This is a genomic window from Saccharopolyspora soli (assembly GCF_022678645.1).
In the GTDB taxonomy this organism is placed as follows: domain Bacteria; phylum Actinomycetota; class Actinomycetes; order Mycobacteriales; family Pseudonocardiaceae; genus Saccharopolyspora; species Saccharopolyspora soli.
In genome coordinates, this window is sequence record NZ_JALBWV010000052.1 from 1 (window position 1) to 56184 (window position 56184).

Consider the following 56184-nt stretch of genomic DNA (forward strand, 5'->3'; position numbering starts at 1 on the left):
ACAGCCGCAACCCCGCCAGGGTCTGGCGCAGCAGTGTCTTCTTCATCGGTACCTCTCTTGTGTGGACCGCAGTCGGGGGGGGGGGGGGGGGGGGGGGGGGGGGGGGGGGGGGGCGGGCCGCCCCCCCCCCCCCCCCCCCCCCCCCCCCCCGAGGCGAGCCCCGAGCCGCGCGCGTTCTGCGGCTGGTGCCGGTTCCGGATGTGATCCTTTCATCCCATCTTTCCGGAATAACCGCCCTGAACTGGGAAAACGCAGCCCGGCATTGATTTGCACCCGCAATCAAGCGGCAAACGGATGTTAGAGTCGTGTCAATAGGGGTGCCGGGAAGTCTGGTCGGCGTAGTAGTCCGTGCTGTTCGCGATCGGAGCCGCCGTGTCGAAAGCCGCCCGCAACCACCCCCGGCCCACGAAGCCCACCCGTTCGGCTCGAACGTTCGATTTCGGCGCCTACCTGCGGACCGAGACCGTCGGCGGCCTGGTGCTGCTGGCCGCCACCGCCGTCGCGCTGATCCTGGCGAACTCCCCGATCTCGGCGTTCTACGACGCAGTGCGCGACTTCCAGCTCGGACCGCGGTTCCTGCACCTCGACCTGACCATCGGCAACTGGGCCAAGGACGGCCTGCTGGCCATCTTCTTCTTCGTCGCCGGACTGGAGCTCAAGCGCGAACTCGTGATCGGCGAGCTGTCCAACCGCAAGAACGCGCTGTTACCGGTGATCGCCGCGTTCGGCGGCATGATCGTGCCCGCCGTGCTCGCCTTCGCGATCGGGCACGGCAGTCCCGGCGCGCACGCGGCGTGGGCGATCCCGGTCGCCACCGACATCGCCTTCGCGCTCGGCGTGCTTTCGCTGACCGGCTCCTGGATGCCCACCGCAGCGCGGGTCTTCCTGCTCAGCCTCGCGGTGGTCGACGACCTGGGCGCGATCATCGTGATCGCGGTGCTGTTCACCGACGGGCTCAGCGTGCTCGCCCTGCTCGCCGCGATCGTGCTCTGCGCGGTGTACTGGTACCTGCAGCACAAGCGGATCACCAGCCCGTTCCTGTACGTGCCGCTCGCCGTCGCCACCTGGGTGGCGGTGCACGCCAGCGGCATCCACGCCACGATCGCCGGGGTGGCGCTCGGGCTGCTCACCCGCGTCAAGCGCGACCCGCACGAGCCCGCCTCACCCGCGATGCGGCTGGAGCACCGGCTGCAGCCCTGGTCGGCCGGGCTCGTCGTGCCGGTGTTCGCGTTCTTCGCCGCCGGGGTGCCGGTGAACGGCGCCGCGCTCAGCGCGATCGGCGCGGACCGAATCGCGATCGCGGTCATCGTCGGCCTGGTCGTGGGCAAGCTGATCGGCATCTTCGGCAGTTCGTTCATCGCGGTGAAGTTGGGCATCGGGGCAAAGCCCGAATCGGTCCGGTGGCGCGACATGGCGGCGCTGGCGATGCTCGGCGGCGTCGGCTTCACGGTCAGCCTGCTGATCTCCGACCTGTCGTTGGACGGCGCGGCGGCCGAGCGCGCCAAGGCGGCTGTGCTGATCGCCTCGGCCATCGCGTCCCTGCTGGCCGCGACGGTGCTGCTGCGCCGTGGTCGGAAGCTCAAGAACGGCGACGACGCCGCGACCGCCGACCCATGAACTCATCCAGCGGCCGGACCGCCGGACGCCTCCGGTGCCGGTCCTCGTCTCGTAGCGGCCCTGCGGGCGATTTCGCGCGAAATCGCCGCTGCCCGTGGGGAGAGAGTGCCGATTTCGCGTGAAATCGGCACCTGCGGCACTCGAACCGCCGGCGGGAGCAAGATCAGAACGAATTCTCCGGTGCCTGGCGAGTCACTCGCGGGTAACGCACCGCGAGTCGCCGGGTCGCGCTTTGATCGCGCGTGGCACGATGGGCCACGTGAACAGCGCCCAGAAGAGCACCAACGGCAGCCGTGACGGTGCGGGGTGGACTGCGGTCACGTCCATCCCGCTGTCCGAGGAGGGCACTGCTCCCGACGGGCAGTCCATCGGCGCGTTGGTCCGCGATGCTACGACGCACCTGTCCACATTGGTCAGGTCCGAGGTCGAACTGGCCAAGACCGAGCTCGCTGGCGAGCTGAAGAAGGCGGTCAAGGGCAGCATCTACTTCGTCCTCGCGCTGACCGTGCTCGGCTTCAGCCTGTTCTTCCTGTTCTTCACGCTGGCCGAAGGGCTGGCCCAGCTCGGCCTGTGGCGGTGGGCGGCCTTCGGCATCGTGTTCCTGGTGATGCTGCTGGTGGCGGGTCTGCTGGCGCTGCTCGGCTTCCTGCGGGTGCGCAAGATCCGGGCCCCGAAGCGCACCATCGAAACCCTCAAGGACACCAAGCAGATCGCCAAGCGCCACCACACCACCGAAGAGGAAACCCCGGCTTCGGCCTGACGGTCGGCGTCAGTTGGTGCAGGAGCCGGTGGAGACCGGGGTGCTGAGCCTGGGCGCTGCTGCCACCTCGCTGGCCACTTCGTCGGCGGTGAGCGCGAAGCCGGTTTCCGGGTCGTCGACCGCCGCGCCGAAGACCACGCCGACCACCCGGCCGCTCGGGTCGATCAGCGGCCCACCTGAGTTCCCGCTCTGCACCTTGCCGCGCACCGTGTAGACGTCCCGGACCACGGTGCTCGCGTCGTAGATGTCCGGCCCGCGCAGCTTGATCCGCTCCCGGACGCGGCCCGCCGCGGCGGTGTAAGGCCCGTCCAGCGGATAGCCCAGCGCGATCACGTCGCTGCCGGGATTCGCGGGGCCCGACGCGAAGGACATCGCGTCCGCGTCGAGATCCGGCACCGCCAGCACCGCGATGTCCACGTCCGGCTGGTACAGCACGACCTCCGCGTCGAACTCGCCCCGGCCGATCTCGATCGCGACCCGGTCGGTGCCCGCCACCACGTGCGCGTTGGTCATCACTCGATGCGGCGAAATCACGAACCCGGTGCCCTCCAGCGCTCGGGCGCAGGACGTGGCGCGACCCCGGATCTTGACCACGCTGGTCCGCGCGTCGCGGACCGCTGGGCTGTTGGCCAGCGCCATGTCCGGCGGCGCGATCTCGGCGACCGGGGTCTCCGAGAACGGCTCCAACGCCTCCGGAAAGCCCGAGACGCCGAGCATTGCCCGCAGGTCGTTCGGGAGCGCCTGGGCCGAGGCGGGCATCACCGAGTTCACCGTGCTCAGCACCTTCGACCGGCTTATCGCGGCGGCCAGGCCGGGCAGCGCGGACGCGGAGGTGAACGGCAGCGCGATCAACCACGCCACCACGAACACCGCCAAGAACTGCAGGACCGCACCCAGCGCGTTGTCCACCCCGGCCAGCTTCGGTGAGGTGATCCGGTCGCGCAGCTCCCGCCCCGCCCACATGCCGAAGGTTTCGCCGAAGGCGACCAGCAGCACCACGATCCCGACGCCGAAGGCGAGCCGGGCGACCGGGCTGTCCAGGCGGTCCAGCAGCAGCGGCGCCAGCTTCAGGCCCACGACCGCGCCGATGAACACGCCCAGGAACGAGAACAGGGCGGTGACCAGGCCGCTTCGCGCCCCGGAAACCGCGGCGAGCAGTGCCAGCAGCACCACCAGCAGGTCGACCCAGTTCACCCGCTCACCTCTTCCCGCCGACGATCAGCCCGCACCACGGTCTCACGCCTCCGCAGCGGGTCGGCTCCCCTGGCAGGCTCCCAGACCGCTCAAGCACGTCCGAAGCCGATGTCGTCGGCTTCTTCGGCGGCCTGCCAAGCTTCGTCGAGTTCTCGCACGTCGGCGCGGTTCCAACGGCGCGACCAGCCAGCCAGGTCGAGCAGGCCGGACAGCAGACCACCGGTGAAACCCCACACCAGCATGCCGGGCACCAGGAACGCCGGGCTCGCGTGCCGACCGGCCAGCTCCACCCGCAGCCGGTTCGCCGGGTCGGTCAGCCAGGAGATCGGCACTCGGGCCACCGCCGCCGTCTCGCCCGGATCGACCGGCGCGACCGGGGACGGCTCGACCCAGTGCGCGAGCACCGGGGTCACCCGGAAACCGCTGTGCGCCACGTGCAGTTCCGGCAGGGTCGCCACCGGCCGAACCCCCTCCGGCCGCAACCCCACTTCCTCGACGGCTTCCCGCAGCGCGGCATCGACCGGTCCGCGATCTCCATCGTCGAGCGAGCCACCGGGGAAGGCGACCTGGCCAGGATGCGAGTTCAGCCCATCGGCGCGGCGCAGCAGCAGCACGTCCGGGCCGTCCGAACCCTCGCCGAAGAGCACCAGCACGGCGGCCGGGCGGGCATCCTCCGGTGGTCGCGCACGGGGCCAGCCGAAGTGGCCCGGATCCAGGTCGGCGGACCGCTTGACCAGCGTCTGCAGCCAGTCGGGCAGCTCCGCCGGATCGACCAGCGGTCCGGTTCGCGGATTCACCGGTCGCCTCCCGAGGTGCGCTCAACGGCGGCCCGAACCTCGTCCGGAGATTCGAACGCGACCGGCGGATCGATGCGGCGCACCTCGCCGGAGGCGGTCACCAGGTAACTGACCGGAAGGACGTTGGGCACCTTGAGCGCGGCCCGGACGCGGCTGTCCCCGTCATGCACGTTGGGGAAGTGAACGCCGAGGCCGCGGAGGAGGTCAAGACCGTCCGCCGGATCGCTTTGGACCTGCACGCCGAACACCCGGATCGCACCCGGCTGCGTCGTGTACGCCTGCAGCGCGGGCAGTTCGGTGCGGCACGGCCCGCACCAGGTCGCCCAGATGTTGATCAAGGTCGGCGCACCGGCGACGGCAGCGCCGACATCAACGGACCGGCCGTCGGCCAAGCAGCTGCCGGTCACCCCGGCCAACTCCGCCGGGCCGCCAGCAGCTGACGGGCACGGTTGCAGCGCTGCCGCGGCCCGCAGCGCCGGGTCGACGACGCGGCTCGGCGCTGGCGGCGGACCCGACGCGGTGGTGTCCGGCTGCTGGTCGGATCCGCGCGGCCACAACGCGAACACGCCCACCACAGCGAGCACCACCACCACGATGGTCCAGCGGATCTCGTTCCGGTAGGCGCGCAGGCTCACGCCACCGGCTCCTTGGCCGCAGCCTGCTCGATCGTCTTCTCCGGGACCTCGTCGACCACTCCGGCCAACTCCAGCAGTCGCGGCGTCTCGGGGCCGCGCACCAGCTTCGCCGCCTCGACCGGCTCGGTCGGCCCCAGCCCGTAGGACGGGCAGTCCTTGGCCAGCAGGCAGGCACCGCAGGCGGGCTTGCGGGCGTGGCAGACGCGCCGACCGTGGAAGATCACCCGGTGCGACAGCATCGTCCACTCCTTGCGGGGAATGAGCTCGCCGATCGCGTGTTCGACCTTGACCGGGTCCTCCTCGGCGGTCCAGCCCCAGCGCCGGACCAACCGTCCGAAGTGGGTGTCCACCGTGATCCCCGGTACGTCGAAGGCGTTGCCGAGGATCACGTTGGCCGTCTTGCGCCCGATGCCGGGCAGTTTGACCAGCGTGTCCAGTCGCCCCGGCAGCTCGCCGCCGTGCTTTTCCACCAGGGCCGCGCCCAGTCCCATCAGCGACGCCGCCTTGTTCCGGAAGAACCCGGTCGAGCGGATCATCTCCTCCAGCTCGGTGCGATCCGCAGCCGCGTAGTCGGCGGCCGTCGGATACCGCTTGAACAGGGCCGGAGTGACCTCGTTGACCCGCTTGTCGGTGCACTGGGCGGACAGGATCGTGGCGACCGCGAGTTGCAGAGGTGTGTCAAAGTCCAACTCGCAGTGCGCATCCGGATAAGCTTCGGCCAACGCCCGCAGCATCCGGCGAGCTCGCCGAACAAGACCCAGCCGGGACTCGCCACCCACACCTGTTCCGGCAGTGTTCTTCCGCTTGTTTCCAGCCACCTGCGACACCCCACCAGACTACGGACCCGATCGACACGGAAGGTGGCCGCTCCGTCACGCTCCCCGGGGAACCCACCCCCGGTTGCGCCGCCCCCGAAGGTATGAGCGAGGATTCAATCCATGATGGCTGCCTGGTTCGTCATCGTCGTACCGCTCGTGATCATGTTCTTCACGCTCTTCATGGAGCGTGTGGAGGCCCGCCTGCGGCACGTGGCGGTGCAGGAGAACGAGGTGGAGGAGTTGCTGGAGAACGCTCGGCCCGACGAGGTGCGAGCGCTGTTCCGGCAAGGCATTGGACGTGCGCTGGAGTTGTTCCAGCTACGCAGGGTGGGACGCGCCGGTAGGCTACGTACTCGCCGTTCCCGCGACCAGTCTTAGAATTACTGGTAGTGATCGGCGGCACACCGCTAGATTCGCGCTCGCGGGTCCGGCACCACATGCAGCCGCCGCGTCTCAACATGGAGGGACGAGGTGGACGAGACACTGGCCCGGGCCGGCATCTTCCAGGGCGTTGAGCCGGCTGCGGCGGAGGCATTGGCCCAATCGCTGGAACCGGTGGAGTTCCCGCGCGGACACGTGATCTTCGCCGAGGGCGAGCCGGGCGACCGGCTTTACATCATTCAGTCCGGCAAGGTGAAGCTCGGGCGCAAATCCCCGGACGGCAGGGAAAACCTGTTGGCGATCATGGGGCCGTCGGACATGTTCGGCGAGCTGTCCATCTTCGACCCCGGACCGCGCACGTCCACGGCGACCACGGTCACCGAGGTGCGGGCCCTGAGCATGGACCGCTCGGCGCTGCGGCAGTGGATCGGCACTCGCCCGGAGATCGCCGAGCAGTTGCTGCGGGTGGTCGCGCGCAGGCTCCGCCGCACCAACGGCATGCTGGCCGACCTGATCTTCACCGACGTGCCGGGCCGGGTCGCCAAGGCGTTGCTGCAGCTCGCACAGCGCTTCGGCAGCCAGGAGGCAGGGCTGCTGCGGGTCACCCACGACCTGACGCAGGAGGAGATCGCGCAGTACGTCGGCGCTTCCCGGGAGACCGTGAACAAGGCGCTGGCGGACTTCGCGCACCGCGGCTGGCTGCGGTTGGAGGGCAAGAGCGTGCTCATCCTCGACCCGGAGCGGCTGGCCCGCCGCGCCCGCTGACACCTGCAACGACGCGGCGAACTGACGCGCGTCGGCCGACGGGTCCGGGGCACCATCCCGGGCTCCTCAGTCGACGCGCGTTTTTTCATGCCCGAAGCCAACCGATCAACCGCCTCCGGCGTGCACAGCTCGATCGATCGGACGAGAGGTGGACGGCATGCACTGGTTCGGCTACGTCGGGGCGGCCATGTTGGCCCTGCTCGGCATCGTCATCATCGCGGACCGGTGGAGCGCTCGGCGGCCCGCACTGCGCAAGCGCGACCAACGTGCGCGTCGGCGGGCCCGCTGGACGAGCGGCGGTGGCTCCAGCGGCTGGAGTTCGGACACCGGTGGCTGGGACGGCGGCTCAGGCGGCTGGGACGGGGGCTCTGGTGGCGATTCCGGCGGCTCTGGCGGCGGCAGCGACTGAGCTTCCTTCACGTTTTGTGCCCGCACTGGAACCCGCGGTGGCCACCAGGCGTCCAAACTGGTGATCGAGGGCCTGAGACCGGAGGACCGAAATGACGGACGCATTCATCATCATCGCCCTCGTGGCGGTGGGCGCGATCGTGATCGCAGCATCCATGGGAAAGCGCGGAACCAGACGTTCCGGGTACGACTCCAGCGCGGTCTGGTACAGCGACTCCGGCAGCAGCTACAGCGGTGATTCTGGCTACAGCGACTCGGGTGGCGGGTTCAGCTGCGGCGACGGCGGTGGGGGCGGCTTCAGCGGCGGCGGGGATGGCGGTGGAGGTAGCTCCTGCTGAGCGGGGCTGCCAACGAGAGTCGTGGGGGGGGGGGGGGGGGGGGGGGGGGGGGGGGGCGGCCCCCCCCCCGCGGGGGGGGGGGGGGGGGGGGGGGCCCCCCCCCCCCCCCCCCCCCCCCCCCCCCCCAGGGGGGGGGGGGGGGGGGGTGGTGCCCGGGGGGGGGGGGGCCCCACACCGCGGGGGGTGGGGCGGACCCGGGGGGCGCCCGGTTTCCCCCCCCCACGACCTGACGGCATGTGAAGGGGCTGGGCGCCACCCCCGACGCGGCGCTCCAGCCCCTTCACATGTGCGTGGTTCGTCCCCCGACGACCAACCACGCTCCCCCGATCCTCCGATGCGTCGGCCCCGAATCCTAAGCACCAGAGGAAGGCCTTCTCCTCAACCATGCTGAACAGTTGGTGCTGCTAGCAAGCCCTCTCACCTTCCAGGACGCAGCTACCCACACGCCGGTTGCAGACTTCACCCGTATTGGGTAACTCCGAGTGTGCCTCGAATCTTCCGGACGCGGACCGGGTAGAAGGTCCTCTTTTTGGTTTCGTGAGCTGGATTACCAAAAAGTGGTTGGTACTGCCGTACCACAATCGGGATACTGGTGCACGTGTCCCAATCCACCTCGCTGACCGATTACCGCACCGCCCTGACCGCTCCCGGCGCCCGCGGACCGGTCATCACCTCGCTGCTGGGCCGCCTGCCGATCGCGATGGTCGGTCTCGCGCTGATGCTGTACGTGCAGCGCGAGACCGGATCGTTCGCGGCGGCCGGGCTGGTCTCGGCGGGTGCGCTGATCGGCGTCGCGTGCGGTTCGGTCGCGCAGGGCCGGGTGATGGACCGGATCGGGCCGACCGTCCCGCTGTACGTGATGTCCGGGGTGTTCGCGGTGCTGGTGGCCGTCGAGGTGACGGCCATCGAACTGCACGCCCCGGTGGTGCTGCTGACGGCGCTGGCGTTCCTGCTCGGGATCAGCGAGCCGATGGTGGGGCCCGCTTCGCGGGCGCTGTGGGGTCGGCTGCTGCCGCCCGGCCCGGCACGCAGCGCGGCTTACTCGTACGAGGCGATCAGCATGGAGGTCTTCTTCATCCTCGGTCCGGGCCTGGCGGGGCTGCTGGTCGCGATGCCGTGGCCGGGGACCGGCGTGGTGGTCGGCGCCGCGTGCACGATCGTCGGCAGCGTCGGCTTCGCCTCGACCCGCGCCGCCCGCGACCACCGCCCGCAGCCCGAGGAGCGGGCCGAGGGCAGCTTGCTGGGCGCGATCGCCAGTCCGGGGATGCGGACCGTGGCACTCGCCGCACTGGGCTTCGGCATCCTGATCGGCTTCATCGAGGTCGGCGTGCCCGCCGCCGCGGTGCAGGCCGGGCACCCGACCGCCGGTGGGCTGCTGCTGAGCGTGCTGTCGGTCAGTTCGGTGGCCGTCGGAGTGGTTTACGGGGTGCGTCCCTGGCCGCGGCCGATGCACCTGCGGCTGCCTGCGCTGCTGTTCGGTTTCGCCGCCCTGATCACGCTGTTGGCCGCGCCGAGCACGCTGTGGGGGCTGTGCCTGGCGCTGCTGGTGGCGGGCAGTCTGATCACACCGCAGTCGACCGCGCATTCGGTGGCCATCGAGATCGCCGCGCCGCGGGGCACCGCCACCGAGGCGTTCGGCTGGGTGGTCACCTCCGTGACGCTGGGCGCGGCCGTCGGCCAGTCGGTCAGCGGCCAGTTGGTCGAGCTCAGCGGTCCGCCTGCGGCGTTCCTGACCGCGAGCGCGGTCGGTGCGGTGTTCGCGGCGGTGCTCTGGCTGCGTCGTCGCACCCTCATCCCCGCGTCGTCGCGCGCGGACGTCTCCCTCGCGGGCGTCTGACCGCTGCTCGCCCCGCAGTGTCGGGGGTCCTGGATAGCTTGCCGGGCATGGATCTCGACGTCACCGCACCGACCCGCACGTTGGCGCACGCTGCTGCCGATCTTGTTCGCCTGCTGCCGGGGCGGACGCTTGATCCGGTGCTCAGCGGCATCATCGTCGACGCCACCGCGGACGGTGTCGTGCTCGCGGGCACCGACCGGGAACGCGGCATCCGGCTCAGCCGCGCGGCGCGCACGCACACCGATGGGCGGGTGCTCGTTCCGGCTCGGCCCTTCGCCGAGACGCTGCGCAACCTCGACAGCCCGGAGATCCGGCTCGCTGTCGAGGGCCGCAAGCTCGCGCTGCGCACGCCGAACGCGCGCTTCGCGCTCCCGCTGCTCGACCTGCTCGCGCACCCCGGCGTCCGCGACGCTCCGCCGCGCGTGGGCGCGCTGGACAGCGCGTTGCTGCCGCTGGCCGCTGTCGCGGCAGCTACCGCGTCCCGCGACGATGCCCTGCCGGTGTTCACCGGGGTGCACGTCAGGCAGCGCGGCGATCGGCTCGTCCTCGTCGGCACCGACCGGTTCCGGATGGCCGTGGCGAGCCTGCCGTGGCGTCCCGAGGTCGAAGAGCTCGACGTGCTCGTTCCTGGAAACCTGCTGACCGAGCTCGCCAAGCAGGCCGACGGCGCTGAGGTCGTGCTGCACGCCGATGCCGACCGGGTGGGCATGAGCTGGCCGTCGGCCGAGGTCAGCAGCACGGTGCTGGACGCGCCATTCCCGAACGAGGAGAAGCACCTCGCGGACGCCTTCGACGGCGCAGTGGACATCGCCGCGGCCGACCTGGGCAGCGCGGTACGTCGCGTTGCGCCCTTCGCCGGGGCGCAGGGGACGGTGCTGCTGGAGGTCGGCGACGCCGAGGTGCGAGTGCGCGCGATGGACCAGCAGTTCGGCGAGGCCGAGGAGGCGGTGAAGGCCACCGTGAGCGGCGACCGATTCACCACCGCCTACCAGCCTCGATACCTCTCCGATGCGCTGCAAGCGTTCGGCTCGCGGACCGTTCGCATCGGGCTGCGCTCCGGCACGCGCCGCTCGACGGTGCTCACCGGTGTCGAACCCGATCCGACCGGGGCCGAGCTGCACTACGTGCTGATGCCCAAACGCTCCTGAACCGATCAGGGCAGTTCGCCCTGCTCCCGGAGGTAGGCGAGCTGGGCCTGGACGGTGAGTTCCGCGGCGGGCCACACCGAGCGGTCCACGTCGGCGTACACGACCTCCACGACCTGCCGGGGCGTGACGCTCGGCCCCTTCTCGCGGACAGCCGCGCGGACCTGGTCGAGCCGCTGCTCGCGGTGCTCCAGGTAGGCCGTCGCGATGGCTTGGACGTCGGGTAGTTCCGGGCCGTGGCCGGGCAGCACGCGCAGGCCGGTCGGCAACTCGGCGAGCAGCCGCAGCGACTTGAGGTAGGAGCCCAGGTCGCCGTCGGGATGCGCGACGACCGTCGTGCCCCGACCGAGCACGCTGTCGCCGGTGAACACCGCCGGTTCGTCGTGTTCCACGGCGAAGCACACCGAGTCGGCGGTGTGGCCCGCAGTGGCGATCACGCGGAGTTCCACGCCACCGGCCTTGATGATCTCGCCGTCCCGGAACGCTTCCGCGCCCCGGCACAACGCGGGATCCAATGCGCGCACCCGTGCGCCGGTCAGCTCCGCGAATTGCGCGACGCCCGCGGTGTGGTCGCTGTGGTGGTGGGTGAGCAGCACCAACGACACCGGACCGTGGTCTGCGATCTGGCGCAGGTGTTCGGCATCGGCGGGACCCGGATCGATCACCACGCAGTCGCCGGAATCCGGTTCGCGCACCACCCACGTGTTGGTGCCTTCCAGCGTCATCGGTGATGGGTTGTGCGCGAGCAGCACCGACGCGTACTTGGTGACCGGGCGGAGCGCACCGTAGGCGGGGTGCTCCATCACTTCGCCTCCTCGTATCCGGGGTCGCCGGGCAGCAGCGCGTGCCACCGGTTGTTCCGCCGCACCAGTCTCGGCGTGATCTTGTCGAGGGCCCGCTCGGCCGCCAGCGCCGCTGCCAGGCTGGCGCACTCGGCGAGTTCGCCCAGCGTGACCTGGGTCGGCGGTAGCAGGTGGCAGCGGCCCTGCTCGAAGTCGTCCAGGGCCTGTTCCGGGGTGGCCCAGTACGCTTCGACCGCCTCCGAGGTCACCGCGTCGGCCCGCTGCCCGATCGGCAGCGCGGCGAGGAAGAACCGGGTGTCGTAGCGGCGCGGCTCGGGTTCCGGGGTCACCCAGTTCGCCCACGGGCGCAGCAGGTCGGCGCGCAGCACCAAGTCTTCGTCGGCGAGGAACTCGGCCAGCGAGAGGTCGCGGGAGACCAGTCCGGCACGTGCTTCGGCGTACCGGCTCGTGTCGCCAACCACGGTCGAGGAGTCCGGACCGGCCAGCAGCACGCCGGATTCCTCGAACGTCTCGCGCACCGCCGCGCAGACCAGGGCGCGGGCCAGCTCCGGCGAGCAGTCGAACTGGTCGGCCCACCAGTTCGCCTCCGGCCCGGTCCAGGACACCGAGATGTCCGAGTCGCGCCGATCGACGCCGCCACCGGGGAAGACGGTCATCCCGCCCGCGAACGGCATGCCCTTCACCCGGCGTTGCAGGAACACCTCCAGGCCCGTCGCACCGTCGCGCACCAGCATCACGGTGGCCGCGTCCTTCGGCTCGACCGGTTGTGGGGGAGGCGTTTCGGGCACGAATCCCGTTGGCAGGGACCGGTCCTCGGGCAGCGACACCATGCGGGCCACCCTATGCCGGAAAGCCGCCGGAAAGTGATCCCAGGTTCAAGATCCCACGGAGAGCGCAGGGCCACCCCGACCCGAACGGCGCGGTCGCACCCCCGACCGCAGGAACCGCGGTGGGGCAACGGCACGATGGCGGCATGGACGAAGCACTTCGGGTCGGCGTGGTCGGAGCCGGTACCTGGGCTCACCGGGTGCACGGCCCAGGGCTGTACGCACATCCAGCAACGCGGTTGGCGACGGTGTGGGCGCGACGGCCGGATGCGGCCAAGACCTTCGCCGAGCCGTATGACGCCGCTGTCGCCGACGGCTTCGACGACCTGCTCGAATCCGTTGACGCGGTGGCGTTCGCGGTGCCCCCGGCGGTGCAGGCCGAGCTCGCAGCGCAGGCGGCCCGAGCGGGCAAGCACCTCGTCCTGGAAAAGCCGCTGGCCGCGGATCCGGCTGGTGCGCGCGAGGTCGTGCAGGCCGTGGACGGTGCCGGGGTGGCGGCCCTGCTGATGCTCACGCGCCGATTCGCGCCGGAGGTCCGGGACTGGCTGGCGGGCTTGCGGGAGCTCGGCGGCTGGCAGGGCGGCACCGGGCGGTGGCTGGCAGGCGGCCTGCTGGCAGGCGATTACGCCGAGTCGGAGTGGCGACAGCGGGAAGGCGCGCTGATCGACGCGGGCCCGCATGCGATCGACCTGCTCGACGCGGCCCTCGGCAAGATCGAGGAGGTGCACCACGCGCACCGCAGCGGCGACGACCTCTGGCAGATCGTGTTCGGCCACGCTGGCGGCGCGACGAGCACCCTGACGCTGTCGCTGCGCGTGCCGGTGCAGCCGTCGGTGGTCGACTTCGCGGCCTGTGGCGAGCACGGGCATGCCCCGCTTGTCGGTCGCCGGACGGCGGCGCGCGAGTGCTACGCGCGCATGCTCGACGACCTCATCGCGATGATCCGAGACGGACGCACCGAGCATCCCTGCGACGTGCGTCGTGGCCTGCATCTGCAACAGGTCCTCGCCGACGTCCAGCAGGCAACGCGGGGCTAGCTTCCGCGATGCGTAAGGGTGGCGCTGCTGACGTCAGGAGCGCTGTTGTTGCGGGGTGTACGCCTGGTTGTTGGTCGGGGCCGCGCCGATCGGTGGAAATCCGCCGGTGCCGCCGGGCATGGTCGACGTCCAGCCGTCCTCGCCGTTCGCCCCGCTCTGCCGCCGTGGCCCGGAACGGTCCTGCTCGCGCTGCGCGAGTTCTTCGTGCAGCTTGCGCAGCAGGTTGCGCTCGCGGTCGGTCAGCTTCGCATCCACCGCTGGCGGCACTCGCATGCTGCTCGCCTCCGTCGCGGCGGCTTGCGCCACCGGCTGCGCCGGTTGCGGGATCGACCGCTCCGGCTCCGCCGGAGCCTCCGCCGCCGGGCGCTCCCGACGCGGCTCCTCGGCAGGCCGCTTCGGCTCCGCCCGCGTCGCGGTCCGCGCCTCCTCCCGCGCCGCCGGACGCTGCGCGTCCTCGGCCGGTGCGCTGCGCCGCCGCTCGGGCAGCGGTGGCGCGCTCGGCTGGTCGGACACGTCGAGGTGCACCCGGTGTGCGGAAGCGAGCGCGTCCCGGTGGTATTCGGGCAGCTCCGCGCCGCTGTCGAAGACCTCGACCGAGCAGTTGACGCCCGCGCGCCGCAGGGCCTCGATCAGCTGGTAGGCCACCGCCGGGGTGGAGCCGTCCGAACCGACCTCGGCGAGCAGGATGCGCTGCGGCACAGCTCCGTAGCTGGCCCCGGCCGGGGTGGTCCGCGAGGCGCACCACAGGCCGCGCACTCCCTGGAGCCGTCCGGTGATCGAGTCCAGCGCCGCTAGCAGATCGTCGTCGGCCTCGGTCGGCTCGCCGAACCGGTGCTCCTCGGGCGGCACCGCGTCCACGACCTCCAGCCGGTCCGCCAGGTTGTGCATCGACCGGGTCTCGTCGAGCACGCGGCGGAGGTGGTACTGCTCGGTCGAGGACACCGGGATCCGGCCCGCCAGCAGGCAGCCGGTGAGGAACTCGGCCGCCGCGTCCGGTTGGCCGATGCCGAGCAGTTCGCGGGCGGCGTCGATCCCGTCGTCGTCCACCCGTCCGGTCATGGCCAGCAAGAGGTTGTGCAGCCGGTCCACTGGTCCGGCGCCCTCAGCCACGTCCACCACGCACGCCTCCTTCAGGATGTCCGCCGCCGATCAGCGGCGGCCGACAAGTTCTTCAGCTCCAGTGCACACCAGCACCGACTCGGCGAGCGCGGCGCGGTGGTACGCGGTCGGTTCCAGGTCGGACGGGAGCACTTCGACGCAGGGATCGGGTTCGCCGAGCGCCCGCAGGACGCGCTGGATCTCCCCGGTGAGGCTGACGACGTCGGCCGAGGCGGTCACCAGCACGACCCGCTTCGGTGTGCTGGCCTCGCTGCGGCGCCAACTGCTGCGCACCTCGCGGACCCCCGACCGACCGCGCAGCGTGGCACCGAGCACCAGCGCCCCGGAGTCGCTACCGGTGTTCGCCGGTCCTTCGGTGCTGAACACGTACTGCGGCGCGGTGCCAGGATCCTCGGGCAGGACGGCGTTGACCATCGCGGGGTCGGCACCCCGCGGCAGCAGTGCGTTGGAGAGCAGCCGGTGTTCGGTGTCGTCGAGCCCGATGCGCTCTCGGACGAGCGTGCCCGGCAGCAGCCTGGCGACCACGTCAGCGGCCTCCCCGGCCAGCCAGTCGCGGTAGCGCCACAGGTGCCGGTCGGGCAACCGACCAGCGAGTCGAAGCAGTAATTCGTGACACACCAGGTCGGTTTCACGCGCCGCCACGTCGGCCCCTCCCAGCCTCGGTACTACGTCGATGCGGGTGTTGCCCGCCGCCCCCCGGCTTTAAGCTGCACCCGTCCAGGTGAACTCTGGCCGCGTAGACCTGATCAATCAAGCCCTTGAACGTTCTTTTCGCAACACTCTGGAATCGATCTTCCCCTATTTGGGTTAGCCGGATCTGACGAACTCAAGCAAGGGATGATCGCAGCGTACTGGGCGCGGGAAATCCTTCGCGGCCCAGCCACCAGAAACGCGATCGCGGTATCCGGCAACGACCGACCCTGCCCCGAACTAGACGCGGCGCCGCCCGGAACCGGACGACGCCGCACAAGGGTCAAAGCGGACTCAACGCCCTGGCCGAACCAATGCGCACGGAGTTCAAAACAGCGCAGCAGGCGGGCCGAGGACGCAAAACAAGATCAAAAACTCTGGTTTGGCACCCGCTGCTATTCGACCTCGACGATCAGTTCGACCTCGACCGGGACGCCCAGCGGCAGTTCCGCCACGCCCACCGCGGAACGGGCGTGCTGACCGGCTTCCCCGAAGATCTCGCCGAGCAGTTCCGACGCGCCGTTGACCACTGCGGGCTGCCCGGTGAAGCCCTCCGCCGAGGCCACGAACCCGACGACCTTGACGATCCGGACCACCGAGTCCAGCCCGACCAGCGCGTCCACCGCGGCGAGCGCGTTGAGCGCGCAGATCCGGGCGTGCTCCTTGGCTTCCGCCGGGCTGATCTCCGCGCCGACCTTGCCGGTCGCCGCCACCGCACCGGCCACCATCGGCACCTGACCGGCGGTGTAGACCAGCGAACCGGTGCGCACCGCGGGCACGTACGCCGCGACCGGGGCCACCACGTCGGGCAGCGGAACGCCGAGTTCGGCGAGTCGATCCGTCCACCGGCCCATGTCAGGCCCCCTTCGGCCGCTTCAAGTAGGCCACCATCTGCTCACCGGTCGGACCGGGCAGCACGGTGACCAGCTCCCAACCGTCCTCGCCCCACTGGTCGAGGATCTGCTTGGTGGCGTGGATCAAGAGCGGAACGGTCGCATACTCCCACTTCTCCATGCCGCGCAGCTTATTAGAGGGGGGCGTGGGGGTTGCTTTGCGTGGCGGTGCGAGTAGCCGGTGCAAGTTGCGAGGGTGGGCTAAGCGCCTGCGGCGGCTCTGCCGGGCTTCAGCTGCTCGTCGCGGCGGCGGATCACCCGCCGAAAGCGGCTACGCCGCTTGCCTGACGACACTCCGTTGAGCTCCGCGCGCCTCGCACTGGGCTCATGGGTTGCGTGGCGGTGCCTGGGCTCGTGGCGGGTGCTTGGGGCTGGCTAGGTCGCGGTCAGCAGACATTCGCGGAAGGCGCCACTTACGCTGATCGTGTGACCGACTGGGACGGGGAACTGAATCAGGCCCGACTGCACGTGGTCAGCGGCAAAGGTGGCACCGGCAAGACCACCGTCGCCGCCGCGCTGGCCCTCGCCCTGGCCACCGGTGGTCACAAGGTGCTGTTGATCGAGGTCGAGGGACGGCAGGGCATCGCTCAGCTCTTCGACACCGCCCCGCTGCCCTACGCCGAGGAGTGGATCGCGGCGGCACCCGGCGGCGGCGAGGTCCGCGCGCTGGCCATCGACGCCGAGCCAGCGCTGCTGGAGTACCTGTCGATGTTCTACAACCTCGGTTTCGCCGGTCGCACGCTGCGCAAGATGGGCGCTATCGAGTTCGCCACCACGCTCGCGCCAGGTCTGCGCGACGTGCTGTTCACCGGGAAGATCAAAGAATGCGTCGGCCGCACCGACGAGCGCGGCCGCCACGTCTACGACGCGGTGGTGGTCGACGCGCCGCCCACCGGCCGGGTGGTGAAATTCCTGGACGTCACCCGCGCGATGGCCGACCTGGCCAAGGTCGGGCCGATCCGGGAGCACAGCGACGGGGTGGTCCGCCTGGTGCATTCCAGCGACACCGTCGTGCACCTGGTGACGTTGCTGGAGGAGCTGCCGGTGCGGGAGACCCTGGAAACCGTCGCCGAACTCGACGCCGCCGACCTGCGGCCGGGCGGGGTGATGTTCAACCGGGTCCGCCCCAACCGCCTGCCGCCCCGCTCGGTCGCCGCCGCCTCGGACGGCCGGGTCGACGCGGCGCGGGTGCGCACCGGCCTGGCCGCTGCCGGAGTGCACGTCGACGAGGAAACCCTGGACGGACTGGTGCACGAGACGATCGAGCACGCCATCCGAGCCCGCGCCGAGGACGAAGCGCGCCGACAGCTGGCCGCCACGGATCTGCCGAGCGTCTCGCTGCCCGACCTCACCGCCGGTATCGACGTCGCCGAGCTCTACGAACTCGCCGAGATACTCACCGAACACGGCATCCGGAGCCCCCGATGAGCGAACCGCTGCGACCCGCGCAGGTCGACATCGACGCGTTGTTGGACGACCCGAACACGCGCATCGTGGTCTGCTGCGGCTCCGGCGGCGTCGGCAAGACGACCACCGCGGCGGCCCTCGCGGTGCGCGCGGCGGAACGCGGTCGCAAGACCGTGGTGCTCACCATCGACCCGGCCAAGCGGCTCGCCCAGGCCCTGGGTCTGCGGGAACTCGGCAACCAGCCGAAGCAGGTGGTGCTCGACGGTTTCGAACCGGCCGGTGATCTCAACGCGATGATGCTGGACATGCGCCGCACCTTCGACGACATGGTGCTCGCGCACGCCGGTCGGGACCGCGCCGAGCAGATCCTGAACAACCCCTTCTACCAGACGATCTCCACGTCGTTCTCCGGCACGCAGGAGTACATGGCGATGGAGAAGCTCGGCCAGCTGTCCGCCTCCGGCTCGTGGGACCTGATCGTGGTGGACACCCCGCCGAGCCGGTCGGCACTGGACTTCCTGGACGCGCCGCAGCGGTTGTCCACCGTGCTGGACGGGCGGTTGATCAAGATGCTGTCCAGTCCGGCGCGGGTCGGCGGCAAGGGGCTGCGCAAGCTCGTCGGGGCCGGATTCGGGATGTTCGCCAAGGCGGTGTCCACCATCATCGGCGGCCAACTGCTCGCCGACGCCGCCGCGTTCGTGCAGGCATTCGACTCGACCTTCGGCGGGTTCCGCGAGCGGGCCGAACACACCTACCGGCTGCTGCGCTCCCCCGGCACGGCGTTCCTGGTGATCGCCGCGCCGGAGCCGGACGCGCTGCGGGAGGCCACCTACTTCGTGGAGCGGCTGGCCGGGGAGCAGATGCCGCTGGTCGGCCTGGTGGCCAACCGCACCCACCCGGTCTTCGCCGGGCTCGCCGGGCCCCGCGCGGCCTCGGCCGCCGAGGAGATCGAGATGGCCGGGTCCGCGCCGCTGGCGGCGGCGGTGCTGCGGGTGCACGCCGACCGCGTCGCGGTGGCGGAGCGCGAGAAGCGGCTGCTGGCCCGGTTCACCCGCGCGCACCCAGAGGTTTCGCTGGTCGGCGTTCCGGCGCTGCCCGCGGATGTGCACGACCTGGACGGGCTGCGGGAGATCGGCCGACGGTTGGCCGGTGAATAACAGGTGTCGGGCCGGGCAATTCGCGGGGACGAATTGCCCGGCCCGACTCCGAATGGACTAACTCACCTGGTACTCGGTGAAATCGTCGGCATAATCCTGCCGGGCGGCTTCCAGCAATTCCCGCCAGTTGCGGACGTCGGGCCGACGGCGCAACAACGCCCGCCGCTCCCGCTCCGTCATTCCGCCCCACACACCGAATTCGATCTTGTTGTCGAGCGCCTCGCTGAGGCACTCGGTGCGGACCGGGCAGCCGAAGCAAACCATTCGCACCTTGCGCTGCTCGGCACCCCGAACGAACAATTGGTCCGGATTCTGGTCACGACATGCGGCATTAACCCGCCAGTCCCCCTGCTCGAACATAGAGTTCCCCCAGCTCCTCACTGGATCGTCGGCGACTGTATTTCGTCCGGAGCCCCCCGGCACCGGATGTTGTGCTCTGCAACTTCGACCACAACAGTGCTGTCGCTGGACGTAGACGGACTGTAGAGCCCACCGGTTCCACAACCAACCAACGGTTGTCGCTCCGTTATCTTTCGGGCTCATCACATCGGGCGGATCTTGGCCGTGACACTCTGTTACGAACCGGCCTGGACTTACCCTGGCGAAGTGCGTGTCCGAGACGGCTTGCTGAAGCTTTTCGGCCTGTGTGTGCTGGCTGGCGTACTGGTGGCCGGGTTGTTGTTCCCGGTGGCGGGATCACTCGGAGTGGTCTCCAACCGCGCCAGCGATGCGGTGAACAGCATCTCGACCGACCTGATGACCAAAGAACCGCCACTTGTGACGACGGTCACAGACAAGGACGGGCGGCCGATCGCGTACCTGTTCGACCAGAACAGAACTCCGGCCGCGCCGGACCAGATCGCCGACACCATGAAAGCGGCGATCGTGGCGATCGAGGACCGCCGGTTCTTCGACCACCACGGCGTGGACTGGGCGGGCACCGTCCGGGCCGCCGTGACAAACCAGGTGTCCGGCGAGATCGCGCAGGGCGGTTCCACGCTCACCCAGCAGTACGTGAAGAACTACCTGGTGCACGTGGTCTCCGCCGACGACCCGGTCAAGCAGGCCAAGGCCATCGAGCAGACCCCGGCGCGCAAGCTGCGCGAGATCCGGATCGCGTTGCAGGTGGAGAAGCAGATCAGCAAGGAGGAGATCCTCACCCGCTACCTCAACGTGGTGCCCTACGGCAACCAGGCGTACGGGATCGCGGCGGCGGCCCGCACTTACTTCGACACCACGCCGGACCAGCTGACCATCGCGCAGGCCGCGCTGCTGGCGGGCATGGTCAACAGCCCGAGCTCGCTGAACCCGGCGAGCAACCCCGGCGAGGCGCTCAACCGCCGCAACCTGGTGATCAAGGCGATGGAGGAACAGCGCCGGATCACCCCGGAGGCCGCCGAGGAGGCCCGCAACGCGCCGCTCGGCTTGGCGCAGCCGCTGCGCGGCATCCCCAACGGCTGCGTCGGTGCCGGACCGTCGGACGGGTTCTTCTGCAAGTACGTGATCGACTACCTGGAACGCGCCGGATTCACCGAAGAGCAGCTCAAAAGCGGCGGCTACACCATCCGCACCACGATGGACAAGCGCGCCACCGACGCGGCCAAGACCGCGGCCGAACGCGGCGTGCCGAAGATGACCAGGGGCATCGCCAACGTGATGAGCGTGGTGCAGCCCGGCCAGGACAAGCACCGGGTCCGCGCCCTGGTCGCCAACCGCGACTTCGGCATCGACGCCGCGAAGGGGCAGACCGCTTACGCGCTGCCCAGCGGGGTGGTCAAGTTCGGTGCCGGATCGGTCTACAAGGTGTTCACCTCGGCCGCGGCGCTGGAGCGCGGGATGGGCATCTACAACACCATCCAAGCCCCCGGTTCCTACACGTCCGCGGTGTACAAGAACGGCACGGCGCCTTACACCGTCGGCAACGCCGAAGGCGTGGCACCCGGCCCGCGCACCCTGCAGATGGCGCTGGCCACCTCGCCGAACACCGCGTTCGTCGCGTTGCAGGAACGCGTCGGACTGGCCCAGACGGTGGACATGGCGGCGCGGCTGGGCATGCGCCAGACGCTGCTCAACAACACCGCGTCCGGTGACCCGCTGGCGCCGAACGGATCGAACGGGCTGTCCCAGGCCGACCAGGTCAAGCAGCGCAACATCGGCGCCTTCACCCTCGGCTACTCGCCGACTAGTCCGCTGGAGCTCAGCAACGTCGCCGCCACGATCATGAGCGGCGGCGTTTGGTGCCCGCCGACGCCGATCGAGCAGATCCTGGACCGCAACGGCAACCCGGTGTCGATCACCGAGGACCCGTGCGAACAGGCCGTGGACTCGGGCCTGGCGAACGCGATGGCGGTCGGGATGAGCCGGGACGACCTGCCGGGCGGCACCGCCGCCGCGGCGGCCAGCGCGGCTGGCTGGAACCGCCCGCTGGCCGCGAAGACCGGCACCACCGAAGCGCACCAGTCGGCTGGCTTCATCGGCGCCACCCCGCAGTTCGCGGGTGCCGTGCTGACCTTCAGCGACGGCACCTCGCCACAGGGCATCTGCGATACCGATCCACCCCGGCTGTGCGGGGTCAACGGCGGCAACATCTACGGCGGCAAGGTGCCCGCGCGGACCTTCTTCGACGCGATGAACGTCATCCACGAAGGTCTGCCGGTAGCGCCGCTGCCAGCGAGCACGAAGCGCTACGAGACCGGCGGCGACGAGTTCCAGGTGCCAAACGTCGTCGGCCTGGACGCCAAGCGGGCCACCGAGACGCTGCAGAAGGCGGGCTACAAGGTCCAGGAACGCTCGGTGAACAGCGAGCGCAGGCAGGGCACGGTGACCAGCCAGACGCCGCGCGGCTTCGCGCTGCCGGGTGAGGTCGTGACGATCTCGGTGAGCACCGGCTACGTACCGCCGCCGTCGGCGGCGCAGCCACCGCCCGGTCCACCGCAGCAACCACCCGGCCGACCACCGGAGCGACCGGAACCACCACCAGGCTTGCCAACCGGGATATTCCCACCCTGACCGACCAGTGCGGGCGCCTTCGACCACCGAAGGCGCCCGCACTGCTTTCCGGCTTTCCCTCCACACCGGGACGGGGGCCGTGACCGGCTCTTTAGACTCGGTGCGTGACGAGCATGCAGGCGAGCATCCGGCGCGCGCGGTCCCGATATCGGCTGCTGGACGTGCGGGGCACCGAGTGGATCACGCCTCGGATGGTGCGCGTCACGCTCGGCGGACCCGAGCTCTCGGACTTCGTCAGCAACGGCAGCGACCAGCGGATCAAGCTGTGCCTGCCGCAGCCCGGCCAGCCGATGCCGTTGGGCCGGACCCGTGCCGAGGTGTTCGCGCTGCCCCGCGAGCAGCAGCCGCGCCAGCGCACCTACACCATCCGCTGGTTCGACCCGCGGCGGCTGGAACTGGCGATCGACTTCGTGGTGCACGACCACGACGGACCCGGCAGCAACTGGGCGGCGAAAGCCGCACCCGGCGAGCAGATCGTCACGGTCGGCCCCAGCCCTGCGTACCAGCCGCAGCCGGACGCCGATCCGCTCGTGCTGATCGGCGACGAGACAGCGCTGCCCGCCATCGCGGCGATCCTGGCCGAGCTGCCCGCCGAGGCCAGCGTGCAGGTGTTCGCCGAGGTCGCCGACGCCGCGGAGGAACAGCCGATCACCTCGGCCGCCGAAGTGGCCTGGCACTGGCTGCACCGCGACGGCGTTCCGGCTGGCGAAAGCGTGCTGCTGGTGGACGCGCTGCGGTCAGCCGACCTCGGCGCGAACCCGCACGTGTGGATCGGCGCGGAGGCCGATGTGGTCCACCAGCTGCGCGAACACTGCCAGCGGGCGCTGGGCCTGGACCGGCGTCGGCTGTACGCGCTCGCCTACTGGCGCCGCAACGCCGCCGGTGACTGACGCTTCAGGTTGGGCGTGACACGCCGGGACGACGCGCCGAGAACTCCCGAATTCAGGGAAAATCGGGATCCGCGTGGCTCGGGCGTCAGCTGGCGAGTTCGGCTTTGACGAGGGCGGCGACCTTGCCGCCTTCGGCCCGGCCCGCCACCTTTGCGTTGGCGGCCTTCATGACCTGCCCCATCTGCTTCATCCCCGGCCGCTCGCCCAGCTCGCCCTCGACCTCTGCGACGGCGTCCTTGACGAGCTGCGCCAGCTCGTCGTCGCCGAGCGGCTTGGGCAGGTAGCGCCGCAGGATCTCCGCCTCGCCGAGCTCGGCCTCGGCCTGCTCGGTGCGCCCGGCGCCGCGGAACGCCTCGGCCGCTTCGTCGCGTTTCTTGGCCTCCTTGTTCAGTACGCGCTGCACCTCCTCCTCGGTGAGCTCGCGCGCCTGCTTACCGGCGACCTCCTCCTTGGTGACGGCGGCCAGCGCCATCCGCAGTACCCCGGTGACGACGGTGTCGCGTTGCTTCATCGCGGCGGACAGGTCCGCCCGCAGCTTGTCCTTCAGCTCGGCCATGTGCTGATTATCGCGCTGCGGGCGGACGCGCCGAGTCGCTGGGCCGCGACTCGTCGTAGGGTTGGTGGGGTGAACAAATTCGGGCGGATTCTGCTCAGCGCGGGCGCTCTCGGCGCCGCGACGGTCACCTACTCGGCCGCCATCGAACGGCGCCGCTGGACGCTGCGGCAGGCGACCTTGCCGGTGCTCGCCGAGCACGCCGCCCCGCTGCGGGTCCTGCACATCTCCGACCTGCACATGACCCCGAACCAGCGGTCCAAGCAGCGGTGGGTGGCCCGGCTCGCCGAACTGGAGCCGGACCTGGTGATCAACACCGGCGACAACCTCGCGCACCCGCAGGCCGTGCCCGCGGCGCTGCGCGCGATGGGTCCGCTGCTGGACCGGCCCGGCGCGTTCGTCTTCGGCAGCAACGACTACTACGGGCCGACCGCGAAGAACCCGGCCCGCTACCTGGTGCCGTCGAAGAAGGCCAAGCGGATCCACGGACAACCGTTGCCGTGGCGGGATCTGCGGGCGGCGATGACCGAACGCGGCTGGCTGGACGCCACGCACCGGCGGCACGAGATCGAGGTCGCCGGGATGCGGATCCACCTGGCCGGGCTCGATGATCCGCACCTGCACCTGGACCGCTACGACCTGATCGCCGGACCCGCACCGGCCGACGTCGAGCTGCGCCTGGGCGTGACGCACTCCCCCGAGCCCCGCGTGCTGGACGCGTTCGCCGAGGACGGCTACGACCTGGTGCTGGCCGGGCACACCCACGGCGGGCAGCTGCGACTGCCCGGATACGGCGCGCTGGTGACCAACTGCGAGTTGGACCGATCGCGGGCCCGTGGCGCGTCCACCTGGGGCGAGCACCTGCACCTGCACGTCTCGGCCGGGCTGGGGACTTCCCCGTTCGCGCCGGTGCGGTTCGCCTGCCCGCCCGAGGCCACCCTGCTGACCCTCTTGCCGCGCTCCGAAAAGCCCATGGCTACCAGCGAGAACTGCTCGACGAGGACCCCGTACGGAGCAGGGGAGGGCGTCCGCTAGACTGTGATCCGGCGGTTGGACGAGCACCCGAGATGTTCACCGCTGGAAGATCGGGGTGTGGCGCAGCTTGGGAGCGCGCTTCGTTCGGGTCGAAGAGGTCGTGGGTTCAAATCCCGCCACCCCGACAGGCGAAAGGGCCTGGTCAGAGCTTCGCAAGAAGTTCCGACCAGGCCCTTTCTTCATGCGCGAACCCCGTCTTGGGAGAATTTGGGAAGAAGATCTTGGAATCATCTCCCTTGGTCGCACCCTGGCCGCGCCCGCGAGAGCTCGTTCAGGACGGCTACCGAAGAGCCGGACGGTCGGTCGCGGAGTCAGTCAGCGGACTCGTTGTACGGCGAGGGCTGGTTGAAGATGATTGCCTCGGCGACGATCTGGTCATCGCGGATGGTCAGGTAGTTGCTCATGATCAGTACCTCGGGCAGATTGGTCTTGTCGTAGGTGCCGTCGTAGCGGCCACGGATGATGACGTCGCCGTAGTGCTCGATCACCTCGACCGGCTCGATGCTGACGGAGTCGCCGACGAACTCCTTGGCGAAGAACGCCCGGACAGCCTCCTTTCCGCGGATCTCTCGTGAGTTGTCGTTGACGTAGGCGTCGTCGGGGAACACAGCGACGATGGCGTCAAGGTCGAGAGCATTAATGGCCTTGAGGTGGTCGCGCACGACCTGGGGCGCCTCGGCAAGCGTGATGGTCTTCATGTGGTTTCTCCTCTCGCAACGGTGGCGTATCTGACTCATTGAGTCATCACCTGCGATGCTGTTGCCTCCCCCGGCGGGAGGCTCAACCCCGACCGGGCCGTGGACTCTCCAGTCAGGGGAGACTTCAGACTGAAGAAGTGACCATGCTTTCGATCGGTGATTTCGCTCGCGCCACGCACCTCAGCGTCAAGACCCTGCGGTACTACCACGACGCAGGGCTACTGATACCGGCCGAAGTCGACCCGAACTCGGGCTACCGCCGCTACGACATCGCGCAGATCACCACCGCCCAGGTCATTCGCCGCTTCCGTGATCTGGGGATGCCTGTTGACGATGTCCGCGCCATGCTCCAGGCAACCGATCTCAAGACCCGCAATGCCCTCATCGGACAACACCTACGGCGTATGGAAGACGAGCTCGGCAAGACACAGGCTGCGGTCGCGACCCTGCGAGACCTCCTCGATCATCCTGCTTCGGATCTGCCGATCGAGCACCGCCACCTGCCTCCGATGCGAGTGGCAGCGATCAGCGACGAGGTCGCCTCGATTGATGTTGGGAGGTGGCTCCAGGGCGCATTGGGCGAGCTCTACGCCACTGCCTCGGCCCAGGGTTTGGGCGTCTCAGGCGTTGCCGGTGGTATCTACGGCGATGGTCTCTTCGAGGACGACGCTGGCTCCGCGACCGTGTTCCTCCCCATCACAGCCGACCTTCGGCCCATGGGCAGAGTGACCAACATGGAACTGCCAGCGGCCGACCTCGCCGTCATCGCGCACGACGGCCCGGACGACGGGATCGACCGAGCATACGGATCGCTGGCGTCCTATGTCGCACGTCATGCACTGTCGGTCCCAGGTCCGATTCGAGAGTTCTATCCCGTCAATCGGCATCACACGGCGGATGCTCGACACTGGCGTACCGAGATCGGTTGGCCCATCTTTCCGACGGGCGGCGAACCTGCCGAACAGCGCCCGTAGAGCACTGGACACCGCGCTGGTCGCGATCCTCCAACGCAGCCCGGAAAGGGGCGTTGTCGCCGTAACCAGCGTCGGCGACCACCACCGGCGGCGCGAGCCTCCATTCGCCCAGTTCGTTGAGCATTTCCACCGCCATCACCCACTTCGGACGGTCCCGTTCCGCATCAGGGATCGCGCAGCACAAGATCCTCACGTACCAAGATCCACACCTAGCAAAGCACTACTAGCAAGCCACCTGGAGTGCCCCCAGGGGATCAGTCCGCCTGATCGAACCCGGTTCGGGTCGAAGAGGTCGTGGGTTCAAATCCCGCCACCCCGACAGGCGAAAGGGCCTGGTCAGAGCTTCGCAAGAAGTTCCGACCAGGCCCTTTCTCTATGCCTAGCTTTGCTGAGCGCTTCTTCGGCCCTAACCGCGACGGGAGGGAATGCGCCGCCGGGTTAGTGCCGTTGCGACGAGGTGACCGGAGCCGCCGGCGAGACCGGGGCCGGGGTGCGTGGACGCGCCGATGTGCCACAACCCGCGTACGCACGTGGCGTGCCGCCCGGCGCCGGGTAGCGGCCGCCACAGGTAGTTCTGATCCAGTTCCGCCGAGCCCCCGTAAGGGTCGCCGCGCACGGCGTTCGGGTTGTAGGCGGCCAGGTCGTGCGGCGTCACCACGTCGACCGCGCGCACCTTCGAGTGCACGTCCGGCGCGTGCCGGGCGACCCGATCCAGCACGCGATGGCTGAAGGACTCCGCCAGCTCGGGTGTCCAGCCCTGCCCGGTGTCCAGCTCGCCCGCGGCGTCGCCGAGCGGCTGGAACGGGACCTCCTGCAGCTGCAGCCACAACGCTGCCGCGCCCTCAGGCACCCTGCTCGGATCGAGCACGTACTGTTGTCCGACGACCACGGTCGGGCGCCGCGGCAGGAAACCCGCTTCTGCTTCCGCGCAGGCGATTCCGGTACTGGCGGACCCGTCGGAGAGGTGCAGGAGCGGGGTTTCGCGCAGGCGGCTGTCGTGCCATTCCAGCGGTTCGGACAGGGCGACGTGCACCTGCATCTCGCCCCTGCCATAGCGGAACCGAATACTCTGCTGGTGCAGCTCCGGGGGCACGGCGTCGCGCGGCAGGAGGTCGCCGTAGAGCGCCGTGGGTGTCACCGAGGCCAGCACCGCGCGCCGAGCCAGGAGGGTGCGCCCATCCGCGACGACGCCGGTGGCGCGGCCCCGGTCGACCAGGATCCGCTCCACCTCGGTGTCGGTTTCGAGCCGGACACCGAGCGAATCCAGCAGCGAACGGAACGCCGTGGCGAAAAGGCCCGACCCACCCGCGACCGCGGGCAGGCCCGCGGAGTGCAGGGTCCCGGCGAGCAGCGGCACCATCAGGCCACCGGAGGCGTGGTCCGGGGACAGCCCGGCGTGCAGCAGCCACGGCGTCCACAGATGATCGACTTCGGAACCGTGGAACTCGCTGCGACAGTAGGCCCTACCGCTGGTGACAGCCGCCCGCAGCCAACGTTCGGCACCCCGGCGGCCAGCCGTGCGTAGCAGTCCGACCGCGTGCCGAAGCAGCGCCCACGACCGGACCTCGCTGCTCATCAGGCCACCGATCGGTGCCATGTCCGCCGCAAGCCGGTTGAGCATGGCGAGGTAGGCGGACCGGTCGGCGGCGTGGGCGAAAGTAGCCGCGGTCTGCTCCGGATCGCGGTGGGCGAGCGTGACGTGGCCGTCATCGGCGACGCTCGCTGTGATCCACCCGTCGGTGTTGCGGTACCTCAAGCCGTGTTCGTGCAGCGCCGCGCCGAGGCTCGCGTAGGCCGCTCCTGTGACGAACAGCGGATGCCAGGACGAATACGTGTCGTGGCGGTAACCGGGCAGCGTCCGTTCCTCGGTAGCGATGAACCCGCCGATCTCCGGATTGCGCTCGACCACCACCACCGACCAGCCCGCGCGGGCGAGCTCGGCCGCGGCCACGAGACCGTTGATCCCCGATCCGACGACGATGGCGTCGGCTTCTGCCGCCATGACCCCTCCCGTGGCAGTTCGATACGGCAGCGGCCCCATGCAGCCGGAACACCGTCACCCATCCGGAGCAACGCTAGGCGGGTGCTCGCACACCCGCTTTCCGAGCAGACCGGTGGCTGTGCGGATCCCGCACCTCAGCGCCGCAACGTCACCGAGGGCGACTCGCCGAATCGTTCCCGCGCGTTGAGCGATGCGGAGGTGGCGGAGCTGCGGTCCCGCTCACCGCTGACGCCGGGCGTCAGTGCCCCGCTGCCCACCTACTACTCGGTGCGCGACATCAAGCTCGCCGACCTCCTGCGCGGCGAGGGCGTCGACGTGCCCGCGGTGAGCGAGGCCGAGGCAGCGCAACTCGTCGCCGACCTGGGCACGCGCGACTACTGGTTGACCCCGCTCGAAACCGTCACCAACCCCTATCGCGGCCCAGGCTCGACCAGACCCCACGACGGCCGGGCCTACATGAGCAGGAACGTCGGCGACGTGTACGACACTTCTCCCTACGACCCGCAGAAGCCGCCGGAGGAGCACCCGTACGAGCCACGCGAAAGGCCGCTGGGGATCAGCACATCCGCGTTCGTGTCGAACATGGCGAAGCTGATCGCCTACGTGCACGGGCATTGATCCGGCTTCGTTGTTCAGGGCCTTGGCCGGGGTTTCCGGCCAAGGCCTTTCGCAATTCCGGTGCTTGTTGAGACGGCCGTTTTCCGCCAGCTCCGACCCACGTCAGCGGTGATTATCGGGGCATGACTTTCCACGTGTCGCCCATCGAACCCGCCGTGCTCGACGTACTCCGCAAGCTCGACGACGCCGGGCGCGAACCGTCCATCCGCATCGAAGACGACGAGTACGGCGAGCCGCTGCGCTGCTGCCTGCGCCGCGGTCGGCCGGGCGAGCGGATCGCGCTGGTCAGCTACGCGCCGCTGCGGCGGTGGGCGCGCGACACCGGAATCGATCCCGGCGCTTACGAGGAAGTCGGGCCGGTGTTCATCCACGCTGAAACCTGCGACGGCCCGGATTCCCCGGCGTGGCCGGAAGAACTGCGCGGTACCCGGCGCGTGCTGCGCAGCTACGCGTCCGACGGCCGGATCCTCGGTGGCTGCCTGCTCGACGGCACCACCCACCTGTCCGAGCGCACGGCCGGTGACCTGCTGCTGGACCCGGACGTCGCGCTGGTGCACGTCCGGGCGGTGGAGTTCGGGTGCTTCCTGTTCGAGGCCCGGCGGGCGTGACCGAGCTGCGCCGCATCGCGGACCGGGAGGGGCGTCCAGTTCCGCGGGTGGTGGCGTTATCGGGCAGTATCGAGGCGTGAGCACCTACCCCGAGGCGAAGATCCCCGAGAGCCTGTTCGACGATCCGGAGCGGGAGGCCCGCTGGCGGGCCCGGTTCAGCGCGCCGCGCGTTTCGCTGCCCGATTGGGCGCGGGACGCCCCGCAGCGCAGCCTGTACGTGTCGAATTCCAGCGGCACCTGGGAGATCTACGCGTGGGACCGGGAGACCGGTGCGCACCGCCAGGTCACCGATCGTCCACAGGGGACTTTCCACGGCACGCTGTCCGCGAACGGCGAGCAGATCTGGTGGTTCGACGACACCGACGGCGACGAGTTCGGCAGCTGGGTGGTGGAGCCGTTCGGCTCCGGCGCGGCCGAGCCGGGCCTGCCCGGTACCCACCCCGGTTACCCGGCGGGGCTGGAGCTCGGTGGATCGGTGATCGGGCTGGGGATGTCCACCGACGACGGGGTGACGGTGTGGGTGGCCCGCGACGGCGGCCGCCCGGAGGTGCTCTACCAGCACGAGCAGGACGGCGGGCTGGCCGCCATGTCCTGGGACGAGTCGATGGTGGTGATCTCGCACTCCGAGCACGGCGACAGTCGGCATCCGGCGCTGCGGGTGCTGCGCGTCGACGGCTCCGAGGTCGCCGAGAAGTGGGACGGTCCGGGCAAGGGTCTGGACGCGCTGTCCTTCGCGCCGGTCACCGGCGATCCTCGGCTGCTGGTGCTGCACGAGCGCCGCGGCAAGGAGGAGCTGCTGGTCTGGGACGTCACCGCGGACACCGAGGCGGAGATCAAGCTCGACCTGCCCGGCGAGGTTTCCGCCGACTGGTATCCGGACGGCAAAGCGCTGCTGATCGCGCACACCCACCACGCGCGGACCACCATGCACCGCTACGACCTCGCCGATGACACGCTCACCGAGTTGGCCACGCCGCCGGGCACGGTGGCCGGTGCGTCGGTGCGCCCGGACCGGTCGGTGGAGTACGTGTGGTCGTCGGCGGCGACTCCGTCGCTGGTGCGCACGGTTTCGCCGGAAGGCGAGGACCGGGTGCTGCTGACGCCGCCCGGCGAGCGCGCGCCGGGTTCGGAGGCGGTCACCGACGTGTTCGTGGAGGTCCCGTACGGGCCGAACGACGCGGTGCACGCGCTGGTGGCACGCCCGGCGGACGCCGGGGACGGGCCGCTGCCGACGGTGTTCAGCCTGCACGGCGGGCCGCACGCGGCGGACGAGGATCGGTTCTCCGCGTATCGAGCGGCGTGGCTGGACGCCGGGTTCGCCGTGGTGGAGATCAACTACCGGGGTTCGACCGGGTACGGCTCGGCCTGGCGGGATGCCATCGAGGGCCGACCAGGCCTGACCGAGCTGGCGGACGTCGAGCGGGTGCACGACTGGGCGATCGCCGCCGGGCTGACCACCCCGGCGCTGAGCGTGGTCGCGGGCGCCTCGTGGGGCGGGTACCTGACGCTGCTCGCGATCGGCACGCAGCCGCAACGTTGGGCGGGCGGGGTGGCCGGGGTGCCGGTGGCCGACTACGTCTCGGCGTACGCCGACGAGATGGAACCGCTGCGGGCCTACGACCGGGCGCTGTTCGGCGGCTCGCCGGAGGAGGTCCCGGAGGTCTACCAGGCCGCCTCGCCGATCACCTACGTGGACCAGGTGCGGGCACCGGTGCTGGTGCTGGCCGGGGACAACGACCCGCGCTGTCCGATCCAGCAGATCCTGAACTACCTGGATCGGCTGGGTCAGCGGGAGATCCCGTTCGAGTTCTACCGCTACGACGCGGGCCACGGTTCGCTGGTGGTGGCCGAAACGCTGCGCCAGGTGGCGGCCGAGATCCACTTCGCCCGCCGCGCCGTCGGCCTCGGCTGAGACCCCGACCCGCCTTCCGCTCACAGGCTCTCGGCGCGGATCACGTCGAGGTTGTGGAAGGTGGGTTCCTCGTCGCAGATCGCCCGCATCTTGCGGGAAATGGCGGCGGTCTCCGGCAGCCGCGAGTTGCGCATCGCCTGCTCGTAGGACGGGAACTCGACGAATTCGTAGTAGCTGCCCGGCTGCTCGTGGTCCTGGGTGAGCACCGCTCGCGTCGCGGTGCGCTTGCCGCCGGTGGCTTCCTCCCACTCGTCCAGCAGCCGGTTGAGCTCGTCCCGATTCCTGGTCCGGAACTCGATGAGTTGCACGAAGTTCATGCCGTTCGGACTCGCCGGAGCGGTTTCGTCCTCCAGCAGCTCGCGGATGTGGGCTCGCAGCTCCGGGGTGTCCGCGTGGTGGTGCACCGACACCGCGTGCTCGGTGGCGGCCCGCAGCACTTCCGCTTCCTCGCCGACGATGGTCAGCGAGCAGTCGATCTCGCTCGGGTACTTGCGGCAGTCCGCTACCTTCCTGGCCATGGCGGCTCTCCTGTCTTCTGGATGGGATTTCGCAGCCAGGCCAGCTCGCGCTCGTACTGGGCGTCCGGGTGGGTGGCGACGCCCTGCACCAACGGCGCGCGCACGTGCGCGGACGGCCAGAACCAGTCGGCGCGGCGCACCACCAGTCCGGCCCGCCGCAACTGCACCAAGACCTCGACGTTGAGGCGGCAGCGCCGACTGCCGCGCAGCATCTCCTGCGCCTGGTCCTGCGCCTGCCCGACCACGCCCGGTGCTCGGGTGTGTTCGAGGAACAGCAGTTGGCCGACCGGCCGCAGCACCCGACTGACCTCGCGCAGGGCGAACGGGGGATTCTCCGTGCTGCACAAGGAGAATCGGCAGACCACCACGTCGAAGGCCCGGTCCGGGAAGGGCAGCGGCGCGAGGTCCGCGGCGACGAATTCCACCGCCAGGTCGGGCCGTTCGCCGCGCAGGTCCGACGTCGCGCCGAGCAGGGCGAGGTAGCAGACGTGGCGGTACGCGAGCAGGTCTTCGAGGCTGAACGCACCGATGTCCAGCACCCGTCCGGCGGCCCGTCGCCCGACCAGCATCCGGAACCGCTCAAGCATCTCGACCGGCGGCGGCACACCGGCGCGCTTGTAGTGGCACGTCACGGTGGTGGCTGAGCGGACGGCGTGGACATCGTCCGACGTCATGGCGGCAGGATGCCCACCGCCGGATCGCCACCGCCAGAGACTTCCGGCCCCTGCCGCGCGCTCCTAGTTGTCGGCGGGTGGTTCGGGTAGTACTTCGCCGCGCAGGAGCCAGACGTCACCGCGGCGGACCCAGTGCAGCGGCTCGGGTTGCGGTGGCCAGGCCAGCAGGTAGCGCCCGGAGAGATCGTTCATCACCCGCACGTACTCGACCACCGCGTGCAGTACGCGCGACCAGCTGGTCGTCGGCATGGCAGTCACCCCAGTTCGAGGTCGTACCGCAGCTCGTCGAGCCGATGGCCCCACTGCTGGGCCGGTTTCCGCTCGGTGCAGCGGAAACCGGCGTCCAGGTACAGCCGGGCCGCGGTCTCCAGCGGGTCGACCGTCCACAGCTTCACGTGCTTGAACCCCTGATCCCGCGCGTGATCGAGCAGCCTGTGCAACAACTTCCGACCAACCCCACCGCCGCGGACCGATGGATCGACTAGGAACCAGCGCAGCTGCGCGACGCCGTCGCCTTCGTCGGTCAGCGCCACGGTGCCGATGACTTCCCCATCGCGTTCCGCGAGCCACAACCAGCCCGGTTCGGACCCCGGCTCGTCGCGGGCAGCGCCGAGCGCTTCAGCGAACGCGGCAAGGCCGTGCGCGACGTGCGCTTCGAAGCCTTCGTCGAAGCCGTACTCACGGGCGTAGAGCTCGCCGTGCATGGCCAACACGACACCCAGATCACCAGGACGCGGGCCGACGCGAATGGTGATCTCGGAAGTTCTGGTCGAGGGCATCCACAACTCCAGTAGTGAAACAGTTGTTTCACTCGTAGGCTAGCAGCCTGACCAGGACAGGAACAGAGGGCGACGATGACTCATCGGGATGACAGCCGCCGCGACGAACTGCTCGGGAAACTCCTGGACTACTCCGCGACGCACGGCCTGTCCGAGACGTCGCTGCGGCCGTTGGCCGCCGCGGTCGGCTCCAGTCCGCGGATGCTGCTGTACTTCTTCGGTTCCAAGGAAGGGCTGGTCCGGGAGGTCCACCGGCACGCCCGCGACGTGCAACTCCAACTGCTCGCCGACGCCCTCAAGGACTGCTCGAACCGGACCGAGGCGCTGCGCTCGCTGTGGCAGTGGCTCAGCAGCCCGGCGCACCACAACGTCGTCCGGTTCTTCTTCGAGAGCTACGCGCGGTCGTTGCACGCACATGGCGGCGCTTGGGAGGGCTTCGGCGAAGCCAGCATCCGCGAGTGGTTGCCGCAGCTCCGGCAGGCGTTCGGCGGATCGGACACCGAGGCGACGCTGGCGCTGGCCGCGCTTCGCGGCCTGCTGCTCGACCTGCTCGCCACCGGCGACACCGAACGGGTCGAGCAGGCGTTCGAGGACCTGTTGCGGAAACTGTGACGTGGTCGACGCAGCGGAATAACTCGTTCCGCCGCAGCGTCGTTGTTGCCCGTGAGCCATCTCTTCGAACCGATCAAGCTGCGTGACATCGTCATCCGGAACCGTGCGTGGGTCGCGCCGATGTGCCAGTACTCGGCCGTCGACGGCGTGCCCGGCGACTGGCACCTGGTGCACCTGGGCCAGTTCGCCACCGGCGGCGCCGGGCTGGTCATCACCGAGGCGACCGCCGTCGCCCCGGAAGGCCGGATCAGTCCGGGGGACACCGGCCTGTGGAACGACGAACAGGTCGCGGCGTGGCGGCGCATCACCGACTTCCTGCACGAGCAGGGCGCGGCCACCGGCGTGCAGCTCGCGCACGCGGGGCGCAAAGCGTCGACCACTCCGCCGTGGGCGGGCAGCCAGACCGTGCCGAAGTCGGAAGGTGGCTGGGACGCGGTCAGCTCGACCGGCAACGCCTTCGGCGACCTGGCGGCGCCGCGCGCCCTGACCGAAGCCGAGATCGCCGAGTTGCCCGCGCAGTTCGCCGCGGCTGCGCGCCGGGCCGACGCCGCGGGCTTCGACGTCGTCGAACTGCACTTCGCGCACGGTTACCTGGCGCACCAGTTCTACTCGCCGCTGGTCAACGATCGGACCGACCGCTACGGCGGCGACTTCGACAACCGGGTGCGGGTGCTGTTGGAGATCACCGAGGCGGTGCGCGCGGCGTGGCCCGCGGACCGGCCGCTGATCGTCCGCCTGTCGGCTACCGACTGGGTCGACGGCGGGTGGACGGGTGACGACTCGGTGCGGTTGGCCCGACTGCTCGCCGAGCGCGGGGTGGATCTAATCGACGCCTCGACCGGTGGCGCGGTGCCCTCGGCGGACATCCCGATCGGAGCCGGTTACCAGGTGCGATTCGCCCGGCAGATCCGCGCCGAGGCGGACGTGCCCACCGGGGCGGTCGGCCTGATCACCTCGCCGGAGCAGGCCGAGGAGATCATCTCGTCCGGTTCGGCGGATGCCGTGCTCCTCGCCCGCGAGCTGCTGCGCGACCCGCACTGGCCGCTGCACGCCGCCGACCGCCTGCACGCCGACAACATCTGGCCCAAGCAGTACGTCCGCGCCCGCCGCGCCTGACCGCGGGGAGCCCGCTGCCGCGGGGGGGGGGGGGGGGGGGGGGGGGGGGGGGGGGGGGGGGACCCCCCCCCCCCCCCCCCCCCCGCGGGGGGGGGGGGGCGGCGCGGCGGGGGGGGGGGGGGGGGGCGCCCCCCCCCCCCCCCCCCCCCCCCCCCCCCCCCCCCCCCCCCGGGGGGGGGGGGGCCCCCGCGGGGGGGGGGGGGGGGCCCCCGCGCCCCCCCCCCCCCCCCCCCCCCCCCCCCCACCCCGAGGCAAGCCTCAATCTGCACACCCTTTTACTCGTCGGTGATCGCGGCGAGCATGTTGGTCCGGGCCGCCCGGCGAGCGGGCCACATCGCGGCTACTACCGCGGCCAGCACGATGCCGACCAAGGACACCGCGATGATCGTGGTGGGCAGCGTGAAGTCCGACAGCCGTTGGCCGAACATGGCGTGCTGCATGACCGCACCCACCGGAACACCGATCACCACGCCGAGCAACGCGCCGAAGATCGAGAGCACCACGCTCTCCACCGTGATCATTCGGCGCACCAGCAGGCGGGTGGCGCCCACCGCGCGGAACACGCCGATCTCGCGGGTGCGCTCCAGGACCGCCAGCACCAGGGTGTTTACGACCCCGAACAAGGCGATGAGGATCGCCACGCCGAACATCGCGTACATCAGCGTGAAGGCCAGCGCCTGCCGGTCGACGCCCTGCTCGATTAGCGACTCGCGGTCGCCGATGACCACGTCCGGCCGGTGTCGGAAGGCGGTCTCGATGCTTCGCCGCGCTTCAGCGGGGTCCGGCCCGGCGGCGTACAGCGTGGTGATCTGCTTCCGCAGCGACTCGGGGGCTTTGGCGACGTCGAGGAAAATGCTCGCCTGCAGTTCGGTGGCGTCGTAGACGCCCACCACGGGCTGGGTGATCGAGGTCCTGGCGTCCAACTGCAAGGTGATCTCGTCGTGCACGCCGAGGTCGAGCATGTCGGCCTGGTTGCGCGAAACGACCACGCCACGGGTCAGGTCGGCACTGCCAGCCGTGATCTTCGGGGTGAGCACGGTGCCGAGGGCAGTGGGCTCGATCGCGGAGATCCGCCGCACGGTCTCGCCAGCGGCATAGGTCACCTTGACGAGCAGGTCGCGGCTACCCGCCACCTGGGTCACTCCCGGCAGCTCGCCGACGTCGTCGAGTTCGGCCGGGGTGAGCGTGGACTCGCCCCCGGCGGCGGACTGCAGGACCGTCGTCGTGCCGGGCACGTTGGCCCGGAAGGTCGAGGCGATCAGCGCGGAGAACGACGCGCTGAGCGTGGCGAAGGCGCACACCAGGGCCAAACCGACGGTGATGGCGGTCGCGGCTCCGGAAGTGCGCCGCGGATCACCCGCCGCGTTGCGGAGCGCGAGCCGGAGCGGAGGCCCCGAACGCCGGTCGGAGAACCGCGTGATCGGTCGCAGCACAAACTCGGCGAGCCGGGGTGCGAGCAGGATCATGCCGACCACACCGAGAACCGCGCCCACCAGGGCGATGATTCGCGCGGTGTTCGCTGAGCTGGGATCCGCAGTCGCGGTGACCATCGCTGCGGCGACGATCAGGAGTCCGATGCCGATGAGATTTCGCATCCGCCTGGTCTCGCGCGGCACGGCACTGTCCGTGCGCAGCGCCGCGACGGGTGGTACGGCGGCTGCTCGCCGCGCGGAGCCGTAGGCGGCGAGCACGGTCGTCAGCACGGCGACGCCGTACCCGAGCAGGATGGCGAACGGGCTGACCGTGAAGGTGACCTCGTCGTCCGGCCGCAGCACCGAGATCAGCAACGGACCGATCGCCACCCCGGCCAACGTGCCGACGGTGCCACCCGCCACGCCGAGCACTGCGGCCTCGATGACGATCCCCGCCCGCACCTGCCGTTTTCGGGCGCCGACCGCGCGCAGCAGCGCGAACTGCCGGGTTCGCTGCGTCACCAGCATGGTGAACGTGTTGGCGATGACGAACATCCCGACCAGCAAGGCCACCGCCGCGAAGGGGAGCATCGTCATCCGCAGGTCCTGGACGTCGGCCTCGGCCTGCTGGACCGCGTCCTCGGCCAGCTCATCACCCGTCGCCACGTGGTAGTCGGCCGGGACGACCTGCCGCGCGCCCGCCTTGATCGCTTCGGGATCGCCGCCGGTCAGCTCGATCCGGTGGAAGCTGTTGCCGAGCAACTCCGTCGCGGTGGCCGTGTCGTAAGCGACCACCGGCACCGCGTCGGAGGCCGCGTTCGAGTCCGATGTGGACTCCGGGCCGAGCTGGTGGTAAGTGAACAGCGCCGTCACCTCGGCGTGGTCGATGTGCCCGTCGGCCAACAGGATGCGGGCGTCATCGCCCACCGCGAGCCCGGCGGTTTCGGCATCGGCCGCGTTGAGCGCGACCTGACCCGGCCCGGTGGGCGCCTGGCCCGCGACGACGGTGAAACGATCGGCGCTGCTCCAGTTCGTCCCGGCCCGGTCCAGAACCGTGGTGGCCTCGACGAGCTTGTTGTCCCGACCGATGATCCCGGCCCGACCGACGATCACGCCTTCGGCGCGTGCGACGCCGGGCACGGCAGCCAACCGGGCCAGATCTGCTTGTGCGAGCAGTGGTTCCTTGCCCGGACTCTGCACCGACACGCCGACGTCGTGGCGGGTCTCCCGTCCGGCGAGGGTGGTGGCGATGGAATCGCTGACCACCCAACTCCCGACCGTCGCGGCCACGCCGAGTGCGATGGCCAACAGCGTCATCAACAAGCGGCCCCGGTGCGCCAGCAGTTCGCGCAGCATGGTCCTCAACATCAGACGGCCGCCTTCTCCAGGAACTTCATGCGCTCCAGCACGCGGTCGGCGTTCGGTGCGGTGAGCTCGTCCACGAGCCGACCGTCTTTGAGGAACAGCACGCGATCGGCCCACGCGGCGGCGCTCGGCTCGTGCGTCACCAGCACCACGGTCTGGCCGAGTTCATCGACGCTGCGGCGCAGGAAGCCGAGCAGTTCCGCCGAAGCGGCGGAGTCCAGCGAACCGGTCGGCTCGTCGGCGAAGACCACGTCAGGCCGGGTGACCAGGGCCCTCGCGCAGGCCACCCGCTGCTGCTGGCCGCCGGAGAGCTGGCTGGGCCGATGCCCCAGCCGATCCCGCAGGTCCAGCGCCGCGATGACCCGCGCCAGCATGCTCCGGTCCGGCTGCCGTCCGGCCAGGTCGAACGGCAGCGTGATGTTCTCCAACGCGGTCAGCGCGGGCAGCAGGTTGAACGCCTGGAAGACGAATCCCACGCGATCCCGGCGGAGGCGGGTGAGCGCGTCGTCGCGCAGGCCGGTCAACTCCGTGTCGCCGATCCACACGCGACCCTCGTCGGGCTCGTCCAGACCCGCGACGCAGTGCAGCAACGTCGACTTGCCGGAACCGGACGGACCCATGATCGCGGTGAACTCCTCGCGGCCGAACCGCACGTCGACGCCAGCGAGCGCGGCCACCTGGGAATCGCCGGAGCCGTACCGCTTGCCGAGCCCGGTCGCGCGGATGGCGGCTGATTTCGGTGTCATGGCCGAAATCGTGCTGGCCCACCTCCAGCCCGCACGTCGCCGAAACGGCGACGACCAGCACTGACTTTAGTTACACCGGAGATGAACATTGGTGGGACGCCGAACTCCCGGCGCACAACTACGGTCTACGGCGTGGCGAAGCGGGTGCCGGAACTCTGGGGGTTGCTGCTCTTGGCGGCAGTGGTCGTGGCGGGGATGTTCGTGCCGGTCAGCGGCGGACCGGTCCCCTACGTGCTGGCGGAATCCGGCGTTGACCCGATTTTCGGCCTGGCGCTGTCGATCGTGCTGGCCGCGGCGTCCTTGACCGCGGTCCTGCTGCTGCCGCGCAGGCGATGGCCGTTGATCGTCGTCGGACTGCTGGCCTGGCTGCTGATGTCGGCCTGGATGGCGCTGTGCGTCGGCTCGTACCTCGCAGCTCACCGACGACCGCAGCTGACCTGGTACTTCGTCGTGGCGAACGGGGCCGCAGTGCTGCCGACGGCCGTTGGGCTGGCCATCGGCCGGGCGGACCTGGCGCTGGGCGACATGTGGGCCGCGGTCGGCGGTGCGGGCCTGTTCGTCTGGCTGCCGTTCGTGCTCGGGCTGTGGGGTCGGGCCCGCCGCGATGTGCTCGACGGACTCCGCGAACGAGCCGCGCAGCTGGAGCGCGAGCAGGCGGCCCGAGCCGAACAGGCGCGGCTGCAGGAGCGGGCCCGGATCGCGCGGGACATGCACGACGTCATCGCCCACCGGGTCTCGCTGATGGTCCTGCACGCGGGCGGACTTCAGGTCAACGCCGCGGACGCGAACACCGCGGCCACGGCGGAACTCATCCGCACCACCGGCCAGGAAGCGCTCGCACAGCTCAGGGACACGATCGGCGTGCTCAAGAGCGCAGCCGCGGACGCCCAGCTCGGCCCGCAGCCGACCCTGGTGGACCTGGACCGCCTCCTCGACCAGTCCAGGGATGCCGGGATTTCCGTGGTCCGGCACGACGAGGGGACCGCGTGGCGCATACCGACCTTGCTGGAGCATGCGGCGTACCGCGTCGTGCAGGAGGCGCTGACCAATGTCCACAAGCACGCTGGTAAGGCCCGCACTGATGTCACAGTGCGCTACCACGAGACGGATCTGGAGGTCACGGTGATCAACGAGACGCCACCGGAACCGGTCGAGTCGCTTCCGGGTAGCGGCCTGGGGTTGGTCGGCCTGCGGGAGCGCGTCGAGTTGTTGGACGGCGAGTTCGCGGCCGGACCACGGGCCGACGGCGGATTCGCGGTGTCCGCCCGGCTCCCCGTCAGCCCACGGGAACCCGCGTGATCCGGGTCCTGGTCGTCGACGACGAGGCACTGGTCCGAGCCGGGTTGCGCATGATCCTGGAACCTGCGGCCGATATCGAGGTGGTCGCCGAGGCCAGCGACGGCGGCGAAGCGATCACGGCGGTCGCCAAGCACCGCCCCGACGTGGTGCTCATGGACGTCCGGATGCCGGGCATGGACGGGCTGACCGCGCTCCGCGAGCTGCGGCGCTCGCCCAGCGCGCCGAAGGTGATCATGCTGACCACCTTCGACCTGGACGACTACGTGCACGGCGCGCTGCGCGGCGGCGCGGCCGGATTCCTGCTCAAGGACACCGCACCGCACGATCTGACCAATGCCGTCCGGATCATCGCCGAGGGCAGCGCCATGCTCACCCCGAGCGTCACCAAACGGCTGATCGACACCTTCGCCGAGCTGGAATCGCCGAGCGCCGTCGACGCCCGGCGGCGGCTGTCGGTGCTGACCGGCCGGGAGGAAACCGTGGTCCGAGCCGTCGCGCGGGGTCTGTCCAACGCCGAGATCGGGCTGGAACTCGCCATGAGCGAAGGCACGGTGAAGGTCCACGTCAGCCGCGCGCTGGCCAAGCTGAACCTGGCCAATCGCGTGCAACTCGCCTTGCTGGTCCGCGACGCGGGCCCGACGCCACCGCGGTGACGCGGGGTCAACCGGCCAGTTGGGCCTGCCACATCCAGTGCTGCTTCTCCAACTCGGCGGCGATGCTGATGAGCATGTCCTGGGTGACGAGGTCGGTCTTGTCGGTTTCGTCGATGCGGGCCCGGAGTCGGCGGACAACTTCGGCCAGCGCGTTCGTGATCGCTTCGATGACGTCGTGATCGCTGCGCCAGTCCGGGTCGAACTTCGGCACCCCGGAGCCTTGCGCGACGGTCGCGGCACGTCCGTCCGGCGAAACGCCGATGGCGGCGGCGCGCTCGGCGGTGTCGTCGGCGAACCCGCGAGCGGCGTCGACCAGCTCGTCGAGGTGGAGGTGCACGTTGCGGAAGTGCCTGCCGATGACGTTCCAGTGCATCTGCTTGGCGACCAGGTGCAGATCGATCAGGTCCAGCAGCGTGGCCTTCAGGATCTTGCCGGTGATGTCCTGGTCCTGGTCGTTCAGCGGGCTGGTGATCGGAGCCTTCTTCGAAGCCGTCTTCTGCGCCATGAGTTCCGTTACCTCCTCGAACGCGAGCCATCCCTTCGAGGGTGCGTCCTGGGGCATACCCGCGCATGTTGAAGGGAATGCGTTTCGCGCGGCAAGAGGTGAGCCGCGACTAGCGGAGGCGCTGCGGTGGGTCAGCCGCGGTTGGCGAAATCGACGACCTGGTGCCCGATGGTGCGCAGGACGTTGGCCACCTTCTCGTCGGCGCACTCCCCACCGGTTTCGAACTGCGTTTCAGCCGAGTTCACCGCACCACCCAGCGGTGTCGGCCAACCGCGCAGGGAGTGCACGACGGAGCGCAGCGCCTGCAACGTGGTGACCGTGGCCTGCCAGCCGTAGGCGATGCCGATGCAGCCGACCGCGCGACCGTCCAGGTAGGGGCGCTCGTCGGCGCGCAGGTCCTCGACGTAGTCAAGGGCGTTCTTGATCAGCCCGGAGATCGTGCCGTGGTAGCCGGGCGAGGCGAGGATGACGCCGTCGGCGGTGCGCAGGGCGTCCACCAGCTCCAGCGCGCTGTCGGTGCGCTCGGTCACCTGCGGGTCGTAGAACGGTAGCGCCAGGGCACTGCCGGTGATCGCCTGGACCTTGGCGCCCGCCTCCCGCGCGCCCGCGAGCGCCGCGTGCAGTGCTCGCTCGGACTGCGAGTCGGGCCGGACCGATCCACCGATTCCCACCACGGTCACCGTCATGCGCTGATCCTTTCACCCGCACCCCGAACCTGTCGCCTCCCCCGCGAGGCAACTGCCACGCTACGACTTCGAGCTCACTGGAGGTCAACGCCGCTCCAGCAGTGCCCCGCGCCACAACTACCTGCGGGTAACCTCACCCGGCACCTGCCGCTTTCCCTGGAAGGCCACGCCAATGCCGAAAGTCCTCGAACAGTTGCAGCCGACGCTGGAAGCTGCCGTCCTCCGCAATGCCTTCGCGCTGCCGCAACCCGTGCGGCGCCTCATCGCGGGACGGCCGATCCGGCTGGACGACCAGGAACTGGCGCTGGACGCCCAACTCCTGCTCAAGCTCCAGCAGCTCAGCGGTCATGACGGGTTGGCGGCAACGACTCCGGAGATCGCCCGCGAGGGCATGCGCCGAGCGACCAAGATCACCGCTGCCCATCCGGTGCCGGGCGTGGTGGTCGCCGATCGGCGGATCGCGACCGCCGCGGGCGAGAAGGAGGCGCGGTTGTACCGGCCGCGCGAGCTCACCGAGCCGGGACCGCTGCTGGTCTTCTACCACGGTGGCGGCTGGGTCATCGGCGATCTCGACACCCACGACGACCTGTGCCGATTCCTCGCCAAGCACGCCGGGATCCGGGTGCTGTCGGTGGCTTACCGCCGCGCCCCGGAGTTCCCGTTCCCGGCCGCCCTGGACGACTCCATCGAGGCGTACCAGTACGCCCTCGACAATGCCGCCGAGCTGGGCACCGACCGCGCTGCGATCGCGGTGGGCGGGGACAGCGCGGGCGGCAACCTGGCGGCCTCGGTCGCCCTGCACGCGACCCGATCGGGACTGCCCAAGCCGGTGTTCCAGCTGCTGATCTACCCGGCCACGGAAGGCGTCACGCGCCACCGGTCGCGGGAGTTGTTCGGCAACGGATTCCTGCTCACCGACCACGACATGGACTGGTTCATGGACCACTACGTGCCCGACCTGGACGCCCGCCAGGACCCGCGGCTGTCGGTGCTGCGCGCCGACGACCTCAGCGGCCTGCCTCCCGCGTACGTCGTGACGGCCGGGTTCGACCCGCTGCGGGACGAAGCCGAGGCGTACGCGAAGCGACTGGCGGACGCCGGGGTCACGGTGCTCAGCCGCCGGTTCCCGGACCTGATCCACGGTTTCGCCAACTTACGCACGATCGGCAACCGCTTCCAGGAGGCCCTGTTCGAAATCGTCGGCACCCTCCGCGCCGGACTGGAACTCCAAAAGCCCTTACCCACCAAGCAATCGTGAGCGGTAATGGCCGCTATGGCGACCGTTGCCGGTCACGACTGCGGTCAGGGGTTCAGGAGTTCGCGGAGGCGGTTGAGGAGGTCTTCGCGGTTGGCGCAGCCGAGGCGTTGTTTGATGCGGCTGATGTGGTGTTCCACCGTCTTGGCCGAGATGAACAGGCGTTTGCCGACCTGCTTGTAGGTCAGGCCCGCGAGCACCAGCTCGGCGACCTCCTTCTCCCGCTCGCTGAGCAGGTCCGATTCCGTTGACAGGCCGCCGCGCACCGCCCGCGGACGCGGCGGTTTGCCCTGCAATGCGCGAGCGCATTCCAGCAACGCGAGCATCGCGCGGCGGTCCGTGGTGCGGATCGCCGCCTGCCCGGCCAGCCGCGCCCCGTCCCACGCGAGACCGGCAGCGTGCAACGCTCGCGCGACCCGCTCCACCTCGTCCTGGTCCACGTGACCATCGAGGATCCGCAACCACACCGGGGCGGCTCCGGCCATCGCAGCGGCCAACGGATTGTGGTGCGCCATGCCGTCCAGCTCCGCCGCGCGCTGCTGCGCGTCGTACATCTCCTCCAACACCACCGCGGCCTGCAGTCGCTTCCAGGTCAGCATGGACGTCCACAATGGAGGATTTCCCAGCCGATCCAGCAGTTCCCTGGCCTGCGTCAGGTACGGCGCGATCCAGTCCTGGTCCCGCAGCCGCGCCGCGGCGACCACGAGTTCGCCCAGCGGCAGCAACGCGAACAGGTCCACCGAGTGCTCCGCGACAGCCTGCCTGGCCTGGCCGCGTGCCGCGGCGAGCGCGGCCATGTCGTTGTCCCTGCTGGCGATGCCCGCTTCGATCGCGGTGGCCAGCAGCCGGTCGCGCGCCGCGGGCTGAATCGTCGCGGGGAGCTTCGCACGGGCGGTCACCGTGTCGCCGCGCACCAGCGGCAGCCATGCCGCCAGCAGCCGATGCCGGTTGTGCAGCAGCGGTCCGCCGGTACCGGACTCGACCGCTCGGTCCAATGTGGACTGCGCGACGTCCAGTTCACCGCAGTGCAGCGCGACCAGGGCGGCGATCGACGCCGGGGTGTCCGGCGCCAGGATGCTGCGCCCCACCGGTTCGGAAAGCGCTGCGGCTCGCACCAGGGTGGACAGCGCGGTGGTCGCCGATCCGACGACGGATTCGCGCACTCCGGCGGCGAGTTGCGCGGCAGCGCCGGTCATCGACGTCGGGGGCCCGGCGTCGTCGGAGGAGCGCAGCAACTCGTCGGCATCGCCCAGCCGACCCGCGCCGATCAGGCCCACTGCGGCATACGCCCGGTCGCCGGGCCAGCGCAACCGCCCCACCGACCACCGGCACAGTTCGGCGGACCGCTCCAGCAGACCCCGGTGCGCCAACACGCTCGCCGCGACCTGCACGCCGAGTTCCTTGTCCGGCACCGCTTCATCGACGATCACCTGGTCGGCCAACCGCAGCGCTTCGTCCAGCTCACCGGCGACGGCAGCAGCGCGCGCCTGGCGCGCCGCAACCGACGCAGCGGGCGTACCGGCCGTCACCGCAGCCGCGAACAACCGTCGCGCCAGCTGCGGCGCGTCCCGCAGGGCTTCCTCCCCGGCTTTCTCGAACGCCGCCGCCAGAGTCGCTTCCGGAAGCAGCGCGATCTCGGCGCCGAGCAGCGGGGCGACCAGCGGCAACACCGAACCGCCGCGGGCCAGTTGGGTTTCGACCAGCCGCCGGGTCACCCGCAGCCGTCGTTCCCACGGCGTCAGCCGCAGCGCGGCAGCCCGGACGATCGGCAGCAGCACGTCGTCCGCACCGACCAGCCCACCGGCCCGCACCGCGAGCAACGCCGAGTTGACCGCCGCGGAGTCGAGGTCGAGCAACGCGGCGAGCAGATCCGGGTGCGGCGTCGCGCCGACCGCCATCGCCGTCACGCATTCCCAACCGGCCTCGCCGAGCTGGTCCAACTCGTGCTGGAACTGGTCGAGCGCGCGCGGCGGCAACTCCGCCACGCCGGGCTCGGCCGTGCTCAGCACCCGGCTCACGTAGCGGGGCACGCCACCGGTCTGCGCCTGCAACCAGCCGATCCACTCCGGCGTCGCCGACTCGGCCTGCTCCGCGATCTCCTCCCGGCCGAGCGCGGACAGCAGCACCGGTGCGCCGAGATCGCCGATCAGCTCGCCGAGCGCGGCCGGCCGCGGCCCCGGCCGATAAGCGACGATCAGCCGCGCGTCGGGCCGTCGGGCGACTTCCCGGAGCCCGCCGAGCACCGACTCGTCCAACCGGTGGGCGTCGTCGACCAGCACCGCCCCTTCGCCCGCGCGCTCAACGGCGTTCGCCCCGAACACCGGCACCCCGGCGTCGCGGTAGGTCTGCGCGAGTTGTTCCAGCAGCGCGGTCTTGCCGTAGCCGCCAGCGCCCTGGATCCCAGCCACGATCGGCGCGGTCGGATCGGCGGTGATCGCCGACCGCAGCCCGGCCGCGTGCCCGTCCGGCAGCACGGCGGGGCGGGAGGTCGTCGAATGATTCACGCCTGCAGTCCTTGTCATCCCGATCGATTGGCGGCATCCCGGTCAATGGCGCATGTGCTGGATCGCGCTGAGCACACCGCCGATCGAGGCGTTGGGCCAGAGGAAGGTAAGCAGCAGCCCACCGATGATCAACACCGCGGCCACCGACAGCTTCAGGATCTTGATGCGTCGCGCCCGGTCCTCGTCCGGCTCCTCCAACGGCATCGGCTCCACCTCGATCGGCGGCCGAGGCGCTGCCGCCACCTCCTCGTCGAAGTCCTCGAACGAGTCGTCGGAGCCTTCGATGCGCATCAACACGCTGGTCTCGGCCACCGACCCCTGGTCCGCGTCGGTCGACAGAACCTGCACCGCGGCCAGCGCCGCGCCGCTGGCCGCGGCCAGTTCGGGCGCGACGTCGACCAGCGGTGGTTTCTGCAACCGCTCGCCCACCAGCTGCTTCAGCAGCGGGGTGCGCGCGGTGCCACCGGCCAGCACGACCACGTCGAGGTCGTCCGGCGACAGCGTCGCCGACTGCACCGCCTGCAGGATCAGCTCCGGCACCCGCTCCAGGTGCGGCCGGGCGAGCTGCTCGTACCGGGAGCGGGACAACGCGAACTCGGTGCGCACCCCTGGCAGTTCCACCCGCAGCTGCACACCTGGTTGGTGCGAGAGGGCTTCCTTCGCCCGGACGCACTCCGCGCGCAGGTGCGCGAGTGCGGCCCGCTGGTTGAGATCGGCGAAGTCGAGCGCGCCCAGCCGATCACCGAACTCGGCGCGGACCGCGGCGAAGATCTCGTCGTCGAGGTCCTGGCCGCTGGGATGCTCGGTGTTCAGCGGCGAGCCGACCACCTCGAAGCCCCGTCGGCGGCGGCGCAGCACGGTCGCGTCGAAACCGCTGCCCCCGATGTTGCCCACCACGACCGGCTCGTGCTCCTCGACGCGCTGCTTGGCGGCGTAGTCGAGGGCGACGGCCATCGGTTCGGGCACCATCGTCACGTCGGTCAGGCCGAGCTGGGCCAATGCCTGGTGGACCAGGTGGGTGCGATGCGGGCCCCAGGTCGCGCTGTGCGCGACCGCGATGTGCTCGGCCGGATGCCCCTGCCGGTGCGCGACCGCATCGGCCACCCACTCGATCATCGCCGCCACCAGCCGCTGGGCGGGGATGAACTCGCTGCCGACCAGCAGCGGTAGATCGTCGCCCAGCCGTCCGGTGAAGCCGTGCACCACCCACTCGTGGTGGGTGATCTCCTGCCGCTGAGCGGCCTCGCCAGCTACGAACGACCCGTCCTGGACTCTGCACAGCACGGTCGGCACCACGGGCCCGGCGGCCAGCGGGACCGGCGCGGCCGGTGACCAGCGGCTGCCGTCTCTCCGGGCAATGGCAGCCGTCGTCGCCGTCGCGCCCAGATGAATGCCCAGGACGTAAGGCATGCAATCCCTTCGTGTGACCGAACTAACCACCATCGAGCGATACCCGCAGTGGCGCAGGGTGGACACAATTTAGCGCGCATCCAGTTACACACAGGTTCCGGATGCCCCAACCGACCCCCTAATGGGCCACCTCATAGATCCCCTAATAGGTGCCCGGATAACTAGGAGTCGTTCCCGATGGCTGGGGGGCCTGACGTCTCTACGGTGATCAACACGGCAGTGAGGGACCGGACGACCTCACTCGGAAGACACCCAGCCGAGTACCGCTGAGCATTGGGAGGCCCAAGGATGGTGAACCCTCAGCAAGCGACTGGTCGGGCCGAGTCCTCCACGTCCGACCCCGGGACGCACTCCACCGCTGGCCTGCCGGATCAGCCGACGCTGTACGAGTTCCTCACGCGCCTCGTCAGCGACCCGGCCGCCCGGTCGGCCTTCGACGCTGATCCACAAGCCACGCTGGATCAAGCCGGACTCGGGGGGATGACCGCGACAGACGTCCTGCAAGCCACGTCGCTGGTCCTCGACTACGCGCCGGTCGAGGTCGTCACCGCGTACGACCGCTCACTCCAGAGCAGCGTCGAGAAGTTCGCTGCGAGCACCCAGCACGTCGCGATCAACGAACTGCATCCCGCACATCCATTCGAGCAGGAAGAACAGAGCATGCTGCAGAGCACCCCCGCCCAGCCCGCCGACTTCGGCAAGGACAGCGACGTCGACGCCACGATGCCGGCCCCGGCTCCGGCCTCGTCGCACAACGTCGACATCGACATCGAGAACAACGACTCGCACAACCTGATCAGCGTTCACGACGTGCTGAGCAACAACAACATCGGCAACGACAACATCGTGGCCAGCGTCGTGGGCAACACGGTGGGCCAGGTCGGCGACAGCCTCGACCTGTCCAGCGCCACCAACGTGGTGGGCGACCTGACCTACGGCACCGTGTCCCAGGTCAACGAGACCGCGACGCACGTCTTCGACACCAGCGTCGACTTGGCCGCTGGCGCTGGCACGATGGTGCACGGTGACGTGACCAACATCGTGGACAACTCGGTGAACCTGGACGTGCTGAACGTCGTCAACGACGCTCCGATCGTCGGCGACGTCGCCGCCAACGTCACCAACCTGGTTGGCAACGTGGCCGGTGGCGACCTGATCGGCGGCGTCGTCGGTGGCGACCTGGTCGGCGGCGTCGTTGGTGGCGACCTGGTCGGCAACGTGACCGGTGTCGTGGGCAACGTCCCGATCGCCGGTGACGTGGTCAGCAACGTCGCTGGTGGCGACCTGATCGGCAACGTGACCGGTGTTGTGGGCGACGTGGCTGGCGGCGTGCCGGTCGTCGGCGACGTGGTCGGCGGTGTGACCGGTGGCGACGTCAACGTCCTGCCGGTGGACGACGTGACCTCCGCCCTGCCCGTCGACGACGTGGTTTCGGCCCTCCCGGTCGACGACGTGACCTCCACCCTGCCCGTCGACGACGTGGTTTCGGCCCTCCCGGTCGACGACGTCACCTCGGCGCTGCCGGTCGGCGACGTGGTCTCCCACCTGCCCGCGCCGAGCGACCTGCCGGTTGCTGGCCCGATCGTGGGCGAGCCCGTGGAGGACGTGGTGAACACCGCCACCTCCGCGCTGCCGCTGGACGGCCTGCTCTGAACGCAGTGAGCAACTGAATGCCGGGATCCGCGCACTGCGGATCCCGGCATTCTTCGCATTTCGGACCGCTTTTTGCCGTTCTTGACACTCCGGGTGCGTGTTACAGGTACGAGTTCAGCCGATTGGGTTTTTCTATCGGCTGCGGCACTGCCACAATCGACGCCGTGATCGAGACGGCGTTGGTGGAACTGATCGATCGCGCGACTGCGGAATGTGCCGAGCAGCAACGCGCTGATCTGCACGGCCGACTGCGCCAAATCCGCGCTCGCGTGCTCGACCCAACGCAGCTCGTGCTGGTCGTCGGCGAGTCGAAGCAGGGCAAGAGTGCCCTGGTCAACGCCATCGTGAACGCACCGGTGTGCGCCTCCGGCGACGACGTGACCACCGTCGTGCCCACCCTCGTCCGGCACTCCGACGAACCGACCGCCCTGCTCATCGAGCACGAACCGAGGCAAGGGCCGGCCGCCCTGGAACGCATGCCGGTGCCCATCGAGCAGGTCCGCGAACAGCTCGAACGCGCACTCGCGCTCGGCCGCCCGGTCACGCGCGGTGAGATAGGCATCCCCCGGGCGGTGCTGCAGAACGGTCTCGCGCTGATGGACACCCCCGGCGTCGGTAGCGTGTCCTCATCGCTGACCGCCACCACGCTGGCCGTGGTCGCGGAGGCCGATGCGCTGCTGATGGTCTCCGACGCCACCCAGGAACTGACCACCAACGAGCTCACCTTCCTCAAGCAGGCCACCGCGCTGTGCCCGAACGTCGCGCTGGTGCTGCCCAAGATCGACCGGACGCCGCACTGGCGGCGAGTGCTCGAAGTCAACCGGAAGCACCTGGACAACGCCGGTATCGCCGCCAAGATCTTCCCGGTGTCGGCGAACATCCGGATGCGTGCGATGCAGACCAAGAACACCAACCTCAACGCCGAGTCCGGGTTCCCACCGCTGCTGGAATTCCTCAAGACCGAAATGGCGGGCAGGCACGAGCAGCTCACCCGGCGGCTGGTCGCGCACAACGTCTCCGAGGCGCTCACCCAGATCAACGACGCGCTGCGGGCCGAACTCGCCGCGCAGAACCCGCGCACCGCGGCCGAGACCCTGGTGGAACTGGAGACCGCGCAGCGCCGCGCCGAAGACCTCAAGCGGGTCGCCAGCCGGTGGCAGAAGGCGCTCAACGAGGGCATCTCCGAGATGTTCACCGACATCGAATTCGACTTCCGGGAACGCAGCTGGGCGGTGTTGCACGAGGTCAGCGAGATCTTCGAGGCCGCCGATCCGCTGGAGGTCTGGGACGAGTTCCGCGACTGGCTGGCCGCCCAGCTCACCGCCGCGATCACCGAGACCTTCGAGTGGCTGGAACAGCGCAAGGAACGGCTCGCCGAGCAGGTCGCCGACGAAATGCTGGCCCAGCACGCCGGGGCGCTGCCGAACCTGGACCGCGTTCGCCCACCGGACCCGCTGGACGAGGTCCCGGAACCGAAGTTGCCGCCGAACTCGGAGTACAAGCGTTTCGACCAGTTCCTGACCGGGCTGCGCGGCTCCTACGGCGGCGTGCTGATGTTCGGCCTGATCACCACGCTGGCGAACCTGCCGCTGATCAACGTGGTGTCGATCTCGGCGGGCGTCCTGCTGGGCACCAAGAGCCTCAAGGAGGACAAGGACCTGCGGTTGCGCCGCCGCCAGTCCGAGGCGAAGACCGCGGTCCAGCGCTACGTCGAGCAGGTCATCTTCCAGGTGAACAAGGAGGCCAAGGACGCGATCCGCGGCGTGCACCGGGGCCTGCACTCGCACTACATGGGGATCACCGAAGATGCCCAGATGGAGATCAGCCGAGCCATCCAGGAGATCAAGCGGTCCGCCGAGCGCAGCGCGGTGGATCGCGATCAGCGGGCCAAGGAGATCCGGCAGAAGCTGGAAGACCTCACGGTGCTGCGTCGGCGGGTCAACATGCTGACCCAGAACCGGATCACCGCGGCATGAGCACCGATGCACTGCTGGAGCGCGCCCGCGCGCTGTTGATCCGCACCATGACCTTCTACCGGGACGATCCGCGCACCTCCGCCTGGCTGCGCGATCGGCTGGAACGGCTCGGCCAGCCGCTGCGCATCGCCGTCAGCGGCCGGGTGAAGTCGGGCAAGTCCACGCTGATCAACGCGCTGGTCGGCGAGGAGCTCGCGCCCACCGACGCCGAGGAGCGCACCCAGGTCAACACCTTCTACCAGTACGGGCCGGAACCGAGGATCCTGATCCACACCCCGCACGGCGCGGTGCAGAACGTGCCGGTGACCACATTGGACGCCGGCACCATCCGCGACCTGCAGCACTGGCGGCCCGACGAAGTGGCCCGGCTGGTGATCGAGGCGCCGACGCCGGGATTGCAGGCCATCACCCTGATCGAAACACCCGGTGTCGCGTCGGCAGCGGTCCAGGAGACCGGGCGGTCGGCGCTCGCGCAGATCCTGTCCGAAGCGGACGCCGTGCTCTACCTGACGCGGTATCCGCGGCAGACCGACCTGCAGTTCCTGCAGTCGGTCAACGAGTTGCAGACGGCCCGCTGCGTGCCGATCAACACGATCGTGGCGTTCTCCCGCGCCGACGAGACCGGCAGCGGCGGCCCGGAAGCGCTGCAGAGCGCCGAGCGGATCGCGGAGCGCTACCGCAACGACCCCACGCTGCGGTCCTTCGCGCAGCACCTAATTCCGGTGATCGGGCTGCTGGGGCAGGCCGTGGCGACGATGACCGACGAGGAGTTCACCGCGCTGGGCAACCTGGCGCGGTTGTCCCAGAACGACCAGGACGCCTTGTTGTTGTCCGCGGACCGGTTCATCAACAGCACCGGTTTGGAGTCGACACCGGGGCCGGTCCGACGGCAGCTGCTCGAGCGGTTCGGGCACTTCGGCGTCGAGCGTGCCCTGACGTTGCTGCGCGGCGGGGTGACGGACGCGCAGAACCTGCGGGCCGCGTTGCTCGACGAAAGCGGCATGAACCTGCTGCAGGAGGCCGTGCACCAGCAGTTCGTGGAGCGGCAGAGCGCGTTGCGGGCCCGATCCGCGCTGCTGGCCGTCGACATGGTGTTGCGCGCCAATCCCCGACCCGGCGTGCAGCAGTTGCGCGGCGAGTTCGAACGACTGCTGGTCAACGCGCACGAGTGGAACGAACTGCGGCTGCTGTCGGCGCTGGATTCCGGGCAGGTGCGGTTCGCCCGGCCGCTCCAGTCGGAGGCCAAGCGGTTGCTCGGGGCGTTCGGCGCCGCTCCGCACGCGCGGCTCGGCCGGGACGAGCTGGCGCTGGAAGTGGATCTGGCCGACGAGGCGGCGGCCGCGCTGTCGCGGTGGCGTGAGCAATCGGTGAATCCACTGCACGACCGGACCCACCGCGAGGCGGCCCGAACGGTCCTGCGCAGCTGCGAACGCCTGATCCTCCACCAGGTCCACAGCGCCCAGCGACCGCAAACCACCCAGCACCAGCAGAATCCCCAAGCCCAGCACGGTCACCGCCACGACCCGCAACCGACCCAGAACACCCCGGGCGCCCACTCCCGCGGCTGATCCTGTCCACTTCGGACTTTCGAGCTGGCGTGGTTCGCCACCTCTTCCCCACGTGCGAAGGCCCGGGAGCATCGGGCTCCCGGGCCTTCGCGTGTGGTGGTTGCCGCAGTCAGCGGTGGCTGTCAGCCCTGGAGCTTGTCGGCGATCTTGTCGCCGGTGGCCTTGTCGACGCTGCGCCAGTACTCCAGCGCCCGCTCCAGGACCGGCTTGCTCACGCCCTTGGCGAGGTGGCCGGAGACGTTGTCGACGAACCGGGTCCGCTCCTCGTCGTTGAAGACGTTGCGGACCATCGCACCCGGCTGGCCGAAGTCGTCGTCCTCGGCGTGCAACCGGTAGGCCGAGCGGATGACTTCGTGCTCGATGCCGGTCGGCGCGTCGTCGGTGCCGTAGGAGGCATCCGCGTGCGGGCCGCCGTAGGAGTTCGGCGCGTACACCGGGTCGCCCACGCCGAAGCTGTACCGCATCTGGCCGTCCTTGGCGTAGCTGTTGACCGGCGCGACCGGACGGTTGACCGGCAGGTCCATGTAGTTGGTGCCGATCCGGTAGCGGTGCGCGTCCGGGTAGGAGAACAGGCGGCCCTGCAGCATCTTGTCCGGCGAGGTGCCCACCCCCGGAACCAGGTTCGACGGCTCGAACGCGGCCTGCTCGACCTGCGCGAAGTAGTTCTCCGGGTTCCGGTTCAGCACGAACTTGCCGACCCTGATCAGCGGGTAGTCGCCGTGCGGCCACACCTTGGTCAGGTCGAACGGGTTGAACCGGTAGTCCGCGGCCTCCTCGAACGGCATGACCTGGACGTACAGCGTCCAACTCGGGTGCTCGCCGCTGGCGATGGTGGTCCACAGGTCGCGGATGTGGTGGTCGGCGTCCTCACCGGCCAGCCGGTCCGCGTCGGCCTGGCTGAGGAACGCGTGGCCCTGGTCGGTCTTGAAGTGGTACTTGACCCAGAACTTCTCGCCCGCCCCGTTGATCCACAGGTAGGTGTGCGAACCGTAGAGGTTCATGTTCCGCCAGGTCTTCGGGATGCCGCGGTCACCCATCAGCCAGGTCACCTGGTGCGCCGACTCCGGGCAATTGGTCCAGAAGTCCCACTGCATGTCGTGGTCGCGCAGGTGGTTGTCGGCGCGGCGCTTCTGCGAGCGGATGAAGTCCGGGAACTTGATCGCGTCCCGGATGAAGAACACCGGGGTGTTGTTGCCGACGAGGTCGTAGTTGCCCTCGGTGGTGTAGAACTTCATCGCGGTACCGCGCGGGTCGCGCCAGGTGTCCGGCGAACCCAGCTCACCAGCGACCGAGGAGAACCGGATCAGCGTTTCGGTCTTGGTGCCCGGCTGGAACACGGCGGCCCTGGTGTACTGGCTGACGTCGTCGGTGACCTCGAAGAAGCCGAACGCGCCGCCGCCCTTGGCGTGCACCACGCGCTCCGGCACCCGCTCGCGGTTGAACTGGGCGTTCTTCTCGATCAGGTAGTGGTCTTGCAGCAGGATCGGGCCGTTGGGACCGGCGGTCAACGAGTGGTCGTCGCTGGCGACCGGGATTCCGGCGTTGCTGGTGGTAGGTCGTGCCGAACTCACGATCGTCCCTCCTCGTGGTGGTGGCTGCGATCCCCCGGCGCGGTTGCCGAGGACCGACAATCAGGACATAACCCCCAGAACACGACCTCCGCTTCGTCCACGTCGTAGCCCGCGGTGGACGACGGCGTCAGGCACGGGGCGGAGCCGTAGACGCAGTCGACGTCCTCGGTCCGGCCGCACACGCGGCACACCAGGTGGTGGTGGTTGTCGGCGGTTCGAGTTTCGAACCTGGCCGGATGCCCGGCGGGCTCGATCCGCCGCAGCAGCCCGGCGTTGCCGCACGCGTTCAGCACGTCGTAAACGGCCTGAGTGGACACCGAACCGAGTCGCCCGCGCACTGCGGTCGCCACCTGGTCGGCGGTTGCGTGCGGATGGCCAGCCAGCCACCGCAGCACCGCGAGTCGCGGTTTGGTGACCCGAAGACCGGCAGCCCGCAACCGCTCACGCGGGTCGTCCGCGCTGGCGGAATGGTTGCCGTTCGTCGTGCTGAGGGTCATAGCGAGGCCAAGTATGACACCCAAAGATTGGAACGAGTCAAGAAAGCACCCAGCAGTGTGTGTCCCAACTCATCCCCCAAGCCAGCCCGACCGGCAAGACAGGCCCTTACAGCGCCAAGTCGCGGAGTGCCTTGTGCAGTTGGTCGACCAGCGGTCGACGGCGGGCCATCAACTGGGCCGCCGCCGGGTCCGGCGCGATCTTGCCGTCCAGCCGCACCAGGTCTGCGGCGCGTTGCAGCGAATCGAGTTCGCCGAGCGCTCGCCAGCCCAGCAGCACCGCGCCGAGCCCTGACCCGCCGCTGCCCTCCGCCAACTCCAGGTCGATGTCCAGCGCGGCCGCGATCGCGTCCGCCCACACCCGGCTGCGGAAGCCGCCGCCGGTAGCGCGCACCGCTCGCACTTCGGCCCCGGAGTCAGCCACCGCATCGCGCACCAGGGCGAGCTGCTGGGCCACGCCTTCGACCACCGCGCGAGTCATCTCGGCACGACCGTGCGAACGCCGGAGACCCACGAACGCGCCGGTCAGGCCCGGTTCCCACCACGGGGCCCGCTCGCCGAGCAGATACGGCAGGGCCATCAACCCTTCCGCGCCCGCGGGCACCTCCGACGCCTCGTCGAGCAGGTCCGCGACGTCCACCCCGAAGGCTTCCGACGCCCACTGGGCGACCACGGCACCGTTGCTCACGGCCCCGCCGATCACCCAGAGCCCGTCGGCCATCGCGTAGCTGAACGTGCGGCACCGGTCGTCCACACCCGGCCGGTCGCGGGTCACCCGGAGCGCCCCGCTGGTGCCGAGCGACAGCGCGGCGACGCCTGGGCCAACCGCCCCGACCCCGAGGTTGGCCAGCGGACCATCGCCACCGCCGAGCACCACGGGCAGCCCTTCCGGTAATCCAACAGCCTTAGCTACCTGCGACTTCAGCGGCAACGCGTCCGTCGGCGCGTGGATCTCGGGCAGTTGGTCGGCCCGGATGCCCGCGACCTCCAGAGCTGGCTCGTGCCATCGCAACGTCGCCATGTCCTGCAGACCACTGCCCGAGCTCAGCGAGTACTCGGTGACGAACTCGTCGACGAAGGCCGCGACCACGAAATCCTTCAGCGCGCACCACCGCACCACGTCACGCGTCAGGTCGGCGCGGCTTCCGGTCAACCAAGCCAACTTCACCATGACCGACTGGGTGTGCACCGGAGTTCCGGTGGCCCGGTGCAACGCTGCCGCGGCGTCCCAGTCGGACCGCAGCCGCTTGGCGACCTCGGCCGCGCGGGTGTCCGCCCAGTTGAACGCCGGGGTGGCCGGTTCACCGGCCGAGTCGAGGCCGACCAAGGTGTGCATAGCGGTGCTGAACGACAACCCGGCCACCGGGTGGTCGCGCTCGTCCGCCCAAGCCACGCATTCGGCCAACGCCTCGATCGCCGCATCCCGGACCTGGACGGCATCCTGCACGGCCTCGCCGGACTCGTCGGTGCGCAACGGGTATCCGCGCTCGGTCTGGTGCAGCACCCGAGCATCGCTACCCGCCGCGACGACCTTCGTCGCTGTGGTGCCGAGATCGATGCCGAGGACAACCGGGGCATGGCTCATGCCCCAAACCTATCCGCCGGACCTAATCCGTTCAGGTCACGGCCTTCTGTGGTCGCACGACTCAGGCCCTCCCCTGACTCCCTGCTCGGTCTGGCCCAGCAGGGTGAGGTAGGCGTCGAGCTGGGCCGCGCCGGTGAGGAGGTTGCGGCTGCGCGTGGTCAGCCGGTCCTGCCAGGAGTCGAGGAAGGCGTTCAAAGCGTCTGCCCCGCCCGCCTCGCGCAGCGACTCGATGAACTGCGCGACTTGGTGCAGCAGGTACCCGCCTCGGCGCAGCTGCCGTGCGAGATCGGCGTCGCGCACGCAGTCCGGTCCGTATTCGCGGTAACCCGTTGCCCGGTTGCGTTCGGGTCGCAGGATGCCCTCGGTCTCCCAGGTGCGCAGCGTCGCTGGGTGCACGCCGAGTCGGCGCGCGAGTTCGCCCACGGTCAGCGGTCGACCGTTGACCGGGGTGGGAGTGGTGGTGGACAGGGCGCCGAGGGCAGTGGCGACCTCGGCGCGGGTGTCGCGTTCGGCGAGCAGCGCGACGTGCGCGGCGTCGATGAGCCGGTAGGCGGACTCGGTGTCGCCTCGGTTGGTCGCGCGCATGATCTCCATTGCCTGCTGGTGGCCGTGGCCGCCGCGCAACGCGAGGAAGGCGCGCAGGGCCTGTGCGTGCAGGGGCGTGTAGCGCCGGTAGCCGGTCTCGCTGCGCTCGGTCGGCGGGAGGATGCCCGCGTCGTCGTAGTTGCGGATCGCCTGTGCGGACAACCCGTGTTCTCGGGCCAGGTCGATAGGTCGCAGCTTGCACCTCCGATTGAGGCTTCAATCTAGCGAACCCAGGTAGATGTCACGAAAGTTTCAATCGATTCTTCAACGATAGTGTCGAGGGCAGTTCCT

54 protein-coding genes, 1 tRNA gene and 1 pseudogene are annotated in these 56184 nt (G+C 70.0%); 27 read left to right on the top strand and 29 right to left on the bottom strand.

Annotation, left to right across the window (positions count from 1 at the left end; translation table 11 throughout):
- The first annotated feature begins 372 nt into the window (after nucleotides 1–372).
- Nucleotides 373–1617, top strand: coding sequence for a Na+/H+ antiporter NhaA (gene nhaA / locus MOQ72_RS31510; protein WP_242189396.1), 1245 nt, complete (start codon nucleotides 373–375; stop codon nucleotides 1615–1617).
- Between the two features lie 250 nt (nucleotides 1618–1867).
- Nucleotides 1868–2377: a phage holin family protein gene (locus MOQ72_RS31515; RefSeq protein ID WP_242189397.1), complete on the top strand. Its 510-nt coding sequence runs from the start codon at nucleotides 1868–1870 to the stop codon at nucleotides 2375–2377.
- Between the two features lie 9 nt (nucleotides 2378–2386).
- Here the strand turns inward: MOQ72_RS31515 and MOQ72_RS31520 are convergent, their stop codons facing one another.
- The 4 genes from MOQ72_RS31520 to nth all read right to left on the bottom strand — a co-directional run bounded on the left by MOQ72_RS31520 (nucleotide 2387) and on the right by nth (nucleotide 5737).
- On the bottom strand, nucleotides 2387–3571 hold the full coding sequence (locus MOQ72_RS31520) for a MarP family serine protease (protein ID WP_242189398.1): 1185 nt from the start codon (nucleotides 3569–3571) through the stop codon (nucleotides 2387–2389).
- Between the two features lie 89 nt (nucleotides 3572–3660).
- Entirely contained in the window at nucleotides 3661–4368 is a 708-nt protein-coding gene (locus MOQ72_RS31525) for an NUDIX hydrolase (protein WP_242189399.1), read from the bottom strand.
- On the bottom strand, nucleotides 4365–5003 hold the full coding sequence (locus tag MOQ72_RS31530) for a TlpA family protein disulfide reductase (RefSeq protein WP_242189400.1): 639 nt from the start codon (nucleotides 5001–5003) through the stop codon (nucleotides 4365–4367). The genes MOQ72_RS31525 and MOQ72_RS31530 overlap by 4 nt, the downstream gene beginning before the upstream one ends.
- A complete protein-coding gene (gene nth / locus MOQ72_RS31535; RefSeq protein WP_242189452.1) occupies nucleotides 5000–5737 on the bottom strand; it encodes an endonuclease III in 738 nt (245 codons plus the stop codon). Before nth ends, MOQ72_RS31530 begins: the two co-directional genes overlap by 4 nt.
- Before the next feature lie 207 nt (nucleotides 5738–5944).
- Between nth and MOQ72_RS31540 the strand changes: the two genes are divergently transcribed.
- The 6 genes from MOQ72_RS31540 to dnaN all read left to right on the top strand — a co-directional run bounded on the left by MOQ72_RS31540 (nucleotide 5945) and on the right by dnaN (nucleotide 10698).
- Nucleotides 5945–6199 carry a hypothetical protein gene (locus MOQ72_RS31540; RefSeq protein ID WP_029535541.1) on the top strand — a complete coding sequence of 85 codons (255 nt, stop codon included), beginning with the start codon at nucleotides 5945–5947 and terminating at the stop codon, nucleotides 6197–6199.
- A 93-nt stretch (nucleotides 6200–6292) separates the two neighbouring features.
- Nucleotides 6293–6967: a Crp/Fnr family transcriptional regulator gene (locus MOQ72_RS31545; RefSeq protein ID WP_093156348.1), complete on the top strand. Its 675-nt coding sequence runs from the start codon at nucleotides 6293–6295 to the stop codon at nucleotides 6965–6967.
- A gap of 157 nt (nucleotides 6968–7124) precedes the next feature.
- A complete protein-coding gene (locus MOQ72_RS31550; protein WP_242189401.1) occupies nucleotides 7125–7376 on the top strand; it encodes a hypothetical protein in 252 nt (83 codons plus the stop codon).
- A gap of 91 nt (nucleotides 7377–7467) precedes the next feature.
- A complete protein-coding gene (locus MOQ72_RS31555) occupies nucleotides 7468–7713 on the top strand; it encodes a hypothetical protein (protein WP_242189402.1) in 246 nt (81 codons plus the stop codon).
- A 598-nt stretch (nucleotides 7714–8311) separates the two neighbouring features.
- Nucleotides 8312–9550, top strand: a complete 1239-nt coding sequence (locus MOQ72_RS31560; RefSeq protein ID WP_242189403.1) for an MFS transporter — start codon at nucleotides 8312–8314, stop codon at nucleotides 9548–9550.
- Between the two features lie 47 nt (nucleotides 9551–9597).
- Nucleotides 9598–10698, top strand: a complete 1101-nt coding sequence (gene dnaN, locus MOQ72_RS31565) for a DNA polymerase III subunit beta (protein WP_242189404.1) — start codon at nucleotides 9598–9600, stop codon at nucleotides 10696–10698.
- A 5-nt stretch (nucleotides 10699–10703) separates the two neighbouring features.
- Here the strand turns inward: dnaN and MOQ72_RS31570 are convergent, their stop codons facing one another.
- The gene (locus MOQ72_RS31570) at nucleotides 10704–11498 is read right to left on the bottom strand and encodes an MBL fold metallo-hydrolase (protein WP_242189405.1); all 795 of its coding nucleotides are present in this window, start codon (nucleotides 11496–11498) and stop codon (nucleotides 10704–10706) included.
- Nucleotides 11498–12328 carry an NUDIX hydrolase gene (locus MOQ72_RS31575; RefSeq protein ID WP_242189406.1) on the bottom strand — a complete coding sequence of 277 codons (831 nt, stop codon included), beginning with the start codon at nucleotides 12326–12328 and terminating at the stop codon, nucleotides 11498–11500. The genes MOQ72_RS31570 and MOQ72_RS31575 overlap by 1 nt, the downstream gene beginning before the upstream one ends.
- A 143-nt stretch (nucleotides 12329–12471) precedes the next feature.
- Between MOQ72_RS31575 and MOQ72_RS31580 the strand changes: the two genes are divergently transcribed.
- Nucleotides 12472–13362 (top strand): Gfo/Idh/MocA family protein, encoded by an 891-nt coding sequence (locus tag MOQ72_RS31580; protein WP_242189407.1) that lies wholly within the window; start codon nucleotides 12472–12474, stop codon nucleotides 13360–13362.
- Between the two features lie 33 nt (nucleotides 13363–13395).
- Here MOQ72_RS31580 and MOQ72_RS44755 read toward each other — a convergent pair whose 3' ends face one another.
- The 4 genes from MOQ72_RS44755 to sp36 all read right to left on the bottom strand — a co-directional run bounded on the left by MOQ72_RS44755 (nucleotide 13396) and on the right by sp36 (nucleotide 16185).
- On the bottom strand, nucleotides 13396–14481 hold the full coding sequence (locus MOQ72_RS44755) for a hypothetical protein (protein ID WP_308198004.1): 1086 nt from the start codon (nucleotides 14479–14481) through the stop codon (nucleotides 13396–13398).
- A 30-nt stretch (nucleotides 14482–14511) separates the two neighbouring features.
- Nucleotides 14512–15123: a hypothetical protein gene (locus MOQ72_RS31590; RefSeq protein WP_242189408.1), complete on the bottom strand. Its 612-nt coding sequence runs from the start codon at nucleotides 15121–15123 to the stop codon at nucleotides 14512–14514.
- 443 nt (nucleotides 15124–15566) lie between these two features.
- Nucleotides 15567–16025 carry a RidA family protein gene (locus MOQ72_RS31595; protein ID WP_242189409.1) on the bottom strand — a complete coding sequence of 153 codons (459 nt, stop codon included), beginning with the start codon at nucleotides 16023–16025 and terminating at the stop codon, nucleotides 15567–15569.
- Between the two features lies 1 nt (nucleotide 16026).
- Nucleotides 16027–16185 (bottom strand): Sp36 family protein, encoded by a 159-nt coding sequence (gene sp36 / locus MOQ72_RS31600; protein WP_242189410.1) that lies wholly within the window; start codon nucleotides 16183–16185, stop codon nucleotides 16027–16029.
- A 305-nt stretch (nucleotides 16186–16490) separates the two neighbouring features.
- On the opposite strand from sp36, the gene bagA reads away from it, so the two are divergent.
- Complete coding sequence (gene bagA, locus MOQ72_RS31605; RefSeq protein WP_242189411.1) at nucleotides 16491–17492, top strand: ATPase BagA; 1002 nt, start codon at nucleotides 16491–16493, stop codon at nucleotides 17490–17492.
- Nucleotides 17489–18628 carry an ATPase BagB gene (bagB, locus tag MOQ72_RS31610; protein ID WP_242189412.1) on the top strand — a complete coding sequence of 380 codons (1140 nt, stop codon included), beginning with the start codon at nucleotides 17489–17491 and terminating at the stop codon, nucleotides 18626–18628. Before bagA ends, bagB begins: the two co-directional genes overlap by 4 nt.
- A 57-nt stretch (nucleotides 18629–18685) precedes the next feature.
- On the opposite strand, the gene MOQ72_RS31615 is transcribed toward bagB, so the two are convergent.
- Nucleotides 18686–18988: a WhiB family transcriptional regulator gene (locus MOQ72_RS31615; protein WP_242189413.1), complete on the bottom strand. Its 303-nt coding sequence runs from the start codon at nucleotides 18986–18988 to the stop codon at nucleotides 18686–18688.
- 246 nt (nucleotides 18989–19234) lie between these two features.
- Between MOQ72_RS31615 and MOQ72_RS31620 the strand changes: the two genes are divergently transcribed.
- The gene (locus tag MOQ72_RS31620) at nucleotides 19235–21637 is read left to right on the top strand and encodes a transglycosylase domain-containing protein (protein ID WP_242189414.1); all 2403 of its coding nucleotides are present in this window, start codon (nucleotides 19235–19237) and stop codon (nucleotides 21635–21637) included.
- A gap of 113 nt (nucleotides 21638–21750) precedes the next feature.
- A complete protein-coding gene (locus MOQ72_RS31625) occupies nucleotides 21751–22527 on the top strand; it encodes a siderophore-interacting protein (RefSeq protein ID WP_242189453.1) in 777 nt (258 codons plus the stop codon).
- Nucleotides 22528–22612: 85 nt separating this feature from the next.
- Here the strand turns inward: MOQ72_RS31625 and MOQ72_RS31630 are convergent, their stop codons facing one another.
- Nucleotides 22613–23083 carry a GatB/YqeY domain-containing protein gene (locus MOQ72_RS31630; protein WP_242189415.1) on the bottom strand — a complete coding sequence of 157 codons (471 nt, stop codon included), beginning with the start codon at nucleotides 23081–23083 and terminating at the stop codon, nucleotides 22613–22615.
- Nucleotides 23084–23152: 69 nt separating this feature from the next.
- On the opposite strand from MOQ72_RS31630, the gene MOQ72_RS31635 reads away from it, so the two are divergent.
- Entirely contained in the window at nucleotides 23153–24115 is a 963-nt protein-coding gene (locus MOQ72_RS31635; protein ID WP_242189416.1) for a metallophosphoesterase, read from the top strand.
- Nucleotides 24116–24166: 51 nt separating this feature from the next.
- Nucleotides 24167–24240, top strand: a tRNA-Pro gene (locus tag MOQ72_RS31640).
- Between the two features lie 186 nt (nucleotides 24241–24426).
- On the opposite strand, the gene MOQ72_RS31645 is transcribed toward MOQ72_RS31640, so the two are convergent.
- Nucleotides 24427–24813: a nuclear transport factor 2 family protein gene (locus tag MOQ72_RS31645; protein ID WP_242189417.1), complete on the bottom strand. Its 387-nt coding sequence runs from the start codon at nucleotides 24811–24813 to the stop codon at nucleotides 24427–24429.
- Between the two features lie 143 nt (nucleotides 24814–24956).
- Between MOQ72_RS31645 and MOQ72_RS31650 the strand changes: the two genes are divergently transcribed.
- Nucleotides 24957–25787: a MerR family transcriptional regulator gene (locus MOQ72_RS31650; protein WP_242189454.1), complete on the top strand. Its 831-nt coding sequence runs from the start codon at nucleotides 24957–24959 to the stop codon at nucleotides 25785–25787.
- 19 nt (nucleotides 25788–25806) lie between these two features.
- Here MOQ72_RS31650 and MOQ72_RS46005 read toward each other — a convergent pair.
- Nucleotides 25807–25965: pseudogene (locus MOQ72_RS46005) on the bottom strand (transposase); the annotation flags it as partial.
- Nucleotides 25966–26193: 228 nt separating this feature from the next.
- Entirely contained in the window at nucleotides 26194–27789 is a 1596-nt protein-coding gene (locus tag MOQ72_RS31660) for a phytoene desaturase family protein (RefSeq protein ID WP_242189418.1), read from the bottom strand.
- An 81-nt stretch (nucleotides 27790–27870) separates the two neighbouring features.
- Between MOQ72_RS31660 and MOQ72_RS31665 the strand changes: the two genes are divergently transcribed.
- The 3 genes from MOQ72_RS31665 (at nucleotide 27871) to MOQ72_RS31675 (ending at nucleotide 30927) form a co-directional block, all read left to right on the top strand.
- Nucleotides 27871–28407, top strand: coding sequence for a hypothetical protein (locus tag MOQ72_RS31665; protein WP_242189419.1), 537 nt, complete (start codon nucleotides 27871–27873; stop codon nucleotides 28405–28407).
- A 122-nt stretch (nucleotides 28408–28529) separates the two neighbouring features.
- Nucleotides 28530–29015 (top strand): DUF1203 domain-containing protein, encoded by a 486-nt coding sequence (locus MOQ72_RS31670; protein WP_242189420.1) that lies wholly within the window; start codon nucleotides 28530–28532, stop codon nucleotides 29013–29015.
- Nucleotides 29016–29091: 76 nt separating this feature from the next.
- Nucleotides 29092–30927 carry a S9 family peptidase gene (locus MOQ72_RS31675; protein WP_242189421.1) on the top strand — a complete coding sequence of 612 codons (1836 nt, stop codon included), beginning with the start codon at nucleotides 29092–29094 and terminating at the stop codon, nucleotides 30925–30927.
- Between the two features lie 20 nt (nucleotides 30928–30947).
- Here the strand turns inward: MOQ72_RS31675 and MOQ72_RS31680 are convergent, their stop codons facing one another.
- From MOQ72_RS31680 to MOQ72_RS31695, 4 genes are all read right to left on the bottom strand, one after another.
- A complete protein-coding gene (locus MOQ72_RS31680) occupies nucleotides 30948–31445 on the bottom strand; it encodes a DUF1059 domain-containing protein (RefSeq protein WP_242189422.1) in 498 nt (165 codons plus the stop codon).
- A complete protein-coding gene (locus MOQ72_RS31685; protein WP_242189423.1) occupies nucleotides 31430–32119 on the bottom strand; it encodes a class I SAM-dependent methyltransferase in 690 nt (229 codons plus the stop codon). The genes MOQ72_RS31680 and MOQ72_RS31685 overlap by 16 nt, the downstream gene beginning before the upstream one ends.
- Before the next feature lie 63 nt (nucleotides 32120–32182).
- Nucleotides 32183–32368, bottom strand: coding sequence for a hypothetical protein (locus tag MOQ72_RS31690; protein ID WP_242189424.1), 186 nt, complete (start codon nucleotides 32366–32368; stop codon nucleotides 32183–32185).
- 5 nt (nucleotides 32369–32373) lie between these two features.
- Nucleotides 32374–32898: a GNAT family N-acetyltransferase gene (locus MOQ72_RS31695; protein WP_242189425.1), complete on the bottom strand. Its 525-nt coding sequence runs from the start codon at nucleotides 32896–32898 to the stop codon at nucleotides 32374–32376.
- Nucleotides 32899–32973: 75 nt separating this feature from the next.
- Between MOQ72_RS31695 and MOQ72_RS31700 the strand changes: the two genes are divergently transcribed.
- Both MOQ72_RS31700 and MOQ72_RS31705 read left to right on the top strand, forming a co-directional pair.
- Nucleotides 32974–33510, top strand: a complete 537-nt coding sequence (locus MOQ72_RS31700) for a TetR/AcrR family transcriptional regulator (protein WP_242189426.1) — start codon at nucleotides 32974–32976, stop codon at nucleotides 33508–33510.
- 51 nt (nucleotides 33511–33561) lie between these two features.
- Complete coding sequence (locus MOQ72_RS31705) at nucleotides 33562–34626, top strand: NADH:flavin oxidoreductase/NADH oxidase (RefSeq protein WP_242189427.1); 1065 nt, start codon at nucleotides 33562–33564, stop codon at nucleotides 34624–34626.
- A 275-nt stretch (nucleotides 34627–34901) separates the two neighbouring features.
- Here the strand turns inward: MOQ72_RS31705 and MOQ72_RS31710 are convergent, their stop codons facing one another.
- A complete protein-coding gene (locus MOQ72_RS31710; RefSeq protein ID WP_242189428.1) occupies nucleotides 34902–37406 on the bottom strand; it encodes an ABC transporter permease in 2505 nt (834 codons plus the stop codon).
- Nucleotides 37406–38149: an ABC transporter ATP-binding protein gene (locus tag MOQ72_RS31715; protein WP_242189429.1), complete on the bottom strand. Its 744-nt coding sequence runs from the start codon at nucleotides 38147–38149 to the stop codon at nucleotides 37406–37408. The genes MOQ72_RS31710 and MOQ72_RS31715 overlap by 1 nt, the downstream gene beginning before the upstream one ends.
- A gap of 132 nt (nucleotides 38150–38281) precedes the next feature.
- On the opposite strand from MOQ72_RS31715, the gene MOQ72_RS31720 reads away from it, so the two are divergent.
- The gene (locus MOQ72_RS31720) at nucleotides 38282–39448 is read left to right on the top strand and encodes a sensor histidine kinase (RefSeq protein ID WP_242189430.1); all 1167 of its coding nucleotides are present in this window, start codon (nucleotides 38282–38284) and stop codon (nucleotides 39446–39448) included.
- Nucleotides 39445–40101: a response regulator gene (locus tag MOQ72_RS31725; protein WP_242189431.1), complete on the top strand. Its 657-nt coding sequence runs from the start codon at nucleotides 39445–39447 to the stop codon at nucleotides 40099–40101. The genes MOQ72_RS31720 and MOQ72_RS31725 overlap by 4 nt, the downstream gene beginning before the upstream one ends.
- Nucleotides 40102–40108: 7 nt before the next feature.
- On the opposite strand, the gene MOQ72_RS31730 is transcribed toward MOQ72_RS31725, so the two are convergent.
- On the bottom strand, nucleotides 40109–40606 hold the full coding sequence (locus MOQ72_RS31730) for a Dps family protein (RefSeq protein WP_242189455.1): 498 nt from the start codon (nucleotides 40604–40606) through the stop codon (nucleotides 40109–40111).
- A gap of 131 nt (nucleotides 40607–40737) precedes the next feature.
- Complete coding sequence (locus MOQ72_RS31735) at nucleotides 40738–41292, bottom strand: NADPH-dependent FMN reductase (protein WP_242189432.1); 555 nt, start codon at nucleotides 41290–41292, stop codon at nucleotides 40738–40740.
- 172 nt (nucleotides 41293–41464) lie between these two features.
- Between MOQ72_RS31735 and MOQ72_RS31740 the strand changes: the two genes are divergently transcribed.
- Nucleotides 41465–42550, top strand: coding sequence for an alpha/beta hydrolase (locus tag MOQ72_RS31740; protein ID WP_242189433.1), 1086 nt, complete (start codon nucleotides 41465–41467; stop codon nucleotides 42548–42550).
- A gap of 44 nt (nucleotides 42551–42594) precedes the next feature.
- On the opposite strand, the gene MOQ72_RS31745 is transcribed toward MOQ72_RS31740, so the two are convergent.
- Both MOQ72_RS31745 and MOQ72_RS31750 read right to left on the bottom strand, forming a co-directional pair.
- Complete coding sequence (locus tag MOQ72_RS31745; RefSeq protein ID WP_242189434.1) at nucleotides 42595–45051, bottom strand: helix-turn-helix transcriptional regulator; 2457 nt, start codon at nucleotides 45049–45051, stop codon at nucleotides 42595–42597.
- A gap of 42 nt (nucleotides 45052–45093) precedes the next feature.
- Nucleotides 45094–46461, bottom strand: a complete 1368-nt coding sequence (locus MOQ72_RS31750; protein ID WP_242189435.1) for an Hsp70 family protein — start codon at nucleotides 46459–46461, stop codon at nucleotides 45094–45096.
- Between the two features lie 288 nt (nucleotides 46462–46749).
- Between MOQ72_RS31750 and MOQ72_RS31755 the strand changes: the two genes are divergently transcribed.
- From MOQ72_RS31755 to MOQ72_RS31765, 3 genes are all read left to right on the top strand, one after another.
- The gene (locus MOQ72_RS31755) at nucleotides 46750–48114 is read left to right on the top strand and encodes an IniB N-terminal domain-containing protein (protein ID WP_242189436.1); all 1365 of its coding nucleotides are present in this window, start codon (nucleotides 46750–46752) and stop codon (nucleotides 48112–48114) included.
- Between the two features lie 164 nt (nucleotides 48115–48278).
- Nucleotides 48279–50090, top strand: coding sequence for a dynamin family protein (locus MOQ72_RS31760; protein ID WP_242189437.1), 1812 nt, complete (start codon nucleotides 48279–48281; stop codon nucleotides 50088–50090).
- Complete coding sequence (locus tag MOQ72_RS31765; RefSeq protein WP_242189438.1) at nucleotides 50087–51658, top strand: dynamin family protein; 1572 nt, start codon at nucleotides 50087–50089, stop codon at nucleotides 51656–51658. Before MOQ72_RS31760 ends, MOQ72_RS31765 begins: the two co-directional genes overlap by 4 nt.
- 122 nt (nucleotides 51659–51780) lie before the next feature.
- Here MOQ72_RS31765 and MOQ72_RS31770 read toward each other — a convergent pair whose 3' ends face one another.
- The 4 genes from MOQ72_RS31770 to MOQ72_RS31785 all read right to left on the bottom strand — a co-directional run bounded on the left by MOQ72_RS31770 (nucleotide 51781) and on the right by MOQ72_RS31785 (nucleotide 56088).
- Nucleotides 51781–53229, bottom strand: a complete 1449-nt coding sequence (locus MOQ72_RS31770) for a catalase (RefSeq protein WP_242189439.1) — start codon at nucleotides 53227–53229, stop codon at nucleotides 51781–51783.
- On the bottom strand, nucleotides 53226–53726 hold the full coding sequence (locus MOQ72_RS31775; RefSeq protein WP_242189440.1) for a Fur family transcriptional regulator: 501 nt from the start codon (nucleotides 53724–53726) through the stop codon (nucleotides 53226–53228). The genes MOQ72_RS31770 and MOQ72_RS31775 overlap by 4 nt, the downstream gene beginning before the upstream one ends.
- A gap of 106 nt (nucleotides 53727–53832) precedes the next feature.
- Entirely contained in the window at nucleotides 53833–55308 is a 1476-nt protein-coding gene (locus tag MOQ72_RS31780; RefSeq protein ID WP_242189441.1) for a gluconokinase, read from the bottom strand.
- Nucleotides 55309–55344: 36 nt separating this feature from the next.
- Nucleotides 55345–56088 carry a MerR family transcriptional regulator gene (locus MOQ72_RS31785; RefSeq protein WP_277954984.1) on the bottom strand — a complete coding sequence of 248 codons (744 nt, stop codon included), beginning with the start codon at nucleotides 56086–56088 and terminating at the stop codon, nucleotides 55345–55347.
- Nucleotides 56089–56184 lie beyond the last annotated feature (96 nt).

Excerpts from the sequence above, each read along its gene's own strand:
- sp36 (WP_242189410.1), bottom strand. The coding sequence starts at position 16,185 with ATGGAGAAGTGGGAGTATGCGACCGTTCCGCTCTTGATCCACGCCACC.
- MOQ72_RS31660 (WP_242189418.1), bottom strand. The coding sequence starts at position 27,789 with ATGGCGGCAGAAGCCGACGCCATCGTCGTCGGATCGGGGATCAACGGT.
- MOQ72_RS31670 (WP_242189420.1), top strand. The coding sequence starts at position 28,530 with ATGACTTTCCACGTGTCGCCCATCGAACCCGCCGTGCTCGACGTACTC.
- MOQ72_RS31710 (WP_242189428.1), bottom strand. The coding sequence starts at position 37,406 with ATGTTGAGGACCATGCTGCGCGAACTGCTGGCGCACCGGGGCCGCTTG.
- bagB (WP_242189412.1), top strand. The coding sequence starts at position 17,489 with ATGAGCGAACCGCTGCGACCCGCGCAGGTCGACATCGACGCGTTGTTG.
- MOQ72_RS31595 (WP_242189409.1), bottom strand. The coding sequence starts at position 16,025 with ATGGGCCGGTGGACGGATCGACTCGCCGAACTCGGCGTTCCGCTGCCC.
- MOQ72_RS31765 (WP_242189438.1), top strand. The coding sequence starts at position 50,087 with ATGAGCACCGATGCACTGCTGGAGCGCGCCCGCGCGCTGTTGATCCGC.
- MOQ72_RS31690 (WP_242189424.1), bottom strand. The coding sequence starts at position 32,368 with ATGCCGACGACCAGCTGGTCGCGCGTACTGCACGCGGTGGTCGAGTAC.
- nth (WP_242189452.1), bottom strand. The coding sequence starts at position 5,737 with ATGCTGCGGGCGTTGGCCGAAGCTTATCCGGATGCGCACTGCGAGTTG.
- MOQ72_RS31775 (WP_242189440.1), bottom strand. The coding sequence starts at position 53,726 with ATGACCCTCAGCACGACGAACGGCAACCATTCCGCCAGCGCGGACGAC.
- MOQ72_RS31645 (WP_242189417.1), bottom strand. The coding sequence starts at position 24,813 with ATGAAGACCATCACGCTTGCCGAGGCGCCCCAGGTCGTGCGCGACCAC.
- MOQ72_RS31555 (WP_242189402.1), top strand. The coding sequence starts at position 7,468 with ATGACGGACGCATTCATCATCATCGCCCTCGTGGCGGTGGGCGCGATC.
- MOQ72_RS31730 (WP_242189455.1), bottom strand. The coding sequence starts at position 40,606 with ATGGCGCAGAAGACGGCTTCGAAGAAGGCTCCGATCACCAGCCCGCTG.
- MOQ72_RS31780 (WP_242189441.1), bottom strand. The coding sequence starts at position 55,308 with ATGAGCCATGCCCCGGTTGTCCTCGGCATCGATCTCGGCACCACAGCG.
- MOQ72_RS31715 (WP_242189429.1), bottom strand. The coding sequence starts at position 38,149 with ATGACACCGAAATCAGCCGCCATCCGCGCGACCGGGCTCGGCAAGCGG.
- MOQ72_RS31650 (WP_242189454.1), top strand. The coding sequence starts at position 24,957 with ATGCTTTCGATCGGTGATTTCGCTCGCGCCACGCACCTCAGCGTCAAG.
- MOQ72_RS31550 (WP_242189401.1), top strand. The coding sequence starts at position 7,125 with ATGCACTGGTTCGGCTACGTCGGGGCGGCCATGTTGGCCCTGCTCGGC.
- MOQ72_RS31685 (WP_242189423.1), bottom strand. The coding sequence starts at position 32,119 with ATGACGTCGGACGATGTCCACGCCGTCCGCTCAGCCACCACCGTGACG.
- MOQ72_RS31580 (WP_242189407.1), top strand. The coding sequence starts at position 12,472 with ATGGACGAAGCACTTCGGGTCGGCGTGGTCGGAGCCGGTACCTGGGCT.
- MOQ72_RS31740 (WP_242189433.1), top strand. The coding sequence starts at position 41,465 with ATGCCGAAAGTCCTCGAACAGTTGCAGCCGACGCTGGAAGCTGCCGTC.
- MOQ72_RS31570 (WP_242189405.1), bottom strand. The coding sequence starts at position 11,498 with ATGGAGCACCCCGCCTACGGTGCGCTCCGCCCGGTCACCAAGTACGCG.
- MOQ72_RS31680 (WP_242189422.1), bottom strand. The coding sequence starts at position 31,445 with ATGGCCAGGAAGGTAGCGGACTGCCGCAAGTACCCGAGCGAGATCGAC.
- MOQ72_RS31575 (WP_242189406.1), bottom strand. The coding sequence starts at position 12,328 with ATGGTGTCGCTGCCCGAGGACCGGTCCCTGCCAACGGGATTCGTGCCC.
- MOQ72_RS31630 (WP_242189415.1), bottom strand. The coding sequence starts at position 23,083 with ATGGCCGAGCTGAAGGACAAGCTGCGGGCGGACCTGTCCGCCGCGATG.
- MOQ72_RS31735 (WP_242189432.1), bottom strand. The coding sequence starts at position 41,292 with ATGACGGTGACCGTGGTGGGAATCGGTGGATCGGTCCGGCCCGACTCG.
- MOQ72_RS31540 (WP_029535541.1), top strand. The coding sequence starts at position 5,945 with ATGGCTGCCTGGTTCGTCATCGTCGTACCGCTCGTGATCATGTTCTTC.
- dnaN (WP_242189404.1), top strand. The coding sequence starts at position 9,598 with ATGGATCTCGACGTCACCGCACCGACCCGCACGTTGGCGCACGCTGCT.
- MOQ72_RS31695 (WP_242189425.1), bottom strand. The coding sequence starts at position 32,898 with ATGCCCTCGACCAGAACTTCCGAGATCACCATTCGCGTCGGCCCGCGT.
- MOQ72_RS31515 (WP_242189397.1), top strand. The coding sequence starts at position 1,868 with ATGGGCCACGTGAACAGCGCCCAGAAGAGCACCAACGGCAGCCGTGAC.
- MOQ72_RS31755 (WP_242189436.1), top strand. The coding sequence starts at position 46,750 with ATGGTGAACCCTCAGCAAGCGACTGGTCGGGCCGAGTCCTCCACGTCC.
- MOQ72_RS31615 (WP_242189413.1), bottom strand. The coding sequence starts at position 18,988 with ATGTTCGAGCAGGGGGACTGGCGGGTTAATGCCGCATGTCGTGACCAG.
- MOQ72_RS31700 (WP_242189426.1), top strand. The coding sequence starts at position 32,974 with ATGACTCATCGGGATGACAGCCGCCGCGACGAACTGCTCGGGAAACTC.
- MOQ72_RS31625 (WP_242189453.1), top strand. The coding sequence starts at position 21,751 with ATGCAGGCGAGCATCCGGCGCGCGCGGTCCCGATATCGGCTGCTGGAC.
- MOQ72_RS31750 (WP_242189435.1), bottom strand. The coding sequence starts at position 46,461 with ATGCCTTACGTCCTGGGCATTCATCTGGGCGCGACGGCGACGACGGCT.